At 44.4% G+C, this 43,532-nt stretch carries 39 protein-coding genes, 1 tRNA gene and 1 pseudogene; 17 read left to right on the top strand and 24 right to left on the bottom strand.

From position 1 onward, the window contains the following. Window positions 1-26: 26 nt before the first annotated feature. Window positions 27-1,187: pseudogene (locus ACX5KA_RS04505) on the bottom strand (Na+/H+ antiporter NhaC family protein); the annotation flags it as partial. Window positions 1,188-1,490: 303 nt separating this feature from the next. On the opposite strand from ACX5KA_RS04505, the gene ACX5KA_RS04500 reads away from it, so the two are divergent. Together ACX5KA_RS04500 and ACX5KA_RS04495 are read left to right on the top strand one after the other, a co-directional pair. After that, entirely contained in the window at window positions 1,491-1,757 is a 267-nt protein-coding gene (locus ACX5KA_RS04500) for a helix-turn-helix domain-containing protein (RefSeq protein WP_136783218.1), read from the top strand. Next, window positions 1,757-3,079 carry a type II toxin-antitoxin system HipA family toxin gene (locus tag ACX5KA_RS04495; RefSeq protein WP_458730520.1) on the top strand — a complete coding sequence of 441 codons (1,323 nt, stop codon included), beginning with the start codon at window positions 1,757-1,759 and terminating at the stop codon, window positions 3,077-3,079. Before ACX5KA_RS04500 ends, ACX5KA_RS04495 begins: the two co-directional genes overlap by 1 nt. 314 nt (window positions 3,080-3,393) lie before the next feature. On the opposite strand, the gene ACX5KA_RS04490 is transcribed toward ACX5KA_RS04495, so the two are convergent. Then, window positions 3,394-3,470 (bottom strand) — tRNA-Arg (locus ACX5KA_RS04490). Between the two features lie 280 nt (window positions 3,471-3,750). On the opposite strand from ACX5KA_RS04490, the gene ACX5KA_RS04485 reads away from it, so the two are divergent. Together ACX5KA_RS04485 and ACX5KA_RS04480 are read left to right on the top strand one after the other, a co-directional pair. Beyond that, entirely contained in the window at window positions 3,751-4,158 is a 408-nt protein-coding gene (locus ACX5KA_RS04485) for a c-type cytochrome (protein WP_458730519.1), read from the top strand. Between the two features lie 103 nt (window positions 4,159-4,261). Next, entirely contained in the window at window positions 4,262-6,862 is a 2,601-nt protein-coding gene (locus tag ACX5KA_RS04480; protein ID WP_458730518.1) for a bifunctional diguanylate cyclase/phosphodiesterase, read from the top strand. Window positions 6,863-6,893: 31 nt separating this feature from the next. On the opposite strand, the gene rep is transcribed toward ACX5KA_RS04480, so the two are convergent. Further along, window positions 6,894-8,909, bottom strand: a complete 2,016-nt coding sequence (rep, locus tag ACX5KA_RS04475; protein ID WP_039222465.1) for a DNA helicase Rep — start codon at window positions 8,907-8,909, stop codon at window positions 6,894-6,896. 111 nt (window positions 8,910-9,020) lie between these two features. Here rep and ubiK point away from each other — a divergent pair, with 111 nt between their 5' ends. Then, window positions 9,021-9,272 (top strand): ubiquinone biosynthesis accessory factor UbiK, encoded by a 252-nt coding sequence (gene ubiK / locus ACX5KA_RS04470; protein WP_458730517.1) that lies wholly within the window; start codon window positions 9,021-9,023, stop codon window positions 9,270-9,272. A gap of 100 nt (window positions 9,273-9,372) precedes the next feature. Here the strand turns inward: ubiK and ubiA are convergent, their stop codons facing one another. Together ubiA and ACX5KA_RS04460 are read right to left on the bottom strand one after the other, a co-directional pair. Beyond that, a complete protein-coding gene (gene ubiA / locus ACX5KA_RS04465; RefSeq protein WP_458730516.1) occupies window positions 9,373-10,230 on the bottom strand; it encodes a 4-hydroxybenzoate octaprenyltransferase in 858 nt (285 codons plus the stop codon). Further along, complete coding sequence (locus ACX5KA_RS04460; RefSeq protein WP_458730515.1) at window positions 10,227-10,796, bottom strand: chorismate--pyruvate lyase family protein; 570 nt, start codon at window positions 10,794-10,796, stop codon at window positions 10,227-10,229. Before ACX5KA_RS04460 ends, ubiA begins: the two co-directional genes overlap by 4 nt. 148 nt (window positions 10,797-10,944) lie before the next feature. Here ACX5KA_RS04460 and ACX5KA_RS04455 point away from each other — a divergent pair, with 148 nt between their 5' ends. After that, entirely contained in the window at window positions 10,945-11,358 is a 414-nt protein-coding gene (locus ACX5KA_RS04455) for a flagellar basal body-associated protein FliL (protein WP_039222476.1), read from the top strand. A gap of 203 nt (window positions 11,359-11,561) precedes the next feature. Here the strand turns inward: ACX5KA_RS04455 and glpG are convergent, their stop codons facing one another. From glpG to ACX5KA_RS04415, 8 genes are all read right to left on the bottom strand, one after another. Beyond that, the gene (gene glpG / locus ACX5KA_RS04450) at window positions 11,562-12,425 is read right to left on the bottom strand and encodes a rhomboid family intramembrane serine protease GlpG (protein ID WP_458730514.1); all 864 of its coding nucleotides are present in this window, start codon (window positions 12,423-12,425) and stop codon (window positions 11,562-11,564) included. Between the two features lie 157 nt (window positions 12,426-12,582). Further along, entirely contained in the window at window positions 12,583-12,894 is a 312-nt protein-coding gene (glpE, locus tag ACX5KA_RS04445) for a thiosulfate sulfurtransferase GlpE (RefSeq protein WP_039222481.1), read from the bottom strand. Further along, window positions 12,894-13,919 carry an L-threonine 3-dehydrogenase gene (gene tdh, locus ACX5KA_RS04440; protein WP_039222484.1) on the bottom strand — a complete coding sequence of 342 codons (1,026 nt, stop codon included), beginning with the start codon at window positions 13,917-13,919 and terminating at the stop codon, window positions 12,894-12,896. Before tdh ends, glpE begins: the two co-directional genes overlap by 1 nt. Beyond that, window positions 13,916-15,112 (bottom strand): glycine C-acetyltransferase, encoded by a 1,197-nt coding sequence (locus ACX5KA_RS04435; protein ID WP_136783231.1) that lies wholly within the window; start codon window positions 15,110-15,112, stop codon window positions 13,916-13,918. The genes tdh and ACX5KA_RS04435 overlap by 4 nt, the downstream gene beginning before the upstream one ends. A 164-nt stretch (window positions 15,113-15,276) precedes the next feature. Further along, window positions 15,277-17,721, bottom strand: a complete 2,445-nt coding sequence (locus ACX5KA_RS04430) for a putative bifunctional diguanylate cyclase/phosphodiesterase (RefSeq protein WP_458730513.1) — start codon at window positions 17,719-17,721, stop codon at window positions 15,277-15,279. Between the two features lie 9 nt (window positions 17,722-17,730). After that, window positions 17,731-18,906, bottom strand: coding sequence for a hypothetical protein (locus ACX5KA_RS04425; protein ID WP_458730512.1), 1,176 nt, complete (start codon window positions 18,904-18,906; stop codon window positions 17,731-17,733). Beyond that, window positions 18,903-19,376, bottom strand: coding sequence for a hypothetical protein (locus tag ACX5KA_RS04420; RefSeq protein ID WP_039222493.1), 474 nt, complete (start codon window positions 19,374-19,376; stop codon window positions 18,903-18,905). The genes ACX5KA_RS04425 and ACX5KA_RS04420 overlap by 4 nt, the downstream gene beginning before the upstream one ends. Before the next feature lie 87 nt (window positions 19,377-19,463). Then, a complete protein-coding gene (locus ACX5KA_RS04415; RefSeq protein ID WP_338024999.1) occupies window positions 19,464-20,489 on the bottom strand; it encodes a glycosyltransferase family 9 protein in 1,026 nt (341 codons plus the stop codon). A gap of 72 nt (window positions 20,490-20,561) precedes the next feature. Between ACX5KA_RS04415 and ACX5KA_RS04410 the strand changes: the two genes are divergently transcribed. Then, the gene (locus tag ACX5KA_RS04410) at window positions 20,562-21,287 is read left to right on the top strand and encodes a 3-deoxy-D-manno-octulosonic acid kinase (protein WP_458730511.1); all 726 of its coding nucleotides are present in this window, start codon (window positions 20,562-20,564) and stop codon (window positions 21,285-21,287) included. 107 nt (window positions 21,288-21,394) lie between these two features. Next, window positions 21,395-21,883, top strand: a complete 489-nt coding sequence (coaD, locus tag ACX5KA_RS04405) for a pantetheine-phosphate adenylyltransferase (protein ID WP_039222500.1) — start codon at window positions 21,395-21,397, stop codon at window positions 21,881-21,883. Window positions 21,884-22,000: 117 nt separating this feature from the next. Here coaD and mutM read toward each other — a convergent pair whose 3' ends face one another. The 9 genes from mutM to radC form a co-directional block, all read right to left on the bottom strand. Beyond that, window positions 22,001-22,810, bottom strand: coding sequence for a bifunctional DNA-formamidopyrimidine glycosylase/DNA-(apurinic or apyrimidinic site) lyase (gene mutM / locus ACX5KA_RS04400; RefSeq protein ID WP_039222502.1), 810 nt, complete (start codon window positions 22,808-22,810; stop codon window positions 22,001-22,003). Then, window positions 22,811-23,275 (bottom strand): hypothetical protein, encoded by a 465-nt coding sequence (locus ACX5KA_RS04395; RefSeq protein WP_039222503.1) that lies wholly within the window; start codon window positions 23,273-23,275, stop codon window positions 22,811-22,813. It lies immediately after the preceding gene. 339 nt (window positions 23,276-23,614) lie between these two features. Next, entirely contained in the window at window positions 23,615-23,770 is a 156-nt protein-coding gene (rpmG, locus tag ACX5KA_RS04390) for a 50S ribosomal protein L33 (protein ID WP_012516577.1), read from the bottom strand. An 11-nt stretch (window positions 23,771-23,781) separates the two neighbouring features. Then, complete coding sequence (rpmB, locus tag ACX5KA_RS04385) at window positions 23,782-24,018, bottom strand: 50S ribosomal protein L28 (RefSeq protein ID WP_012516576.1); 237 nt, start codon at window positions 24,016-24,018, stop codon at window positions 23,782-23,784. A 330-nt stretch (window positions 24,019-24,348) separates the two neighbouring features. Then, a complete protein-coding gene (locus ACX5KA_RS04380; protein ID WP_458730510.1) occupies window positions 24,349-26,481 on the bottom strand; it encodes a YjbH domain-containing protein in 2,133 nt (710 codons plus the stop codon). After that, the gene (locus ACX5KA_RS04375) at window positions 26,478-27,227 is read right to left on the bottom strand and encodes a capsule biosynthesis GfcC family protein (protein WP_458730509.1); all 750 of its coding nucleotides are present in this window, start codon (window positions 27,225-27,227) and stop codon (window positions 26,478-26,480) included. The genes ACX5KA_RS04380 and ACX5KA_RS04375 overlap by 4 nt, the downstream gene beginning before the upstream one ends. Next, complete coding sequence (locus tag ACX5KA_RS04370; RefSeq protein WP_458730508.1) at window positions 27,227-27,916, bottom strand: YjbF family lipoprotein; 690 nt, start codon at window positions 27,914-27,916, stop codon at window positions 27,227-27,229. The genes ACX5KA_RS04375 and ACX5KA_RS04370 overlap by 1 nt, the downstream gene beginning before the upstream one ends. Window positions 27,917-28,010: 94 nt before the next feature. Next, window positions 28,011-28,370 (bottom strand): hypothetical protein, encoded by a 360-nt coding sequence (locus ACX5KA_RS04365; RefSeq protein ID WP_458730507.1) that lies wholly within the window; start codon window positions 28,368-28,370, stop codon window positions 28,011-28,013. Between the two features lie 92 nt (window positions 28,371-28,462). Continuing rightward, window positions 28,463-29,140, bottom strand: a complete 678-nt coding sequence (gene radC / locus ACX5KA_RS04360; protein ID WP_039222513.1) for a RadC family protein — start codon at window positions 29,138-29,140, stop codon at window positions 28,463-28,465. Between the two features lie 202 nt (window positions 29,141-29,342). On the opposite strand from radC, the gene coaBC reads away from it, so the two are divergent. Both coaBC and slmA read left to right on the top strand, forming a co-directional pair. Continuing rightward, window positions 29,343-30,572 (top strand): bifunctional phosphopantothenoylcysteine decarboxylase/phosphopantothenate--cysteine ligase CoaBC, encoded by a 1,230-nt coding sequence (gene coaBC / locus ACX5KA_RS04355; RefSeq protein ID WP_039222516.1) that lies wholly within the window; start codon window positions 29,343-29,345, stop codon window positions 30,570-30,572. A gap of 115 nt (window positions 30,573-30,687) precedes the next feature. Further along, window positions 30,688-31,275 carry a nucleoid occlusion factor SlmA gene (gene slmA, locus ACX5KA_RS04350; RefSeq protein ID WP_014996795.1) on the top strand — a complete coding sequence of 196 codons (588 nt, stop codon included), beginning with the start codon at window positions 30,688-30,690 and terminating at the stop codon, window positions 31,273-31,275. A gap of 57 nt (window positions 31,276-31,332) precedes the next feature. Here slmA and ACX5KA_RS04345 read toward each other — a convergent pair whose 3' ends face one another. Both ACX5KA_RS04345 and ACX5KA_RS04340 read right to left on the bottom strand, forming a co-directional pair. Next, window positions 31,333-32,559 (bottom strand): capsular polysaccharide export protein, LipB/KpsS family, encoded by a 1,227-nt coding sequence (locus tag ACX5KA_RS04345; RefSeq protein WP_458730506.1) that lies wholly within the window; start codon window positions 32,557-32,559, stop codon window positions 31,333-31,335. Window positions 32,560-32,801: 242 nt separating this feature from the next. After that, a complete protein-coding gene (locus ACX5KA_RS04340; protein WP_458730505.1) occupies window positions 32,802-34,439 on the bottom strand; it encodes a M28 family metallopeptidase in 1,638 nt (545 codons plus the stop codon). 188 nt (window positions 34,440-34,627) lie between these two features. Here ACX5KA_RS04340 and ACX5KA_RS04335 point away from each other — a divergent pair, with 188 nt between their 5' ends. From ACX5KA_RS04335 to ACX5KA_RS04305, 7 genes are all read left to right on the top strand, one after another. Further along, entirely contained in the window at window positions 34,628-34,963 is a 336-nt protein-coding gene (locus ACX5KA_RS04335) for a DUF1820 family protein (protein ID WP_039222523.1), read from the top strand. Between the two features lie 39 nt (window positions 34,964-35,002). Continuing rightward, window positions 35,003-36,754 carry a DUF885 domain-containing protein gene (locus ACX5KA_RS04330; RefSeq protein ID WP_458730504.1) on the top strand — a complete coding sequence of 584 codons (1,752 nt, stop codon included), beginning with the start codon at window positions 35,003-35,005 and terminating at the stop codon, window positions 36,752-36,754. 2 nt (window positions 36,755-36,756) lie between these two features. Next, complete coding sequence (locus tag ACX5KA_RS04325; protein WP_039222531.1) at window positions 36,757-37,269, top strand: hypothetical protein; 513 nt, start codon at window positions 36,757-36,759, stop codon at window positions 37,267-37,269. Window positions 37,270-37,516: 247 nt separating this feature from the next. Next, window positions 37,517-38,266, top strand: coding sequence for a recombinase RecA (locus ACX5KA_RS04320; RefSeq protein WP_039222534.1), 750 nt, complete (start codon window positions 37,517-37,519; stop codon window positions 38,264-38,266). Continuing rightward, window positions 38,266-39,777 (top strand): Y-family DNA polymerase, encoded by a 1,512-nt coding sequence (locus ACX5KA_RS04315; RefSeq protein ID WP_458730503.1) that lies wholly within the window; start codon window positions 38,266-38,268, stop codon window positions 39,775-39,777. Before ACX5KA_RS04320 ends, ACX5KA_RS04315 begins: the two co-directional genes overlap by 1 nt. A 36-nt stretch (window positions 39,778-39,813) precedes the next feature. Further along, window positions 39,814-42,903 carry an error-prone DNA polymerase gene (locus ACX5KA_RS04310; protein WP_458730502.1) on the top strand — a complete coding sequence of 1,030 codons (3,090 nt, stop codon included), beginning with the start codon at window positions 39,814-39,816 and terminating at the stop codon, window positions 42,901-42,903. A 140-nt stretch (window positions 42,904-43,043) separates the two neighbouring features. Next, entirely contained in the window at window positions 43,044-43,520 is a 477-nt protein-coding gene (locus ACX5KA_RS04305; protein WP_458730501.1) for a hypothetical protein, read from the top strand. The last annotated feature ends 12 nt before the right edge of the window (window positions 43,521-43,532 follow it).

Here is a 43,532-nt window from a genome sequence, read left to right as displayed (position 1 = left end):
ATAGCAACAATTTAGCAGAACATAGCCTTTGGTTTAAACAATTGGCAGTTTAAAATAATAGATATATAAGCCTCGCCCATAGCTAGGTTACCTAAAAAACCCGATGCTATGGTAACTGCAATTAAGGTTGCCGTGCGTTTTACCCGTTCAACAATGCCCGCCAACAGCGCCGCTAAAAAACCTGCGCGGTGTAATATGCCGCCTAGTGCGATTGCCATTAGGGCAAGGAGTAGCGTCCAACTCATGCTGCTGATGCCGCCCCTACCTAAAAGCGCATCTAAGTTTTCGATACCCGTGTTTTGTGGGATGTTTTCCCACAGTGCATTGAGAACGCTAATGGTGTTGGTATCTTGGTAAAAAATAGCGATGATTACGGCAAGCAAAATGCTGCACGACATAGTCACTTCAGCCGTAACTTTTTTGATGCTTAGCACTGTAAGCGATACCAAGGGTAACAGTGTTATGTAGGGTGCAAGGTTATAGTGGCTGGCAAGCGCGGCTTTGATTTCAACTACATCTTCAACATTTAAATTCTGGTTTGCATAACTGAACCCTAATGCCAAGAAAATAACGAAGGTGAGAAGAAAGCTGGGCAGTGTAGTCAACAACATGGCGTACATATGCCGATAAAGATTGGTGCCCGCACTCATGGCCGCGAGATTGGTGGTATCAGAAACTGGCGACATTTTATCGCCAAAGGTGGCACCGCATACCACCATGGCCGCCACTATAGGCAGTGGTATGTTCATGGCAGCGCCAATACCCATTAGCACTACGCCCATAGTACCCACCGTTCCCCACGAGGTGCCCGTGGCTACCGACATTACCGCACAAAGTACTAATCCCACTGCTAGAAATATGCTTGGATTAAGCCAGCTTAACCCGTAATAAATGAGCGTTGAAATAGTGCCGCTTTGCATAAAGCTGGCGATAACCATACCTATAAGAATGAAGATGTAGATGGCCGGCATGGCCCGGGTTAATGCGCTGGTCATTAATTCGCGGATTTGCAGGTATCTGTACCCCAAACTAAACGCATTGATACCGGCCCATAATAAACACATAAATATAAGCGCGTGCAGGCTAATACCTAAGCCGAACAACCCACCCGCTATTAGCGCGACAATAACGCTAAAACAAACCAGTGACTGAGCAAAACTAGGGTTACGTAAAGTCTGAGGCGACATGAAGGGCTCGTTGATACGTTTTTAAAAAATGAAAGTAGTGAAAACCAGTATAGCGACTTTGCTATGCGTTGGAATGACTTTGATAAGCTTTAAAAAGGAGTGAAACTGATCATTTAACAGACTTCCTGCTTTGTTCTTTTGCAGGCGCGTAGAGGTGCTATAAACACACAGCAGTCAACCTTAACTTAAATCACGCGCTGCAGGATTAAATATCATATGTTTTATACCAATTTAAGCATAAACTTGTTTTATACCATATTTGATATAAGCTTTATTTATTCATTATTTTGCACAAGAACCGTTATGAAAGTTAACACGCCGAAAGATTTAAGCGCTGTAATAAGAGACTGTCGGAAACTTAAAGGTTGGACTCAAGCCGAGTTAGCAGAGCGTATTGGCGTGTATCAAAAGGATGTTTCAAATTGTGAAACCAAGCCTGAAAAAATCTCGGTAGAGATGCTTATCAAACTGTGTGCTGCACTTAACCTTGAGTTTAGTGTTGGCAAGTTACCTAGCGTTGACGTATCAGCACCAGCAACTGCAATTACGAAAAAGTCACTGAGATTTTAATGGGACGAAAATCACACACCCGCACACTTTATTGTTCAATGAACGGGTTTCCAGTAGGTGAGCTTTATTCAAAAAAAGGACGTTTGAGCTTTAAATACACCACAGAATGGCTTGAAGTTGAGGGTGGCCGTGCAATTTCTCTCAGTCTGCCGATGCAAAACGCAGAGATAACGGGCGATGCCGTACATGCTTATTTTGAAAACTTACTACCGGATACAGGCGCTATAAGAGAACACATAAAAGACCGTTTAGGTGCAGATAGTGCCAAACCTTTCGACTTGTTGGCTAAAATTGGCAAAGATTGTGTTGGAGCACTCACATTCACAACAGAGCCCACCACTCGAGAAGCTCCCTCGCTATCACTTACTCCTTTGTCTGACGCAGATGTAGCCCAAACCATTAGAAATACTCGCCTTAATAAAATGTTGGGTATGAACTCAGAAAATGATTTCAGAATTTCTCTTGCTGGTGCACAAGAAAAGACAGCGCTAACCCTTTGGGAAAATAAATGGTGTCAACCACAGGGTTCAACGCCAACTACACACATAATAAAGCCTCCTATTCTTCACCACGAGAATTTAGGAATAAACTTATCTTCGAGTGTAGACAATGAATGGTTCTGCCAAACATTCATGAAAAACCTCGGTTTGAATGTGGCAAATTGTGAGATTGCACAGTTTGAAGATCAGAAAGTACTTGTGGTTGAACGATTTGATCGCAGAATTGATGAAGGTACTATTTTCCGACTTCCTCAAGAAGATATATGTCAAGCACTAGGGAAAGTGAGTGGTTCAAAGTATGAGGAAAAGGGCGGCCCAGGCTCTCAGCAGATAATGAACCTGCTATCTGGTTCTAAAAACGCATACGAAGATAGACTCGAATTTCTGCGTGTCCAAATTGTATTTTGGCTACTTGCTGCAATTGATGGACATGGGAAAAACTTTAGCATCGCATTAGATCAGGATGGTTATCGACTAACACCCATTTATGATGTGTTAAGTGCTTACCCATACTTTGGACAAGGAAATATTCAAGCGAAGAAAATAAAGATGGCAATGAAAGTCCACAGCAAGAATACACATTACAAGTGGAACGAAATTTTGGCCAGACACTGGCCTGAGCACGCTAAAAAACAAGGGATACCTGAAGCACAAGCCCTCGCTATCATGGCATATTTGAGTAAAAAGGTAGAGCCAGCATTACACGCCTCTTTCAAGCAAGCAAATACGACTTTTGACATGCATGTTGGTGAAATTATTGCCGAGCGTACACTCACCTGCTTACGCAAAATAGCGAGTTTTCTAGAAAGCTCCTCTGTCTAAGAAGCCGTACATGCTTCAATAAGCAAAGACCCACGGACTCATCAAGTCTTTCCCAATGGGCAGAATAGAAAGACACATCATTTGACACATAAAACACCATATTTGACCATTAAACCCATAACTCGCCATTTTTAATTAGTTAACTAACGCTTTTTATTAAGTGGCCATACTTAAAGGGTTACGTCACTACTAGCTATATTTGATGTTTTATTAACAAAGTTGAATACACGAAAAAACTGCTTGGCAACATAGCAAAACAAGCGAAAGCCGCCTCTATGGATCAAGAAGAGTTAACGCTATCTTGGAAAAGGTAATGGCCCGCCCTAGAGGATTCGAACCTCTGACCTCGGCCTCCGGAGGGCCGCGCTCTATCCAGCTGAGCTAAGGACGGTTTGTAGATGCAGTGAGGTAACCACTGAACGTTTAATGTATTGAACTCTTGCTTCAAGAGCACTGCGGCTAAACGTATGCCGCAAACGGGGCGTAATAATACTGACGCCACGGGCTGGCTTCAACTCATTTATTAAAATCTCTTTAGATGGCTTGGCATAAGTGTTAAAAATCCTTACTTTTTATAGGTAATTGGCCTCAAATAGTTGTTCAGCCCCAATTAACCGTTATAATCTGGCCAGTTATATTTTAAACAAATTCATCATTGCCTGGAGACAGATGTGAAATTAAAGACTTGGTTAACTGTTGCTGCTACTGCGCTAACTGTTTTTGCAGCACAAGCACAAGAAATGAGTAACGATGAAATTGCCGAGCGCATTAAGCCGTTAGGTCAAGTACACGTTGCAGGTGCAGCGGCAGAAGGTAGTGCTGGCGCAGCGGGCGGCGCGAAGTCTGGTGAAGAAGTTTACAACTCTGCATGTGTAGCTTGCCACGCAGCAGGTGTTTTAGGTGCTCCTAAACTTCAAAATGCAGCAGATTGGCAGCCTCGTCTAGACGAACGCGGCCTTGACGGTGTATGGCAAAATGCTCTAAACGGTATCAATGCTATGCCCCCTCGTGGAACTTGTGGCAATTGCTCTGATGACGAAATTAAAGCAGCTATTGAGTACATGATTGAAGGTATCTAATACCTACACAATCACAACAACTTGATGGAAAAAGTAGCGTTTTACCCTCTAATCGGGTAATTTAACTCGTTGGGAAACGTTACTTTTTTTACTGGCGAGCGGAATGTCACAAGATTCGACGCAACATGAGTTGACGGAAGAAGAACTGCGCGAACTTATACCGCAGCTTCAACAACTCACTGACAAATATAAGCGCGCTGAACGTGTTCAGAAGGCGCTTTTTGATATTTCCGAACTTGCCAGTTCTGTAAGTCACCTTAACCGCCTTTACTCCGCTATTCACGAAATCATTGCCGATTTTATGAATGCCGACAACTTCTTTGTTGCCTTCTACGAACCTGAAAACCACGTTGTCGATTTCGCTTATTTTGTAGATGAATTCGACGAGCAAACGGTTCACCAATTGCCCGCCGAGTCGTTAATGGATGGCATGACGGGGTTCATTCTTAGAACCGGTAACCACCTTTTCTACAAGCGCGACGAAGAAGAAACCTTTGCCTCTGAACACGATATTAAATTGGTGGGTTCACAACCCTATGAACTGTTAGGCGTACCTTTAAAACGAGGAAGCCAAGTTATCGGGGCGATGGTGGTGCAAACCTACGATGAGGGCGTGCATTACACACAAGAAGATTTAGAAGTTTTGCTTTTTGTCTCTCAGCACATTGTTACCACCGTTGACAGAGTAAAGAACCGAGAACTTACCGAACGTACCATCCGCGAACGCACCCGCCAACTTCGAAAGATAAACGACGACCTTCAAGAAGAAATTTTAGAACGACAAAAAGTAGAGTCGCTACAGCAAGCGCTGTTTGAAATTTCTGAATTGGCGGCCACTCTAGAAGGCGATATGAATGCCTTTTATTCCAGCCTACACGATATTCTTGCTCGGCTGATCAGTGCCCCTAATTGCTACATAGCAATTCTCGACAAAGATAAAGAGATGCTGGAGTTTCCGTATTTCAGCGACACGAAGCAAAAAGAAATCAGCGCTAGACCACTTGGTTTAGGGCTTACCGAATACGTTTTACGTACAGGGCAAGCCGAACTAATTAACCCACCAAAAGTACTAGAGCTGGCTGAGTCGGGGGATCTAGATGTTACGGTTGCTCAGAACATGCTAAATAGCGCTAACTCTTGGCTTGGCTCCCCGCTTGTTGTTGAAGGGGAAATAGCCGGGGTTATTGCAGTGCAAACTTACGGTAAATTGGCAAAATATAACTCCCGCGACCAAGAGCTACTTCGCTTTGTTTCGCACCATATTGCTGTAGCCATTGAGCGCAAGCGCAACACCGAGTCGATGCAGCGCTATAACATTGAGCTTGAGGAGCGCGTGAAAGAGCGCACCGCAGAGCTTAACCGCACGAATAAGTTTCTCAAGCAGCAAATTGAAGAGCGTAAAGAGATTGAGCTTAAGCTAATTCACGACGCTCACCACGACTCATTAACCGACTTACCTAACCGCGCTATGTTCACCAGCAGATTAGAACTAGCCATTGCCAGTAAGCAACGTTACAGCGATAACTTATTCGCGGTTTTATTTATCGACTTAGACCGCTTTAAAGTTATTAACGACACGCTAGGTCACCACGCGGGCGACGAGTTTTTAATTGAGGTCGCCAAACGCATTGCGCTGTGTATTCGCGGTCACGACTTATTAGCCCGCTTAGGGGGAGATGAGTTTGTTGTACTATTGGATAACTTTGAAGATGAGGCGGATGTTGAAGAAGTAGCCTGCCGCATTATTGCATCTATTTCAGAGCCATTTTTACTGGATGGCCGCGAAATGTATTCTGGCGCCAGTGTGGGTATCGCACACTTAGAAACCTATTATCGCAGCGCCGACGAGGTACTACGCGATGCTGACGCTGCTATGTACCAAGCGAAAACCCTCGGGCGTGGCCGCTATGTCATGTTTGATAAGAGCATGCGCGATAGGCTGATAGAAGAGCTTGAGCTTGAAAATGAGTTTAGGCGCGCCCTGCGTGAAGAAGAGTTCGATTACTTTTTGCAGCCAGTGATTAACCTAAATGACAGCAGCACGCTGTACAAAGAAATGTATATTCGCTGGTCTCATCCGGCCTACGGCAAAATAGCCCGAGAGCAGTTTAGACAAGTGGCTGAGCACAGCGGCCTAACGCTAGACCTTGATTTGTTCCAGCTAAGCAAAGCCTGCGATTTGCTGAAGCACTATGAAAATACCGATGAGCCCATAAATAAGATAGCGGTTAACGTTTCGATTAATCATTTACTACAGGCTTCTATGGTTAATCAAATGATTGATGTAATTGCATCTTCTAACGTAGCACCTAGCCAGCTAGTATTTGAGTTCGATGAGAATGACTTGAACCGACGCTCGCAGTTCATCTTACCGGCAATTAAAAAGCTTAAACGCGCTGGCGTAACGCTAGTTCTTGATAACTTTGGCAGTGGTTTGGCTTCACTTAGCTACTTGTTTGCTTACCCGTTCGATTTCATAAAAATTGATCATCGATTTGTGAAGTCACTTCCGCGTTCCCAACGCAATTTAAAGCTTATTCAATCAGTCATGCTTATTTCTGAACACCTGAAGTTTCAGGTTATCGCAGAGGGTGTGGACTCTGAGGCGCAGCTGGAAGCCCTTAGTGAAATTGAATGTTCATACGGTCAGGGCAAAATTTTAAAGCACGCAAAAGTGCTAGATATGGCATCAGTAGCAAGCTAAAAGTAAGTACTAACTTGCACTTTCAACATTACTACTTCTTCCCTAAGATGCCTCTTAAATTAGCAATGCCTACCTGTGCTTTTTGCTGGCGCTCTTCTTTGGTAACTTTTGGCTTTTGGTTTTCCCACTGTACGTCATCGGGTGGCAGTTCAAATAAAAAGCGGCTGGGCTCTGGATTAATTATTTCACCAAACTGACGGCGCTCCTTGGCAAGACTAAATACTAACTCACGTTGAGCTCGGGTAATACCTACATAGGCTAGTCGGCGCTCTTCTTCTACGTTGTCTTCATCAATGCTGCTTTGGTGGGGTAGTAAACCCTCTTCCATGCCCACTAAGAACACAATGGGAAACTCCAAACCTTTTGAAGCATGCAGAGTCATTAGCTGGACCTGGTCCCCTTCCCCATCATCCTCGCCGCGCTCCATCATGTCGCGCAATATCAAGCGATTCACCACTTCAGTTAAGGTCATGGGTTGGTCTAGGTCGTTGCCTTCCAGCATATCGTTAACCCAGCCAAATAAGGTACTTACGTTGGCCATAGCCATTTCAGCGGCTTTGGGGCTAGCGCTGGTTTCATATAGCCATTCTTCATAACCCATGGTGCGGATCATGGTGCGTACTGCATCAGCGGTGTTGCCACGCTCGGCATTGTCCGATAACTCCACTACCCAGCGGGCAAAAGTCGATACCGAATGAAAGGCTTTGTCGGGCAGCACACTATTTAAATTTGGGTGGGTCGCCGCTTCGAACATAGACACGCCTAAACTATTGGCAAAGTTACCCAACTTTTCTAGCGTAGCGCGGCCTATACCGCGCCCTGGCGTGTTAATGATGCGAAGCAAAGCGTTATCGTCGTCCTGATTCACCAATAGCCGTAAATAGGCCATGATGTCTTTCACTTCGGCACGACCAAAAAACGACATGCCACCGCTTATTTTGTAAGGAATGCGGTTACTCATTAACAGCTTTTCAAAGATACGGCTTTGGTGATTTCCGCGATACAAAATGGCGTAGTCTTTAAACTGAGTGCGGTTCATAAACTTGTGCGCCAGCAGCTCTGCCACCACTCGCTCACCTTCATGTTCTTCGTTCTTTGCCTCTATCACTTTAAGCGGCTCGCCGTACTGCAGTTCAGAGAACAGGGTTTTATCGAACAAGTGAGGGTTGTTCTGAATTAGAATATTCGCGCAATGCAGAATACGCCCTGACGAGCGGTAGTTCTGCTGCAGCTTAATCACGTTCAGTCGCGGGAAATCTTCTTGTAGCAAATGTAGATTTTGCGGCTTTGCACCACGCCATGAGTAGATAGACTGGTCGTCGTCGCCAACTACAGTAAAACGTGCGCGCTCGCCAACCAATAGCTTTACCAACTCGTACTGGCTGGTATTGGTATCTTGGTATTCATCCACCAACAGGTAGCGAATTTTGCTCTGCCATTTGGCTCTTATTGTTTCGCTACTTTTTAAAAGCAGTGTAGGCAGCAGAATAAGGTCGTCAAAATCTAGTGCGTTATAGGCTTTTAGGTTGTCTTGATAGCGCTTGTAGGCTTCTGCAAACTCTCGCTCGCCCGTGCTGGTAGCTGATTTTAATAAAGCATCAGGCAAGATCAGGTCGTTTTTCCAATTCGATATGCAGCTTTGTAAAAGCTGAAGCTGGTCTTTATCTCCATCGAGAGTGTCGGATGTTAGGTCGTTTAGCAGGGCAAACGAGTCTTTATCGTCGAATAACGAGAAGCCCGGCTTTAAACCAAGATCTTTCACATGGGCTTTGATAATGGTTAAACCCATGGTGTGGAAGGTCGATACTTTTAACCCGCGTGCTTCTGGTTTACCCAAGGTTTGTGCTACACGCTCTTTCATTTCACGTGCTGCTTTGTTGGTAAAGGTTACCGCTGCAATATAGCGTGCTGGCATATCGCAGTTTCTAACTAAATGAGCAATTTTGTTGGTAATTACGCGCGTTTTACCACTACCCGCCCCCGCCAGCACCAAACATGGGCCAGACACATAGGTTACTGCAGATTCTTGAGCTTCATTTAGTTTCATTTAATTCCTAAAACAACGTACATTTGGGCGTAACACGGTTTTCATTGCATGTCGCGACGATACCGATAGAATAGCTTTCATATTTTGAGCTGCGCATTATAAGGGAATTCCATGTTGGATCCGAAGAAACTCGAAGATTTAGCGAAACAAATTGCTGATGCCGTACCACCAGGCGTTAAAAATATGGCTGAAGAAGCAGAAGGCCGAGTGAAAACAGTATTGCAGTCGCAGCTGTCGAAACTTGACTTAGTGACTCGCGAAGAGTTCGATATTCAAAGCCAGGTGCTTATTCGCACTCGCGAAAACCTAGACGCTATGGAAAGTCGCATTGCCGAGCTTGAAGCGAAACTAGCAGAAAAGTAGTGGCTCACAGCTTATAGAAAACTCAAAGCGCCTTCATGGCGCTTTTTTTGTAGCTGAATGTCATTAGTAATGGTTTGTATTGGGCTAGTTACTTTTACTGTTAAACCAAACAAAAATGCAGCGCCGTACCAAGCGTAATGGCTAAACCAATGTAGTGGTTTTCAATAAACGCGGTGAAACAGCCTTCTCGCTGGCGGCGTTTAATAAGCTGATATTGGCGCACGCATAGCAAAGCAGAGAACAGCACGGCCGTGTAGTAAGGCCATGTCGCATTGATTGTTAAACCTATGCACCACAAAATGGTTAGCGCCAAGGCCTGCAGCATCATCACAATTAATACGTCGTTTTTACCGAACAATATAGCGGTAGATTTAACGCCTATTTGCAAATCGTCGTCGCGGTCTACCATGGCGTACATGGTGTCGTACGCTACTGTCCATAGTAAGTTAGCAATAAATAACCACCAAGCGTACGTTGGTACAGTTTCTAGTACGGCCATAAAAGCCATGGGAATGGCCCACCCAAACGCAGCACCTAATACCACCTGCGGCAAGTGGGTATAACGCTTCATGAAGGGGTAACTTGCAGCAAGCAAAAGCGCCACAACAGATAATGCGACAGTTTGCCAGTTAAGAAACAGCACTAATATAAACGCAATGGCGATAAGTGCACCAAATAGCTGCAGCGCTTGTTTAGGTTTCACTTCGCCCGTTGCAAGCGGACGCTGTGTTGTGCGCTTTACGCGTCCGTCCACTTTTCTGTCAGCATAGTCGTTGATAACGCAGCCCGCGGAACGCATTACGACTACGCCAGCCACAAAGATAAGTGTAATACCTAAAGGCGGTAAACCTTTAGCCGCCATTAGCAGGGCCCACAATGTAGGCCATAGCAGTAAATAAATACCGACAGGTTTATCTAGGCGCATAAGTCGCGCGTATGCATTCCAATTGTGTTTCATAATTGCTGTTCGCTTTCCTTTTCGCTTGTCGCTGACTGACCGTAAGCCGGAGAATGAGGAAGAAAAACTTCTGCCACTATCATGCTGTAATTGTCTAACGTAAACAACGAACGTCTTCCCCACAATACTTGGTTACTGTTAAGACCAAACTGAGAAGCCTGGGCAGTACACAATTGGAATTCTGAACGGATGAACCGCGTGTCGTTAAATAAGCGCTTACCCAATGGCTCGCGACCTAAGTCAGACAGCTCTCTGTCTACAAACGCTTGAGGAATAATAGAGCGTGCAAATACCCAAGGTTGATGGTTACCGCACAGTAGAATTTCCCGAGCTTGATAACTGGTATTGCCGTTATTGTGTAATAGCGATAACTCGTTGTCGTGAGGTATCTGCGTGCGCTGCCCAATAAGCTCCAGCGAAAAATGGTCACTTAAGGACTGTACTCGCTCCGTTAATGACCCTGTGTCTAACAGCCAGTTTTTTAGCTGCGCATTAGGAATTGTGATGCCAGAAGGTGCTTGCCAGTCAACCGCCAAACCCACTGGAAAAGTGGCATTAAAACTCACACGAAAAGCCCGAATAATGAATCTGTTAGTATGATAACACGTCATGTAAGAATATTTTCACTTGGTTAAACTTTTGCAGTAGTGTGTTTGATCAGAGATTTGCTAAACTACCTGTTGAATCTATTACTTTGGTGTTTCAGGCTTCACTATGTTTAAGTCACTTGTTTTACGTGTATTTGCGGTTAGTTTGTTTGTTTTTGGTTGCAGCTCAGCATTGGCACAAGATAAAGCCAACTACGCTTATTTGGGCCTAGAGCCAGAGATTGTTACCAACTATATTAGCGATAGCGCACAGAAGCTGGGTTATGTTCGTGTATCGCTTGAATTAATGATTCACGATGTGAACCAGCTGGAAATTGCAGAGCACCATATGCCGCTGCTACGCTCTACCGCCATTGAAATTTTCGGGCAGCAGCCTGCAGAGAAAGTAAAGTCGCTCACCGGCCGTGAAGATATTCGTCGCGCTATTTTAAAAGCGCTTCAAGAGCACATGCAGCAAGAAACCGGTGGTGAAGTGATTAAGAACGTTATCTTTACTAAGTACTTATATCAGGGCGCTTAAGCAGAAAAAACGCTGCCCAGGCCAATGAACAAGCGAGCTTTTAATCAGCTCGCTTTTTGTTTCTATAGCAGTTTTACCATTTACGTCTTAGCGTGTAATACGCCAATTCTCTAGGTTAGGGCAGCTTGCAGCCCCATATTTATACGCTTTAATTCATGAACGCTTTAGCACCTTTGCAATCAAAGCCCTGCACTTATTAATTGCTAACGCTTACCAGAACCTAAGCTTAGCGTGGCAGCGAGTAGGCAGCCAGAGATAAGGCCGGCCGTATGCGCTGCATTTGCCATACTCACCCACAGAATGTCGGCATAGCCAAGTACAAGCCATACCAGCATGAAGCCAACGATAGAGTTTGGCAGCGATAAGCCCCAGCTTGGCCGCAGCCAGCCAAGCCACCAAACAAAGCCCATCACGGCATACACCACACCAGATAGACCGCCAAACAAGAGTAAATTACCTTGTACTGGGTCGCTAAATAGCGCTTGTGCAGCATTTGAAACCGTAGCTGATATGACAAAAACAATCAGCAGCATGCTTATGCCCAACGTACGCTCAATCTTGGCTCCCAACATGGCCCACCAGAGTAAGTTAAATACGATGTGAAGTACTGAAAAATGAATAAACGCAGGGCCAAGTAGCCGCCACCACTCGTGATTTTGTAACAAAACAGAAAACGGCTGCATAAGTAAGTGCTGTGCTATGGGGGCAAATAACCCAAATAAAGATAATAGGTACACCGCCACGCACAGCATAAACACCACAGAGGTAAACGGCGCTTTAACGGCATCGGACATTATTTTACTAAGCGAAAAGCCATTGCCTGATGGGGCCAGCTGTACGTTTTTACCACTCTCCCAAGCCGCTTGCTGATATTTAGGGTTTGTTGGATTTGCTAAAAAATCTTCTGCGATAACCTTTGCGCGATCGATATGCTCACTGTTATCCAGTACAACCACGAATTCTTTGTCGTGCTGTACGACCTTAGCGTTGATATCCTGACTGGTTAAATAGTTGGCGAGAAGGTGCGCTGGACTTTGCTGGTTAAACGCAATTAAAGGATGACCCATAAGCTAGTTATTACCCCGAAAGCAGTAGAGTGTGAATGCATGATACGCGTACAAGGGCATGATACCGTAGCGCGTTATATTCACTCTTTATACTGAATTAGTTAAGAGCCTGCAAAACATAAAACAAAGGTGCACATTGTGCACCTTTGTTAAATCGCTATTCGGTTACTACCGGGTTCGCCTGTCGCCACGCTTCAAAGCCCCCGTCCATACTATAAACGGTTTCAAAGCCTTGCTGAGCAATCACTTGGGCAGCCTGCTGGCTGCTCACGCCGTGATAACACACCACAACCACTGGGATATCTTTGGGTGTTTGGTCAATAAACGTACCAAAGTTGTCGTTGTTTAGCGGTGCCGCATTGGGCATATGGCCATTAGCAAACGATTGAGGATCGCGAATATCCACAATGGTGACGTTGCCTTCAAAGTTAGCCACGTCGTTTACGCTAATGTGTGAGAATGTTGTCATTACTGCCAATCCAAAATAACTTTACCTGAATGTCCTGACCCCATGGTATCAAACCCTTTCTGAAAGTCATCAACGGAAAAGGTATGGGTGATGATAGGTGAAAGGTCAAGGCCGCTTTGTAGTAAGCTTGCCATTTTGTACCAGGTCTCGAACATTTCTCGCCCATAGATACCTTTTATCACCAAACCCTTGAAGATAACCTGGTTCCAGTCGATAGCCACGTCTTGCGGAGGAATACCCAGCATGGCAATTTTGCCGCCGTGATTCATTTTGTTCAGCATGTCCCTAAAGGCTACGGGCACACCAGACATTTCAAGGCCCACATCGAAGCCCTCTGTCATACCTAACTCGTTCATGACATCTTTCAAATCTTCTTTGCTTACGTCAACAGCGCGGGTAGCACCCATTTTTTTAGCCAGTTCAAGACGATAGGGGTTGATGTCGGTAACAACAACATGTCGCGCACCTACGTGCTTAGCAACTGCTGCAGCCATAATCCCGATAGGTCCAGCACCTGTAATAAGCACATCTTCACCGACTAGGTCAAAACTTAGCGCTGTGTGAACGGCATTACCAAACGGGTCGAAGATAGACGCGAGGTCGTCGCTGATATTGTCCGGAATTTTAAATGCGTTGAATGCGGGAATTACCAAATACTCTGCGAAAGCACCAGGACGGTTTACGCCCACACCCTCTGTGTTACGGCATAAATGAACACGCCCAGCACGACAGTTACGGCAGTGACCACAGGTAATGTGGCCTTCTCCAGATACGCGATCGCCAACGTTGAAGCCTTTCACTTCTTGGCCCATACCCACTACTTCGCCCACGTATTCGTGACCGACTACCATAGGCACTGGGATCGTGTTTTGCGACCACTCGTCCCAGTTGTATATGTGCATGTCTGTACCGCAAATAGCGGTTTTGCGAATTTTAATCAGTAGGTCGTTATGCCCTACTTCAGGCTTTGGCGTGTCTTGAAGCCAAATACCTTTTTCCGCTTTTGCTTTTACAAGCGACTTCATGAGATCACTCCCATTTCACGGCCCACTTCAATGAAAGCATCGATGGCTTTATCAACGTGTTCAAGGCTATGACCTGCCGACATTTGCGTACGAATTCGGGCTTGCCCTTTTGGTACTACAGGGTAAGAGAAGCCGATAACATATATGCCTTTTTCTAGCAGCTTGTCGGCCATTTCGCTGGCTAGGCGGGCATCGCCAAGCATTACAGGGATAATAGCGTGATCTTTTCCGGCAAGGGTAAAGCCAGCGTCTTCCATGCGCTTGCGGAAGTGATTGGCATTTCGCCACAAGTTAGCGCGTAACTCATCGCCTTCTTTCATCATTTCAAACACTTTAAGTGACGCTGAAACAATAGGTGGCGCAACAGAGTTAGAGAATAAGTAAGGTCGTGAGCGCTGACGTAGCCATTCTACAACCTCTTTTTTGCCCGATGTGTAGCCGCCTGAGGCGCCGCCAAGGGCTTTCCCTAGGGTGCCAGTGATAATATCGACACGGCCCATCACACCACAGTATTCGTGGCTGCCTTTACCGTTTTCACCCAAGAAGCCTGTTGCATGGCAGTCGTCAACCATAACCATGGCATCGTATTTGTCGGCAAGGTCACATATTGAGGCGAGGTCGGCAATGACACCGTCCATTGAGAATACACCGTCAGTAGCGATAATTTTAAAGCGCGCACCGTCGGCATCGGCTTGCTTTAGCTGCTCTTCTAACGCGGCCATGTCGTTATTGGCGTAACGATAGCGCTTAGCTTTACAAAGGCGAACGCCGTCAATGATACTGGCGTGGTTTAGCGCGTCAGAGATAATGGCATCTTCTGGTCCAAGCAGAGTTTCAAATAAACCGCCATTAGCGTCGAAGCAAGACGGATAAAGAATGGTATCTTCTGTACCTAAGAAGTCGCTGATAGAAGCTTCTAGCTGCTTGTGAATGTCTTGTGTACCGCAAATGAATCGCACAGATGCTACACCAAAACCATGACTGTCCAAGCCTTCTTTCGCTGCTTCAATTAAGCTTTCGTTGTTTGCAAGACCAAGGTAGTTGTTGGCACAAAAGTTTATGACATGCTCACCACCAGCAACACCAATATCTGCTTGTTGTTGCGACGTGATAACACGCTCTTTTTTGTACAAACCATCTTCTTTTGTGGCTTCAATTTGCGATTGCAAATGAGAAATAAATGCCGCAGACATGCCATTCTCCGAGTGTAGGTGTATAAAAACCGCTAGTGTAATGAAAGCGCGTGAAAGGGTACACACCCTTGCGCTGTATTTAATGGGTTTGTCGACTAAGTTTGTAAATTATTCAACACACTCACTGGAAAAACCTTCCAAATGACGCGCAATATCTTTATGCGCTACGCAAAGTCTTTCCAGAAGCCGTTTTCAACTTTGTCTCTTAATGTGTCCCAGAGGTTTACCTCTGGTATAGGTCGGCTAATAAGATAGCCCTGGCCCTGATGGCAGTCGAAATGACAAAGCAATTCATACTGCTCATTGGTTTCAATGCCTTCAGCTACCACCTGCATACCCATATTACGCACCATAGATATGGTGGAATGCACAATATTTCTGTCGTCTGCGCTGCTGGCAATATTGGCAACAAAAGAACGATCGACCTTTATGTAATCGGCTGGCAATGATTTTAAATAGCTCAATGATGAATAGCCGGTTCCAAAGTCATCAATGGCTAACATACAACCCATATCACGTATGGTTTGCATTATTTCCGTTGCCCGTTTGATGTCTGAGACCAAAACGGTTTCCGTTAGCTCTAGGCAAACTTGGTCAGGCGCAATATCATTTTTGATGATTTGGTGTTGTAAAAACTCAGGTAAGCTGGGGTCGAGGACCTGTCCCGCCGATAAGTTAATTGCCACTTTAATATCTGGATAGCCACTATTTTTAAGCTCACGTACCAAATGGGTGGAGCGCGTGATAACCCAGTAATCTAGCTCGAGCATAAACGACGTATTTTCAAGCAGTGGAATAAAATCACCTGGTGAAATATGCCCTTTTTTAGGGTGATACCAGCGCAATAGTGCTTCAAAGCCCATAAGCTTGCCGCTGTGCATGTCAATTTGCGGTTGCAAGGCGAGGCTGAACTGGTTACCTCTAAGGGCTTCACGAGCTTCAGATTCTAACTCAACCTTTTGCATTACCTTGAGGTTCATGGTGGCATCATACACCCTGAACGCAGCGCCTTTCTTTGCCTTAGCTTCGTACATTGCAATATCGGCGTGACGTAACAGTTCCACCGGCGTGGCACGAGAATGATTGGTTATGGCAATACCAATACTGATTGAGACATAAAAGGTAACGCCATCAACAATGATAGGCTCTTGGAATTCGCCTATAATTTTTTGCGCAACAGTATCAACATGCTTTTTGCTTTCTATGTTAGACAGCAAAACAACAAATTCATCGCCACCAAAACGAGACGCAATATCAGATTCCCGAATAGGTTTTGAAATTCGCATCGCTGCGGCTTTGAGGAGCTTGTCGCCCACGTCGTGACCATGACTATCGTTAACCTTCTTAAAGTCATCTAAGTCCATGAACATCAGGGCAACCAGTCTTTCGTCTCGCAGAGAATTGGCCAATTGTTTCTCTATTTGAAACGTCAGCATATTGCGATTAGGGAGTCCAGTGAGCACGTCGAACATTGCCATTTTTTCAAGCTTAGCGGTATTGATTGCCATTTGACCATCAAAGCTTTCTAGCTGGCGCGCTAAATCGTTCGCCGCTTCCTCAACCACATCCAGTTCGTCAGTTAGCTTAAACACAGGCAGTTTTCGGCGCTTGGCCGCAACGGTATAAAACTCACTGAACTTATGCTCCGCCAGCATAGGCAGGCGCTCGCTTATGTCTAAAAGCCTTGTGCGGTATTGATTTAAGAAAAGATAAAGTAGCGCTGAGAAAAGCAAAAACAAACCTATGGCGCTGGAGATAACAACGTATCGGTATTGCTCGTTTTGTCGCATCATAGCCGACACGTCCTGCACTATGAGCAAATAGGGATGGTCGCCAGCAGCATGATCAAAAGGCAGTAGACTTACTAAAAGCTGTTGGCTGTCTAACCTTACATTCACTCCTTTAATAACCAAGTCATCAACGCGCCAGTTAGCCGGCAAGGCATCAATAAGTGAATTTAAGTACTGGCGATTGGCTGCGGTTACTTGGCTCGCCACCTTTAATGTAAACTTACCTGCTGAAGACTCAACCAACCGAACAATCGCCACCTTATGCATATCGGTTGCCCGACTGAACAAGTACAATAGTTCCCGCATAGAAGTAGAGACAATAATAACCGGCACTTTATCACTCGGGGCCATTATGGGTATTGAGATATAGTGAGTGCATACACTTTCGCACACCAGTAATGAGCGACTTTCAAATGTTGCACGGGTAGTATCTACAAGCCGATCAATAGTGCTGTTAACAGGATACGTTGGCTGCCCAACAACGCCTTTATGATCGAATAAATAGAGTGTTTCCACTTGAAAATTTAGCGTTAGATACTCACTTAGCTCATCTAAAGTGCTGTGGAGTTCTTCGAGGTTGTTCGAGTACGCGCCATTCCTTCGGCTTATGATATCAATAAGGGTGATCATGCGGCTATGGAGAATATCTTCAAACAACTGCACGCGATGTTGATTGCTGATTTGGCTTTCACGCTGCTGCAGCACAACCTGCGCCTCAGACTCTTGAATTAGCACGGTAGAGATTACAATGGTCACGGTTAAAACCATTGCCAGTAATATAGCGATGGTTTTAGTGGTAAAAGATACCTGAACCTTCATTTATTACCCTTAAAACCAATACATGAACTGTATTGACCACATTTTCCAATGTTTATCAGCGTGAGATGCCACATCACGGTTCAATAAACTCACCACGCGAGTCGCCCCCTCAACCCAGTGATACTCTCCCTGGATTCTCCATTTTGGTGCAATGTCCCAACGTAAACCCAACGTGTACGTATCTTGATACCCAAAATAAGCTGGGATAAGGCCTCCTGTCCTTGCCTCTAGGTCCTTGCCATCACTGTCGGAGGTATCATTAATGTACGTATCGTAGCCCAACAGGCCACTAACGTGGTTGTTAAAAAGGTACCTAAATTGAACAAAGCCGCCTTCTCCAGTGCGCTTCTCAGCGAAATCTGGCGCAAACAGTCCTTGGCTATCTTGCTTTTCACGAAGCAGTTCAGCAGATACTTCCCAATTCTCAGAAAAATACTGCGCTGAAAGCATAAATCGTTCTACATTAGCCCGGCCTGACAATCGATTATCATCTTGCGATGGCATATATCTGAAATCAGAATTAAGCCAACTCGCTCCTATTTTCCACGTCATGGATGAGGGCTGTAAAAACACGCTTACTTGGTGCACAAAGTCTTGTTTTATTTTCCCTTTAGCTTCATTGCCTAAAAGAAAGTCGCGCTGAGAGTCATTGATATTTGAGCGTCCGTAACTCCAGTTCAGCTCCCACGTATATTCTTTACCGTAGTGAGAAAAGCTGGTCAAAATGCCGTTACTGCCCAGTGCAACATCTCGAAAGCCGTCAAAATAGACCGATTGAGGCAACACTGAGGTATATCGCGTTTGAGGGACGTCTCTGGTAGAGGAATATAGCCAATGGGTATTTTTAAAACGCCCCGCGTGAATTTTTCCACGCCACCCGCCAGGTAAGTTGGGCAGTTTCCAATCAACAAATAAATAATCGAGTCGAGCACCCTGCTCGAAACGGTTACCACCGTCTAGGTAGTTAATTTGCCCAGCGATAGAAATGTTTTCTGAAAGTTGATAATAACCATTTAAGCCAATCTCGGTGAGTTCACCGGTGACGTTATTGTCGTCGGTGATAAAACTACTGTCTTTCGACTGGGTAATGCCTTGTGAGACATAGCCATGCCATGTGAAGTCTGTTTGCGCATCAACAGCAAATGAACTAACTATAGCGAGCGCAAAAGCAATGTGATTTTTCATTTTAGTTCTACCTCAACGCGTCTTAGCTTAACGATATCAGTTCGCTCAACGTAACCAATAGCACCTTCTGTATTTTCCAGTGCATCTACTAAGGCTTGATAAGAGGTCACTCTGATAGGTGTAATACCTTGGCCGGAATAGGTAATTTGATCCCAAAGCCGAGATAACTGATAGGGAAACATTTGAAGAATATCGCGACAAAACTGACGATGTAATTCGTCGGTGTCTTGCAGTACAAAAACCGTTATTTTAGTGCCGTTGTCCCAGTACTGACGCTGTCCTGTAAAGATTTGACGAAGCTCAGAGCGATTAAGCTCAGCAACCATTACGCTTTCATTCACCATGACGTTAAGTTCCGACGCATTTACTTTAGACACGCACATCACCAGCACTGCTAACGCTAGCAGCACTATTTTCGATGTGGTAAAAGCGTAAATGTCGGACAGCCATCGCAAAGCGGGCTTTTTCATTAAGTAACGACTCCCTGTTTCACAGAAGTACACTTCACAACACTAAGTGTAGATAATAGTTGGTTGTTTTACCTTACGATAAAAAAATTAAGCAAGAAACGGCGCAACTTTTTGCTTTACCATGTCTACGGTAATTTTTTCCATTAATTGGCTTCCTTTTGCTCGCGCACCCCATGGCAACGCGTCCCAAGGTTTCCCCTTTTGCTTCTCTACACATTCATCATACACAGAGACTACCCTATCAAGGTCGTTATAAGGCCCGGTTCTGCGTGGATTAGAATGTGCGTATAGCCCAACAACTGGTGTGCCCACGGTGGTTGCCATGTGGGCAGGCCCGGTATCTGGTGCAATAACTAAATGGGCATGCTTTAGCAACATGAGCAGCTGATGCAATGTTGTTTGCCCAGTAAAATCTTGAAGCGGTTGTTTTACGCTCGCTTTAATTGCATCAGCGGTTTTGCGGTCTAAATCTCCTGGACCTCCACACAGTATCACGGCGACACCGGCCTCTTGGATATAGTCAGCAATACTCGCGTATCGCTGTGGCAACCAATTCCTTTCAGCTTTACTTGCTGCAGGTGAAATAACCACATATTTTCCCAATGCTTTTGCTTGTTCTTCTCCCCACTGCGCATCTTCGGGCGCAACGGGAATATTCCACGATACTGGCTTAGTCTCTGGTACGCCTAATGCGTCGGCAAAATCCATGAAACCTTTAAGTACGTGGGCGTGTTTTGTGGCAGCCACGCGCTTATTAGCAAATAGCCAATGCAACTCTTTACTGCGTGACCAGTCAAAGCCTATGCGCTGTTTGGCTTTAATCACTCGTGAAGCTAAATTAGCCCGTAACGCCACCTGCATCATCAATAGAGCATCAAAAGTTTCACCTGCGACTTCTGCTTTCAAGGATTCAACGGCAGCTTTCCCTTTTGATTTATCGAAAATAATGAAGCGTACATTTGGCATTAGCTTCACCAGCTGATACTCAACTTTCCCTATTACCCACGTAATTTCAGCATCGCGCCACTGCGATTGAATTCGGGTAACCATAGCGACGGCATGACACACGTCTCCAATAGCTGATAAGCGCATTAAACAAATCTTTTTTGCCACAGAAGCTCTCTCGTTGCTGAAAAACCAAAATAAATCATTAGAATGTGAAATTTACCATAAGTTGTGGGCAACATGGCGACAATGCGACGAGACATAGGTGCGGGGCACCACTTTATTTTCGACAATACCTTGGTCAGTCAGCCCAACACTGAAATGTTCAGCCCTGAGTTTTGGCAACTACAAAACAAAATAACTGGCCAAGCTAAAGGACGCGGCACAACCATCTTTATAGAGCATGAAGGTCAACACTGGGTTTTACGCCATTTTGTGCGGGGAGGCCTGGTAGGCAAAGTACTCAGCGACCAGTATTTCTTTAACGGCGTTGAACGCTCTAGACCTTTCGAAGAATTTAGGTTGCTCGAATACATGCGCGCTGAGGGCCTTTTAGTGCCAGTACCTGTTGCTGCTCGCATTCACCGCAGAGGCTTAATCTACCGCGGTGATCTGATTACACTTAGCATCCCTAACAGCCGCGACCTTCATCATGTTTTGTGCCAGCAGCCATTATCACAAAGGGAATGGCATGAAGTGGGAAGAGCGCTAGCGCGTATGCACAATTGTCAGGTTTATCATCACGACGCTAATATTCGCAATATCATGATAGATAGCGATAAACAGATTTGGCTTATTGATTTTGATCGCTGTTCAAAACGTCAGGGCGATAGCTGGAAGCAGGGTAATCTTGATCGCCTGTTGCGCTCTTTGCATAAAGAGCAAGCCAAGAACCCAATATTTCACTGGAAAGAAGACGATTGGACCGCATGCCTAAATGGCTATAACGAATTGGTGAAGCGCTAGGACTGTGCTTAATAAACGCATTGGTTACATCACTTAGCATCGCAAATTAATGTGGTACAGTAGCCCCATAGAACTATAAACCCTTTACAACGATAAGATTCAATTTTATGCATACTAGAGCACTCTATCCAGGTACTTTCGACCCAATTACGAACGGTCATGCAGACCTTATTGAACGCGCATCTCAGCTTTTCTCTCATGTTATTGTGGCTATCGCTTCTAACCCAAGTAAAAAGCCGCTCTTTACATTAGAGGAACGGGTAGAAATGATAAAGAAAGTTACTGCCGATCTGCCTAATGTTGAAGTAGTAGGATTTACTGGTTTACTAGCGGACTTTGCGGATGAACAAAACGCGACTATTTTGATCCGTGGCTTGCGTGCTGTATCTGATTTCGAATACGAATTCCAGCTGGCCAATATGAATCGACGCCTTAACCCAAAGCTTGAAAGTGTATTTCTAACTCCAGCAGAAGAAAACTCGTTTATTTCTTCTACTCTAGTGAAAGAAGTAGCCTTGCATCGCGGGGCCGTTGGTGGTTTTTGCCACCCCGTGGTAGAGCAAGCGTTAAGAGACAGGCTAGGTAAAAAGAGCTAAGTAAACCGGCGTTGTCCAGTAAAGCCGGTTTACAGTGTTATGTTGCTTTAAGCTATCTTTCTAACTGTATACCTTGCTAGCTATGTCTCTTTTTTCGCTATGACTCTTTTTTAGCTACTAGCGTTGGCAGCGAGTACAAAAAAACGTATTGCGCTGCCCTATCACCTTGCTTTCAATGGCCTTACCGCACACTTCACAAGGCTCACCTTTTCTTCCGTACACGTTTAAATGCTGCGCAAAATAACCGGGCTTACCATCGGTTTGTGCAAAGTCTTTAAGCGTTGTACCGCCCTGCTCAATGGCTTTAGCGAGCACTTGCTTTATTGTTGCAGTAAGTGACTTATAGCGATCTGCACTGATTTTCCCTGCCGCTCTTCGCGGATCGATACCGGCAAGAAACAAGGCTTCGTTCGCATAGATGTTGCCTACGCCAACCACAATTGCGTTATCCATGATGAAGTTTTTCACCGGCCCTTTGCGATTACGCGATAAACTGAACAAGCGCTTATCGTCAAAGTCGTCTGTAAGTGGCTCTGGGCCCAAGTTGTCGAACATTGCCTGTTGCGTATTGGGCGCTTGGAATAACACTGCACCAAAGCGTCTAGGGTCGTTTAAGCGCAAACACTTACCGGTATTTAAAACAATGTCCACGTGGTCGTGTTTCACAACGGGTATAGTTGCTTCGATGACACGCAGCTTGCCTGACATACCTAAGTGTAAAATCAGCGTGCCTGTTGCTGTTTCAATCAGCAGATATTTCGCTCGGCGTTTTACCGCAATTACCTTCTGACCCTCAACACTTGAGACCTCCTCAGGTATGGGCCAGCGCATTCTTCGTTCCCGTACCACTACATTAGTAATGGTATTGCCGATTAAATGCGGTGATATGCCTAGCCGGCTTACTTCAACTTCTGGTAATTCAGGCATTTACAATGTCCAAGGTAATAATTTATCTAGATCGGTATTAGTTAACGTGTACCAGTTATTTTCAAATTTGATCACTACGGGTGATGTATTGGGATAAATAGCATAAACGTTGCCGTTATTCTTGCCCGCAAGCCAAACTACAACAATATAAGGTTGGGTATTCATGACCGACTCAGGTACTTCCGCTGCCGGATACAACATGGCCCGTTGCCAATGAGAAAACTGTTCATCTGGTGTAACTGTTAAACCTGTATAAGGACCTTTCTGACGCCACTGTTGACCAATACGCTCTAAGCTATTGTTATCATGCTCTATCTTCAGCACGTAAGCCTCTTCAGGTAACAGGCTGCGCGTCTGTATTGTATTTTTCTTCGGTAGCAAACTGTCTAAATTAAACAGTGCAATCATAATAAGCATTGCAATGATAACCACGTTGTTCATTGCTCGCTGAGAAATTCTTGCCACGCGTTATTCCCGTCAACTAGTAGGCTGTCTATAGCGCATTATAGTAATACCTCATTCTCTTATAAGCTAATTCAATGTTTTCGGTTTATGAGAGATGTTCTGCTTAACGCTTAGCGTTGTTGGGGCTTTATTTTATGTAGTTTCAGCTTGTTAAAACCTAGGATCGCACAGACTTCGGAGTTAGATCTGAAATAGGTACAGCATAGATTAGTATATTGAGTCAGCGGGATCCTGTTATGCCCGCCGCGATCTGTAGGGAGAATTACTAGAAGTTTTCACAGTTCCAAAAGCAAAAAACCCAGCAAAGGCTGGGTTTTCGTGGAGACAAAAGCAAGCTAATTACTTGATTTTGGCCTCTTTAAACATAACGTGCTTACGCACAACGGGATCATACTTTTTGATCTCCATTTTGCCAGGCATGTTACGCTTGTTTTTATCAGTAGTGTAGAAGAAACCTGTACCTGCTGAAGAAACTAGTTTAATTTTATCACGCATTGTCGGCTTCCTTAGATTTTCTCACCACGGGCACGGATGTCAGTTAGTACTGAATCAATACCTTTCTTATCGATGATACGCATGCCTTTAGCAGACAAACGTAGTTTTACAAAACGGCTTTCGCTCTCAACCCAAAAACGGTGTGTTTGAAGGTTTGGTAAAAAGCGACGACGAGTCGCATTTCGTGCGTGTGAACGGTTATTACCAACCGTTGGACGCTTACCTGTTACTTGGCATACTCTTGACATTGTATTTGTCTCCAGAACAACGATAACTGTCGCGTCAGTTAATCCCAAGCGCTCAAACAGTGGTTGGGTCAAATGACGTATTACTATAAATTAGAGGGCGCATTTTATACAGCAAAGGCAGGATCATTTCAATAAGAAAGTACAAAAAGGTTACTTTTACGTACGATTTTTGCGCAAAATACCACCAACACTCTTTTTTGTGGCCCGTATTGTACTTTTCTCTTCGCTGTTTAGCTACGAATAAATAGGGTATTCCCACTTAAATTTTAACCTAATCCTATCTGTTCAAATGCTAAAAAAAACGCCACGATAACGTGGCGCTTTTCTTATTTAGTCATAAAAAGGTGACCTAACTTCCGTTAAATCTATTAACCGTGAAGGCCGGCGTAGTAGTTGACCACCATCACGCGATATTGGCACCCAAGGAAACAGACCACGGCCTTTCGACGGTTCTAGCAAGAACAAATCGGTAGGGATGGAAATATAGAAACCTTTGGTAAAACTTCCTTCTCCGTATTCTTCCGATGAAACATCAGTAAAGGCAGCATATGCTCCCACTATAATGCCGCTATCAAAGCGCTTGGCGTAATCAATATTAACACCCTTGTCTTTTGCCAAGAATTGACCTGCACTAACCGTGATTTGGGTATCATCAAGGAATTCAGGCTGCCAATATACACTCGCATGACCGGTGATCGCATCGTAATCCTCTAAGCCGGTTTGACTATAAGGGTCACGCTGCTTAACGTAGTTAATATCGATACCATAGGCGACATTACTATCGACAGGACGATACAGAATTTCTCCGCCTACACCTGCGAACATTGTTTCAAGGTAACCTGCGTATGCTTGGGCATAAAGGTCTTCGGCGATATTGTCTTTGTAATGTAAAAACGCAGTATCTAACCATACATCATTTTCAGACACATATTCACGAACTCGAGTACGTACACGAGGTAGTGACACATCTTCACCGTCAACGAGATAATTAAACTTATCGAAGTTATCAAGCAGTGTTACCCGTGCGCTGCTCATTACCGAGAAGTTTTCGTTTAACGCATAGCCGCCATTTAGCATTAACCCTGTTTGATAAAGAAAGAAATCTTCTGGGTTACCAAACGACTGGGTGAAAAAGAAGTCAGCACTATAGAAGAAACCCGAAGTATTTTCAGGGTCATATGCTTCTTTTATCTCTTCAGAAGGCGATGTTCTCACGTACGTTTCCGTTATATCGGCATCGACCGATTCGTATCGTGCGGCTGAGATAAAGGCTTCAGCGTCTATTTGAGTATCGACCAGTGGTAGGCCACCGCGATTATCTACCATATGATAGGTTTTAACGCTATCTGGAAGCTCAGAAGCAGCAACACGACCTACCCGCTCGATAGCTTCATCTTGGTCGCGGTATTTGACCTGCGTCCCGTAAAAGGTAGCGCTATCTTCTTTAATTTCAGCATCGGATAAGAGGAACCCACCTGAGTTATAAAGGTCGTTATAAAGACGTGGTTTGTTCACATCTTTAATGTTGGATGGCGCATTTCTTCCCATTAAATTTCGCGGCGCATCGTCGAATTTGATTTGAGACGCAGTATTCATATTGAAGCGATACGTCACACCAAAGCCTATGGTGTTTCCACGTTGGTAGTTTAATGAAAAATCAAAGTCTTTATAGCGATATACCGCTCCCACATTCCAGCGAGAATCTTGCTCAAGCTGGCCCGCTCTGTCTCGGGAGTAATCGTTGCCTTCAAACTCAAGTTTTAGCGTTAACGGCTCCCATGGTGTTTGATACTCTACGCCACCAAAGAACGCGGTAGTACCTTTGAAAAACTGATCGTAATCGACCTTGCCACCGCGGCCTGAGAATCCGCCAGGGCGTTCACAGAAGCTATCTTTAACCTCACAAAATGGATTAGTAATATCATCTGCTGTCCCCAAATATCCCCAACCTAAGCCTAAATGGAAATCAAACGGTCCTACCGATTTACTGGCGTTTACGTACTCACTTTCAAAAAAGCCTGTACCCCCGAAATCTCTGAAACCAACGCTGATATCAGGTAGGTAGTAGCTTTCTTTCCAAAGCCTGAATTTAACGTCTAACCCTTTATCTTTTAATGTTTGATCGCCGCTGAAGGAGTCAACTTGGCTATATAAACGCGTACGCACATCGGTATAGCGGGCAGTCGCTTCCATCCAATCATAAAGTTGGATATTAACTGACCAGAAACGGTATTCACCATTGTCGGTATAATTGATGGCCATACCGCCTTCGTCGCGCATACGCGCGGTTGGTGTTTGGATAAGCCCGTTACCGCCTTGCACCATTTGTGAAGGCGTAACACGAAGCTGGGTATCAGCAAGGGCGCTAGAAGATAGTGCACTGCCAATTACCAGCGCGAGTGTTTTTTTCTTAGATATTTTTTTCGTAGATATTCTTTTCTTAGATAATATTGGCGCACTCATTGAGGTAAGACCCTATGTACTGCTAACGCGGCAACGCGCTTATTTAATTGCTTAAGTTTATTGCTGAAAAGCTCTGAAGAAATAGGTACATAAACCTGACTACCCGGCATAAGCTGAGCAAAATCTAAATTCCAGTAAGCAATCCCTTTTTCTTCTATGTTGCCCATTGGGTCAATGACATAAACGACGCTTCTGTCTGCGTCTACCGCTTTTCTAACCGAATGAGCAGCCGTATAAATCGAGGTGTCGCTTTGATGCTGATAGGCACCTGGCTTTACTACAGCGCCTGAGAAATGCACCACATTAGGACGTCCATTCAAACGGATCCAATATTTTCCTGGCTGGAACATAGGGTTGTCTTCGAAAAACAACCGAGCCCGATTGTAAGAAATAGGCATATCTATGCGCGTAGACACCGTCCACGAAGCTACTTGATCTAAGAGATTTTGAAGTGCTTTGTGGGTGTCCGAATTTTTATCAAAGCTAACCAAAAGCTCTCTTATCTGCGACAACGCTATCTCTTTTTCGCGTTCAGCTGTTGGATTGGTTAAATCAAATGCAGAAGCTGTTGGCCAATACCAGTCGCCACCGTCTGCAACAATAGACAATACACTCGACAATCTAATTGGCCGGTCAAATTGATAGGTCTGCTTGTTCACCGTCACACTTACAATACTGTCATTGGCGTGCAAACTTGTGGATGTAATAAGACCCAAGGCAATAAAAAGCGTAGAAATAAACTTCATTATTGCGTTACTCCTTGTTTTTTCATCTGACGCACGACGCGGCTTAAATAAACCATGTCGTATACGTCTCCCTCTGGGCTGAACTTTTGCTTAGAGGCCAGCAACTCTTTCGTGTGTTTATGCAAGAAGTAGGTATTTTCCCATGACAGTCCCACATCAATAAAGGGGGTATATTCTGAAAAATCTACGGTTTCAATTACTTTAATAAGGGGTACAGAAAAGCCAAGGTAGTTGTGGGTTTCTTCCCCCACAATACGCCATGAAGAGTCCACTGGAACCCCGTAGCCTATTGAAGCAACATCGACTTTACGCTTCCAGCTAAAAGGCAAAACATCATTGGTGGCTAACGGATTGTGCTGCAAATTGCTTGTGTAAAAGAGATCGTTATCTAAACCTTCCGTTTTCACAATAATACCGTGATGCATAGTGAAGATAACTTTGTCACCCGACACCCACTTGTATTTATCGCCGTCAATGTAGGCTAATGCAAGAGAAGCGGCGTCTCGTTCCCCCGCTTTAATTTGCATAAGATCCGCCTTACTCGCCGCGATTTCTTCAACGGTATAAGTTACCGTGCGGTCTTTAAGGGCAAGTTTAAGCGTATTGTAGTAGGCAATTGTTGTTGTGGAACATCCTGAAAGAGACAGGCAAAGAAAGCCAAAAACGGCTGATAGAATGTGTAGTTTCATTAAGGTACGCCGACAAAAACTAAAAACAATTGAATTTTGCGCTAAAAATAAAAAAAGCCGCTAAAAAAAGCGGCTTTTTCGAATACTCTTAAATTTACTGTACGGTCGGTGCGTAAGTAAATGTAACAGGCACAGTAATTGTTTTAGTTACAGTGCTTGTGCCAGAAGTAGTTACAGTAACAGTGTTAGTAGTACCAACACATACGCCGTCTACCAATGGATCGTCACCTTCACAAGTAGGTTGACCTGGATCAGTACCACCATTTCCTGGCGCGTCTGCAGAGTTGTTGTTTGCAACACCAGCGATAATACCAGCAGCAACAACACCAGTAGCGATTAGACCACCGCTTACTGCGCCCGCACCACCTGCACCAGCACCGCCTTCACCATCTTGTGCGTTAACACCTGCTGCCATAGTTGCAGCTGCAAATAATGCAATGATTGACTTCTTCATAACAGTCCTTTAATAAAATAACCCACTAAATCCTATGCTAAATCATTTTCAACCATTTGACTACATAATAATCGATAAATGACTTAGGTTTCTTATGTTAGCAAGCCTCGCTGCGCAAATGAAATGGTTTCTTTATCTCCAACCACAAAATGATCCAGCACGGGCACGTCGATCGATGCCATAGCATTTTTGATCTCTGTCGTTAAACGAATATCTGCATGACTCGGCTCTGCTACGCCTGAGGGGTGATTGTGGACCAAAATGATCGCCGCCGCATTATCGATCATAACTTGCTTGATCAATTCTCGCGGATACACTGCTGCGCTATTGATCGTTCCGTTGAACATGGTACGAAAAGCGATAAGTTGATGTTGGCTATCAAGCATCAAAAGCGCAAACTTTTCTCTTTCGCAGTCTCTTAGTTTAGCCTGAAGATAACGCTTAGTATCATCTACATTATTAAATACATCTTGGCGCTTAAGTTTTATTTCTAAGTTGCGTTTAAATATTTCGAACCCCGCTTGAAACTGTGCGTATTTGCACGGCCCGACGCCAGACACTTTTGCATAACTTTCCTTTGTAGCCGTTACCACGCCTCGCAAGCAACCAAGTTCTTTTAGCAATTCGTGCGCGACAGACACAGCGCTCTTACCCTTAACGCCCTTCCCCAGCAACACAGCAATAAGCTCTGCATCACTTAAGCTCTCTGCACCGTGCTGCAAAAGCTTTTCTCTTGGCCTTTCACTTATCGGCCATATCTTTATCGACATGCTCTTAGTCCATTAACGTCATAAAATAGTGGTTATAGTTGAATCAAAAAAAATTAACGACTGTATGAAAGGCGGGTTTCGTTGGATATTGAGCAGATAAGAGCCAAACAGCATGCTTACGGCAAGATCGACTTTTGTTCAGCTATCCGATTTTTCGTCGCCATGGTAGGCTACTATTAATATTGAGATTTAGTGTTCTTTTATGTCTATTGCTAATAAAAACATTTTGCTAGGCGTTACAGGCGGTATTGCCGCTTATAAAACCCCAGACTTAGTGCGTAAACTCACCGCATTAGGTGCAAACGTTCGCGTTGTCGTTACCGATTCTGCCGCAGAGTTTGTGAGTACTTTGTCACTTCAAGCGGTGTCAGGGCATCCAGTGCATCAACACCTTTTAGACCCCGCCGCTGAAGCTGCTATGGGGCATATTGAATTAGCAAAATGGGCTGACATCCTACTTATCGCGCCAGCCACAGCAAACACACTCGCTAAACTTGCTCACGGCATGGCAGACGATTTATTAACTACGCTTTACTTGGCCACAACCGCTACGCTTTTTGTAGCCCCAGCCATGAACCAGCAAATGTGGAAAGCAACAGCAACTCAGCGCAATATTGCTCTATTAGAAGAGCACGGCGTTACCTTTATAGGTCCGGCAAGCGGTGAGCAAGCGTGTGGTGATGTGGGTTCAGGTAGAATGGTTGAACCTGTTGATATTGCTAATGCCTTAAATGAAAGCAAAGCAAAGTCTTCCTCGCTAAATGAAGCGTTAAAGAATTTGGCAGGCAAAAAATTTACTATTACCGCGGGGCCAACACGAGAACCTTTAGACCCAGTACGCTATATTTCGAATCACAGTTCAGGAAAGATGGGGTTTGCCATTGCGCAAGCAGCGGCTCAAGCGGGCGCGCACGTAACGCTAGTTGCAGGTCCAGTAGCGCTTTCTACGCCTACGCACTGTAACCGTATTGATGTTACCACCGCAGATGAGATGCTCAACGCTTGTGAAAAACTTATTCCTTCTACAGAAATTTTTATTAGCACCGCAGCGGTTGCCGACTACAAGGCCTGCACGGTAGCTGACAATAAGATAAAGAAAACAGGTGATGAGTTAACACTTACTTTTGTTAAAAACCCTGATATTCTAGCAACTGTATCTAATAGGCAAGACCGTCCATTTTGCGTTGGCTTTGCAGCTGAGAGCCAAAATGTAGAAGATTATGCCCGTGCCAAGCTTGCCAAAAAGAAGCTTGATATGATTGCAGCGAACGACATAACAGCACAGGGTCTTGGGTTTAACAGCGATAAAAACGCACTGCATGTGATATGGCAAGACGGTGATAAACGACTGCCTGCCACCAGCAAAAATGAGTTAGCTGAGCAGTTGCTAGCACTCATTGCAGAACGTTTTGTTTTAAACAATAAAAACTAACAGATACTTATTAAGTGTCGATAATAAAAACGATAAATACAAACGCTTTGGCGTAAGCCAATTTAACATGGAGCCCGGGTTGCTATAACTCGGTAGCGGAGGAAACACTTTCGTCATGCCTGCTGTCAAAAAAACAAATCGCAGAGCTCAAATTCTGCAAGCACTTGCTGGAATGTTAGAAACCAGCCCAGGTCAACGTATCACTACTGCTAAGTTAGCGGAAAAAGTCGGGGTGTCTGAAGCGGCACTATATCGCCACTTTCCCAGTAAAGCGCGAATGTTTGAAGGGCTTATCGAATTTATTGAAGAGACGCTTTTTACGCGTATCAACAAAATTGTGAACGAAGAAAAAGACTCGCTCACGCGCTGTCAGCTTATTCTGCACCTTATTTTAGGCTTTGCGGAGAAGAACCCAGGCATTACACGAATATTAAATGGTGATGCACTTATGGGCGAGCAAGATCGATTGCGCGCGCGTATCGCTAAGCTTTTCGAGCGTTTAGAAACCCAGCTTAAGCAAGTGCTAAGAGAGCGCAAGCTCCGTGAAGGTAAAACCCTTTCTGCCGATGAGGCCATTATCGCGAATATGATGATCAGCTACACGGATGGCCGTATTAACGGGTTTATTCGCAGTGGCTTTACTCGCAAGCCAACAGAGCAGTTCAATGAGCAATGGGCTGCATTTAAACAAATGTTTGTTTAAGACAAGCGATTTCGATTAACAATAGAGGCGCTTTTGAGCGCCTTTTTTTATCTGATGTTAAGCAAATTGGCGTTTTGTTGGCACCACGTTTTCCGTCATCATCTCACGGTTCTCATAATGTGAAATATAGTGCGCCATAGCATCTTGCTTAAGTAATCTCTTGGTAAGTGCCTCAACGTGCCGACTATCAATATTTTTCCACGTAGTGGGAATGACATAATGGTTGTACATAAAATTTAAATAGCCACATCTTGCTTCAGTGTCTACCGCAAGCAATTCAATGTTTCTCATAACTTCTAGCATTTCGGTCTCATTTCGCACAAGCTTTGTTACGCCTTCAATGCCATAGCACGCCCTACCTAACACCACTACGGGCTTGTCGAGTAGCAGAGACTCGACTCCCACTGTAGAGTTTACTGTCATCACAGCTAATGACCGTTCAATTAACTCTTGGGTCTCACAATAGTTAGCGAATAATATCCGTTCGTGTTTATTGTGTAGGTTGTCATGTCTGATTGAATCTGATGGATGCTCTTTGATAACGATATGAAGCGTAGGGTCATCCACTTTGTCTATGACATTCAGTAAATGCTGATAATATTGCCCCATACTTCGTATCCAAGGCGAGTTTGAAATAATTTGGCTGTCAGTTTCTACTTGAAATGGCACAAATATATAGCGCTCTGGTAATGCGTTTGCCTTTACCCCACAGGCCTTTTCACACACTGGTTTACGCGGCACCAGTTTGCAAGGTAATGCTTTATTCTCATAAAACTGTTTATAAAAGTCTTTAGTAGTAGGCAGTGAGTTTTCGCAATTAACGCCTGACCAATCACACGTTGTGGAGTTTGGGAATAGCCCATTTTCAAAGTACACGACTTCTTTTTTTAGCGCTTTCGCGGCTGCGGCAATAGATGAACTAGGCTGTTTTTGTCCATTCCAGACGCCCACAACATCTGAATTTTCCTTTTCAATCAACGCTGTACTTTTGGCGATATCTAATTTCGTAAGCCATCGACTTACTTTTTCATAAAGCGGCCACGCAAAAGAATGATGAAGCTTTTTGTGTTTTTTAGCTTTTTTTAATAGATGTGGGTTAACTAGAGCGTCAATATCAATATGTTTTGTAAATTCCCAATGTCGGACCTTAATTAGCAAAAACCAAGGAACGTTAAAACTAGCAACAGAGATATTCAACGAGGTTTGCGCCGCAAATTGCTTGAAGTACCGTATGTGAGAACTGCCTCTCGCAATTAACGTATACTTTTTCTGTTGCTCTATCACTGTAAGTTACTCCTGCGTTCTATTGTGATGAACTCTTCGGTTCTGCGCTTTAATGGAAATCATGCAATCAGTAAAACATAAAATTCATAGCATATGTTAAAAATCTACCCCACTTTATTTCATTGTAGACATAATTTGTTTCTTATTAATTAAAGGTTGTGTAAAGACACCAAAGTTTATTAAAACATAGGCATAAAAAAAGCAGCATAGAAATGCTGCTTTTAGTGTCGAACGAGTATGGTCTACTTGCTAAACGTATTACCGAAAAAGTCGCCATCATTCCACTTAGGCTTATCTTTTTGGTTTGCTAGTGTCCAACCAATTTGCGCGTTAACTTTGGTGAACGTCTCCGCTGCATTCCAGTTAAATGGCTGGTTAATATCGTCGCTAGGCTTATGATAGTGCGTAGATAAGAACTGGCCAAATACCTTGCTGCCGTCTACGTTAGGATCTTTTGATTTAAGACCCGGCACCATAAACACTGAAGGCACGCCTTGTTTTACAAACGCATAGTGGTCTGAGCGAGTGAAAAGTGCCTGCTCTGGCCATGGGTCTGGGCTTAGCTCGATATCAGCGTTAGCCGCCGCTTTTTCCACTGATTCTTGCAAATCACTGTGGTTTGCACCAAAGGCAATAACGTCTGCAAACTCGTAGGTTAGAATTGGCATGTCTAGGTTTACGTTCGCCACCATTGACGTAACCGGTACGGTTGGGTTACGGGCAAAATAGTCAGCACCTAAAAGGCCTTTTTCTTCACCGGTTACCGACACAAACAGAATTGAACGCTTTGGCTTTTCTTTCATTTCGCTAAACAGACGTGCAGTTTCTAACATTACTGACGTGCCAGACGCGTTGTCCATAGCACCGTTGTTAATGTTGTCTTTCTTCACCGTTTTAGCAAAACCAATGTGATCAGAGTGAGCAGAGAAAACTACGTATTCGTTTTTAAGCTCAGGGTCTGAACCTTCTAATATACCCACAACATTTGGGCTTGTGATAGTGTCATGTACGCTAGTCTTACTGATATCGACTTCGCCGTTTAACGCAAAGCCTTGCGGTACTTTGTCAGCTTCAAGCTGAGCATAAACATCATCAAGGCTCTTTTCTGCGCCTTCAAACAGTTTACGTGCAGCCCCTTCACTCATGTAAGCGCTGCCTTTAAGCTGAGAAAAGCTATTTGCAGGCTGACCATTGTCGTCTAACCATGCCATACGCGGTGTATGAATGTAGTTCAAACGGCTTTGATAAGGGCGTACCTTTTCATTTTTAGGCGTTGTGATAGTGATCATGCCAATAGCGCCATTGTCTACCGCATACTTTTGCTTTTGATAGCCAGACGCAAAGTGAGCGCCCTCTTCTGATGGAAAGTCGCTTGGCTTACCAGCAAGCGCTACAACAACCTTACCTTTTACATCTAAGTCTTTGTAATCGTTGTGAGATAGCTCGTCTGCCACAATGCCGTAGCCCACAAAGACCATTTCGCCTTTTACATTAGCCTCGGTGCTAAGCAAGCTCGGGCTAGCTAGATATTCTTTCGGGTAGTCAAAATCGACAGTCTCGCCGTTTTGCGTGAAAGTAAACTTGGGTGACTCTTGAACCAGATTCGCTTTACGAAACGATACACTTTGCATATAGCCGTCTGTACCTGCTGGCTTCAAACCATATTTAGCAAATTCGGTTGCGATATAAAGCGCCGCAATTTCATGGCCGCGAGAGCCTGTATCACGACCTTCAAGTAAGTCGTCTGCTAAAAAAAACAGGTGCGATTTGATTCGCTGTGTATCAGGGTTAAAAGCATTGTCTGTCGATGCGTGGTTATGGGCAGTAGCAGCAAAGGTCATTGCCGTCATCGCACTACCTATAAGGAGTTTTTTTATCATTCTAATTTCACCATATAACTAAGTGTGCATCATGGTAACCCAGTTAATAGGGGGAATACCATTAAACTGCTTACGCTTACCATGCGTTTCCTACCGTTGCTCGCATTTTAGGAGCAAGGTAAAATTGTGGGCCAAACGCCGGAGCAATTTCCGGGAGTATCTATATTTTTTAGTGAAGAGCAGCACCCATGTCGAAAGACGATATTCTTTACCGCGTTCAGTTCATCAGCAATGGAGAACGTTACGAACTTTACGTTAGAGCCCTTACTCAGGGCGCTTTGTTTGGCTTTATCGAGATAGGTGACTTTGTGTGGGATACCCACACCAGCGTTGTTGTCGATCCTAGCCATGAAAGGTTAAAAGCCGAATTTTCAGAAGTAACAAAAACTTATGTTCCTATGCACAACATTTTGCGCATTGACGCCGTAAATAAAAAAGGTTCAGCCAAAATTACTAAATTAGAAAATAAATCTGATAAAGTAACTGCTTTCCCTAGTCCAATATATACACCAACGAAAGAGTAACCGCCGGCATCTATCCGGTAAAGGTTACCGGAGACCCTTATGTACCGCTATCTGTTAGCAACATTACTATTTATTTGCAGCATTAGTGCATCAGCAAAGAGCCTTGACGATGAAAGCTTGTATCAACTACTTGATGACATTTGGCAGTACGAGCTTTCGGTTTCCCCACTTTTAGCTTCTCGCGAAGGCGATAGCTCCCTCGCTCATGTGCTACCCGATATTTCGCCCGAAGCACTTAAAGCTCAAAATGAACAATGGCGTGCATTTCAAAAAGCCTTAAGTCAGTATAAAAAAGACAATATCTCTACTGATGCTTATATTGCCTTGCTGATGCAGCAATACCGTTTAGCCAACTATGTGGATGAATATACGTATCGCGCGCACTTGGTGCCGATCAATTCAGAATATGGCTTTCACGGGGCAATGGCTTCGCTTCCTAATTTATCCACCTTTAAGCGCGTAGAAGATTATCAGGCCTATATTAGCCGCCTAAATGCGCTTAAGCCTTATTTTGACCAACAAATTGCGTACATGAAACAAGCGCTAAAAGAAGGCTACACGCAACCTAAAGTTGTGCTGAACGGATTTGAGAACTCGGTAGCGTCGTATATTGTTGAAAATGCAGTGGACAGTGGTTTTTATTCTCCATTTACCCGCTTTCCTGAGTACTTTACTGCCGAGCAAAAGGCAGCGCTAACGGAACAAGGCAAAGCAGCAATAAACAGCAGCGTGTTGCCTGCATATCAAATGTTCTACGATTTCATGGTAGACGAATACATTCCCAATGCCCGTGAAGATATTGCCGCAAATAACTGGCCTGACGGCGTGGCGTATTACGCCAATAGAGCAAAGCATTACACCACCACAGATATGACACCTCAGGAAATCCATAATCTAGGTTTGTCTGAAGTAAAACGCATTCGCGCGCAAATGCAGCAAATTGTGGATGAGCTTGGCTTTGATGGCGACATTAACGACTTCATTGCGTTTTTACGCGAAGACCCGCAATTCTATGCCACCAGCGCTGAAGATTTACTAAAAGAAGCGTCGTTTATTGCAAAGAAAATGGACGCAAAACTACCTTCGCTCTTTGAGTATCTGCCAAGAACGCCCTACGGTGTAGCGCCTGTACCAGACGCTATCGCGCCCAAATATACAACAGGCCGTTACATCCATCCTAGCCGCGACGATCAGCCTGGATATTACTGGGTAAACACTTATGCCCTTGATAAGCGCCCTTTGTATGCATTGCCTGCACTGACCTTGCACGAAGCAGTGCCTGGTCACCACCTTCAAATATCGTTGGCAGCAGAGCTTGAAGACTTACCTATGGTGCGCCGTAACACCTATATTTCAGCCTTTGGTGAAGGCTGGGGTCTGTACTCTGAGTTTTTAGGTATTGAAGCAGGTATTTATGAAACGCCGTACGACAACTTCGGTCGTTTAAGCTACGAAATGTGGCGAGCATGTCGTTTGGTTGTGGATACCGGTATGCACACGATGGGCTGGAGCCGTCAACAAGCGGTTGATTATATGATGGAAAATACCGCGCTTTCAGAGCACAACGTAAATACTGAAATAGACCGCTATATCTCTTGGCCAGCGCAAGCCTTGTCTTACAAGATTGGGGAAATCAAAATTAAAGGCCTTCGCAAGAAAGCAGAGAAAGCATTAGGAGAGCGTTTTGACGTGCGCAAATTCCACCGTGCCGTGTTAGAAAACGGCTCAGTTCCACTGTTTATCTTGGAGCAAAACATCAACACCTTTATAGATGAACAAAAGGCACAATAATCATGATCGTTGCATTTGGTGTTATTGGATTACTTATCCTGTTTTTAATTTACTTTGTGCTGCGAGCGCAGAACCTACAGAAAGAACTGGCGCTGTTGCGCCACTCAAATAAGCAGACCAGTAATAAGGTTACATATGCTTACCGCAACCTTGTTCTTGTTACAGATGCGTTGGAAAAAAACCTTACTGCTCGTATTGAAAGTGCCTATAAAAGTCGCCTTATCGACCAAACTCAATACAATGCGCTACACCCACTTATGCGCAACTTTTCAGCTATTGTCATGACCTGTTGTGAAAAAGGCATGTCATTTGAGGAATCGCTGAATAAAGTGTTGCTTAATGAAGAAGTGACGCTTGAGGAAATTCGTGAAGTGGTGAAGGCTCTACCTGGCAACGTTCGCATGGTGTGGGCAAAAAATACCGCAGATGGATTTATTGCTTTTTGCCAAACCGTAACAGCAACAGTAAGCGGCACGACAGCAAAGGCTCAAAAAGAACCATCATCTGAAGAGTAACATTTTACTCTGTGTCTCTCGTTAGCGCTGATGCAACGCCAACTGTACAACAGGGTCGCCCGCTTTGCTATGTAGTAAGGTCAGCGACCCTAGCCATGTTCCTACACTTTTAAAAGTTTAATCTTTTTACCTTTCCAAACTTATCAGTAAGTTAGCGCTTAAAACAACAAGCCAAAAACCTTTTGTCTTGAAAAGGGTTATTGCTGCACTATAATACTGTATAAAAATACAGTTTATTTTGAGTGCCATGAATAAATCGTTATCCGTGCTTAATAACCACCCGCATATTTGGCGAGCCAGAGATCAGAGACAAAGTGAAACCAAGTTTTCGCTGGGTTTTCCGCGTCTGGATAAAGCACTTAACGGTGGCGTTGCATCTACAGGTCTTGTCCGTATCTCTTCGTTAACCGGCATGGGTGAACTTTCACTCTTTAAACAGGTTATATGCCAACACCGTACGCATAAGCTGGTGGTATTTATTAACCCTCCCGGGATACTACAGTCGCCGTGGTTAGAAAACTTGGGGCTTAAAGCGCAACAAGTTCTGGTAGTAAAACCAGGTTCTGAACAAGAGTCGCTGTGGGCAGCAGAGCAATGTTTAAAAAGTACGGCTTGCCACTGCGTAGTGCTGTGGAGTAATGCTGTAAATCAAAAAGAAGCACGACGCCTACAGGTAGCAGCAACGCATAATGATGCGCTGTGCTTACTGTATACTCCACCGCAACAGCAGGCATCTCAGTTAGGTTATCCGAAGGCCAACTTAAGTGATTCACAAGCCACTCCTTCGAATCAAAGCGACAGTGCATTACCCATTACGTTGGATATCGCGCTAAAGGGTAAACCCCACGCTTTGGCAGTGAACATACGCAAGCAGCGTCATGGGTGGCCAGAAGATAACATTGTTATTTCCCACCGGTGGACACCCGACAATCAGGCCATTAAATGGGCCATGGCACACAACACGCTTTCCGATCAGGCATTACACTCTGTGAGCTAATGATGCTGTGGGCTTATATTTACTGCTATCAACTAACTTTAGACAGCCATATTAACGCTGCTAAAACTAATCATGCCCACCGGCAAACGCTTAAAAGTGATCGTAGAAACACCCCTAGAAGCGAAGCTAATGGAATTTCTTCGTCATTACCGTCGAATACACCTGTTGCTGTGTACTGTAGTAAAACAAACAAAATTACCCAGTGTAATGATATTGCGAAAAAAGAAGGCATTGAAATTGGGCATGGGCTAGCTCAAGCGGCGGCGCTATGCCCTTACGTGCATATTCTGCCACTCAGTGAAGAAGCCGAAAAGCATATGCTGACGCAGTTAGCCCATCGGCTTTATCCACTGGCTTCTGACATCGTATTAGACAACCATATTCACTCAAATAGTATAAGCGGTCTGGCAGTAAGGCTAGATAACCTAACTCATTACTATGGCGGTCATACGCCACTGTGGAAAACTTTAACTCAAGCTCTGGCAGAAGCAGATATTCGCTATCATTTTGCTAGCGCATGGACAATTGAGGCCGCAAAAGTATTAGCGCTTCATAAACTTAATACCTACTTACATACGCCCGATGATATAAAAAAAGCCCTAAGTGCATGCCCGCTTTCTATCACGGCTCTATCACCCAAAGTCATTGACTCGTTGGCAAGAGTAGGCGTTTCCTGCGTACATCAACTACTGGCCATGCCGGTACAAGAGCTGGGGCGACGCTTCGACAATAACACCATTATGTATCTTACTGCGTTAAGGGGAGAAACCTTCCCGCGGGTTACATTATTTAGGCCTTTGGAGCATTTCGATAACTTTATCCTATTGCCTTTTGATATTGAAAACACGCAGCATCTAACCCCTTTTGTCACCCAGCAGTTTGAGCATTTGTCTCACTATTTACGGGCCAGAAACCTATATACATCAAGCATCAGCGTTCATATTCATTTCAGAGAAGCACCTGTAATGGATATTAATATTCACTCTGCATTGCCTCAGTCTTCGGTGAAGAGTTGGCTACCGTTATTTAGCCTTAAAACTGAGAATCTGGAGTTACCTGAGCCTGCCACAGCCATGACACTTACCTGTCAGCAATTCGAAGAAATGGAAACGCAGAATGGCGATTTCTTTAGCGACAGATTTAACGATATTGCACAAAAGCAATTAATTGGGCGCTTAAACGCGAAGCTAGGCGATAACAGTACGTTTCAACCGCGCGCTGCCGACAGCCACCAGTTTGAATATATGACGGTGACGGAGCCGAGCGTCGGTAGCTGCATCGATAATTACGCTTATAGCAGTGACATTACACCCACCTTCACCTTTGATGTACCTAAACCGCTTATTCAGGCTACCCAAATTTGCTTTGGCCCCGTGCGATTACACAGTGAGTGGTGGCATGACAGCCCAACAAAGCGTGATTATTTCATCGCCCAAACTGAGCAATGCGTAAGGCTTTTAGTGTTTAAAGATGAAGAGAGCCGCTGGTGGGTGCAGGGCCTTTTTTGCTAGCGGTATGCGGTTAAAGAAAAAGGTAAAGGCAATATCATGAAATACAGTGAGCTCTTTTGCCAAAGCAATTATAGCTTTCTTTGCGGTGCCTCTTCCCCCGCAGAGCTTGTTACCACGGCTTCTTTCCTTGGTTACGACGCGCTTGCCATTACCGATGAATGCTCAGTAGCGGGAGTCGTACGGGCTTTCGATGAAATTAAGCATCAGGGTCTGTCTATTAAGCTTATTGTTGGTAGTTACTTTGTATTTGATGACACCTTATCTTTTGTACTGCTGTGCCCGAACAAAGCGGCCTACAGCGAACTGTGCCGAATTATTACTAACGCCAGGCGTCGCTCTGAGAAAGGAGAATATCAACTTGCTGAATGGGACTTGCGTACCATTCGCCACTGCAAATTCATCTGGCTACCTAGCGGAAAAGAAGCTCACGACAAGCATTGGGCTGAGTGGCTGCAAAAGCATCCCAGCATCGATGCCTATATTGGCGCTCAGCGTTTATTAGACGGACGGGATCACCAGCGGTTTGCGCACTACAACCATTTACAGTCTGCCTTTCCCTTTCCGGTTATTGCTTGTACAGGTGTGTTAATGCATCACGCTGACAGGCTGCCGCTTCAACATGTATTGCATGCTACTAATGTGCACACCAGTGTAGACAAAATAGGTCGGGAAGTGTTAAGTAATGCAGAGCGTAGTCTGCGCACCATACAAAAAATAAAGAAACTTTACCCTGAGAAGTGGATAGCCAATACCAATACCCTAGCCCAGGTATTCACGTTTTCTTTAGAAGAGTTGCGCTATCACTACCCTTCGGAACTTGTGCCAGAAGGGTATACGCCTACATCTTATCTACGGGAACGCGTAGAAGCCGGTATTAAAGTGCGCTTTCCAGAAGGTATAACCTCTGAAATCCGCCAAATTATAGAAAAAGAACTGACACTTATTGCCGAGCAAGAATACGAATATTTCTTTTTAACCATTTACGATATTGTCCAGTTTGCCAAGCGACAGCGCATTTTGTACCAAGGTCGAGGTTCGGCAGCTAACTCTGTAGTGTGTTATTGCCTAGAAATAACGGCCGTAGATCCAAGGCAAATAAGCGTACTGTTCGAGCGTTTTATATCCAAAGAACGTAACGAGCCGCCCGATATTGATGTGGATTTCGAGCATCAGCGCCGTGAAGAGATCATTCAATACATTTATCAAAAGTACGGCAGAGAAAGAACCGCTATCGCGGCTACCGTTATTTGCTACCGCTTTAAATCAGCATTTAAAGATGTGGGTAAAGCGCTTGGCTTTAGCGAGTCACAACTTGATTTTGTGGTTAAACAAATCAATCGTCGAGACAGCGTTATTCCGTGGAAATCTCAGCTAGCGGGGCTTGGCTTAAACCCTGAGGAGCCTAGAGTACAGCAGTTAATTACCCTTACCGAAGCTTTACTAGGCACGCCCCGACATTTGTCGCAGCATGTAGGCGGTTTTGTTATTAGCGCAGGACCGCTTTACGACCTTGTCCCCGTTGAGAACGCCGCAATGGAAGACCGTACCATCATTCAATGGGATAAGGATGACATTGAAACCTTAGGTCTCTTAAAAGTGGATGTACTGGCCCTTGGGATGCTAAGCGCCATACGCCGCGCGTTTTCTCTTATCAATAAACAGTACCCTATTGAAACCAGTATTCCATTTATCACCAAATTTGGGGATGACAAACAGGTTTTCGATATGATTTGCCGCGCTGATACAGTCGGCGTTTTTCAAATAGAATCACGGGCTCAGATGTCTATGCTGCCAAGGCTCAAACCTCGTCGCTATTACGATTTGGTCGTACAAATAGCCATTGTACGGCCAGGTCCGATTCAGGGTGATATGGTCCACCCTTATTTGATACGCCGCCACGGCAACGAAACCATTAGCTACCCATCGAAAGATGTGGAAAAGGTGCTATCTCGCACTATGGGTGTACCTATCTTTCAAGAGCAAGTTATTCAGCTTGCCATGGTTGCCGCTGGCTTTAGTGGTGGAGAAGCCGACCAACTGCGGCGGGCTATGGCTAGCTGGAAAAAAGACGGCAGAATTTTTGAGTTCAGAGATAAGCTCATTAAGGGTATGACGGATAAGGGCTATGACAGTACTTTCGCCCATAACTTATTTGAACAAATTAAAGGCTTTGCAGGGTACGGCTTTCCCGAATCTCACTCAGCATCTTTTGCGGTATTAGCTTATGTATCGTGCTGGTTGAAGTTTTACTTTCCCGTTGAGTTCTATGTTGCGCTGTTAAATAGCTGGCCCATGGGGTTTTATTCTCCGTCCCAATTAGTTCAAGACGCTAAGCGTCATTATATACGGGTAGAGGCGCCCTGTGTGAACCAGTCTAGTACAGAGCACACGTTAGTTGTAAAGGGGCAAGAAAAGTATATACAGCTTGGTCTTAAGCTTATTAAAGGTTTAAGTGAAGCGTCGTCTGAGCTTATTGTGGAAAACCGTTCAGACGAAGGCTACACCAACGTTGAACAGTTACAGCAGTTATCGCTTAAAAGTCACGAACTAGAGGCACTGGCCAGCGCCGATGCCCTTCGCACTATTTCAGGCAATCGATATGAAACTCGCTGGCGAATTATGGATACTCAAACGCGTTTACCACTGTTTGATACTGACGAGTTTTATGCAGATAAAAATGCCACACCGCTGGGTGCTGCACCGACCGAAGCAGAAAACTTACTTGAAGATTATGCTTCAACAGGCTTGTCTGTAAATAATCATCCTATTGCACTGCTTAAGCAGCAACACGAGCTTAACGACATAAGCTGGTCTGATTCGCTAAGAGACAAAAAGAATAAATCTGTTGTTAAAGTACTTGGAGCTGTCACGGGGCGACAGGCCCCAGGCACAGCAGCAGGCGTCACCTTTCTGACCTTAGAAGATGATATAGGCAATATGAATGTTGTGGTATGGCAAGCTACAGCGCGAGCACAGCAACAAACTTTTTTGAAAGCTAAGCTTCTTCAAGTTAATGGCATTATTGAATGTTCCAAAGAGGGAGTTATTCACATTATTGCGGGTAAGCTTATCGACCGTACACCTTGGCTCGAAAAGCTGACATTAAGCTCTAGAGATTTTCACTGAATTTTTTACAGCGGCAAAGTAATAGATTATGGTGTGCTTAATAGTGATTGTTTGATTAATAACTTCCTTTTCGTGAAGCTACATTCGAATAACTCAGCTATACCTGTAGATAATTGTTGTCATTTTCGGAGTATAAAATGATGCGATGGATTGCGCTTTTTATTATTTGCGCATTTAGTTTTAATACCTACGCAGATAAATATATAGTTGGCGCACAAGGTTTAGCCTACTTTCCTCACTACGATTTTTCTTCGCCTGTAGATAAAGGAGTAGCCTGGTCGATATTAGAGGCTTTTTCTGAAGCTTCCGGGCACGAATTTATTTATTTGAGTTTGCCCATAAGACGACTTCAACTCGAGTTAGTTAAAGGTAATGTTGATTTTGTATACCCTGATAACAGAGGCTGGTATAACAGCATCACCACTTCGAGTGATAAGTATTTTTCACTTCCTTTAACCAATGCAGTAACAGGAACTATCGTTAAACGAGAGAATGTAGGTAAGGGCATTGAAAAAATAAAACATCTAGCCATGCCGCTAGGGTTTACACCAGTAAACTGGCAACAAAGAATAGACAATAAACATACAAAAATCACTTGGGTTACTAGGGTCTGTTGATCTTTGCTGTAC

The sequence above is a fragment of the Alteromonas alvinellae genome (assembly GCF_902705805.1).
The sequence above is the reverse complement of the archived record's forward strand: the minus strand, read 5'-3'. Positions and strand labels throughout refer to the sequence as shown.

Bases quoted from the DNA above. Each gene is read 5' to 3' on its own strand.
- ACX5KA_RS04410 (WP_458730511.1), top strand. From the start codon at position 20,562: ATGGCGACAATGCGACGAGACATAGGTGCGGGGCACCACTTTATTTTC.
- tdh (WP_039222484.1), bottom strand. From the start codon at position 13,919: ATGAAGTCGCTTGTAAAAGCAAAAGCGGAAAAAGGTATTTGGCTTCAA.
- rep (WP_039222465.1), bottom strand. From the start codon at position 8,909: ATGAAACTAAATGAAGCTCAAGAATCTGCAGTAACCTATGTGTCTGGC.
- ACX5KA_RS04455 (WP_039222476.1), top strand. From the start codon at position 10,945: ATGTTTAAGTCACTTGTTTTACGTGTATTTGCGGTTAGTTTGTTTGTT.
- ACX5KA_RS04495 (WP_458730520.1), top strand. From the start codon at position 1,757: ATGGGACGAAAATCACACACCCGCACACTTTATTGTTCAATGAACGGG.
- ACX5KA_RS04365 (WP_458730507.1), bottom strand. From the start codon at position 28,370: ATGAAGAAGTCAATCATTGCATTATTTGCAGCTGCAACTATGGCAGCA.
- ACX5KA_RS04325 (WP_039222531.1), top strand. From the start codon at position 36,757: ATGATCGTTGCATTTGGTGTTATTGGATTACTTATCCTGTTTTTAATT.
- ACX5KA_RS04420 (WP_039222493.1), bottom strand. From the start codon at position 19,376: ATGAAAAAGCCCGCTTTGCGATGGCTGTCCGACATTTACGCTTTTACC.
- ACX5KA_RS04500 (WP_136783218.1), top strand. From the start codon at position 1,491: ATGAAAGTTAACACGCCGAAAGATTTAAGCGCTGTAATAAGAGACTGT.
- slmA (WP_014996795.1), top strand. From the start codon at position 30,688: ATGCCTGCTGTCAAAAAAACAAATCGCAGAGCTCAAATTCTGCAAGCA.
- rpmG (WP_012516577.1), bottom strand. From the start codon at position 23,770: ATGCGTGATAAAATTAAACTAGTTTCTTCAGCAGGTACAGGTTTCTTC.
- ACX5KA_RS04330 (WP_458730504.1), top strand. From the start codon at position 35,003: ATGTACCGCTATCTGTTAGCAACATTACTATTTATTTGCAGCATTAGT.
- ACX5KA_RS04340 (WP_458730505.1), bottom strand. From the start codon at position 34,439: ATGATAAAAAAACTCCTTATAGGTAGTGCGATGACGGCAATGACCTTT.
- ACX5KA_RS04315 (WP_458730503.1), top strand. From the start codon at position 38,266: ATGATGCTGTGGGCTTATATTTACTGCTATCAACTAACTTTAGACAGC.
- ACX5KA_RS04335 (WP_039222523.1), top strand. From the start codon at position 34,628: ATGTCGAAAGACGATATTCTTTACCGCGTTCAGTTCATCAGCAATGGA.
- ACX5KA_RS04425 (WP_458730512.1), bottom strand. From the start codon at position 18,906: ATGAAAAATCACATTGCTTTTGCGCTCGCTATAGTTAGTTCATTTGCT.
- coaD (WP_039222500.1), top strand. From the start codon at position 21,395: ATGCATACTAGAGCACTCTATCCAGGTACTTTCGACCCAATTACGAAC.
- coaBC (WP_039222516.1), top strand. From the start codon at position 29,343: ATGTCTATTGCTAATAAAAACATTTTGCTAGGCGTTACAGGCGGTATT.
- ACX5KA_RS04480 (WP_458730518.1), top strand. From the start codon at position 4,262: ATGTCACAAGATTCGACGCAACATGAGTTGACGGAAGAAGAACTGCGC.
- radC (WP_039222513.1), bottom strand. From the start codon at position 29,140: ATGTCGATAAAGATATGGCCGATAAGTGAAAGGCCAAGAGAAAAGCTT.
- glpE (WP_039222481.1), bottom strand. From the start codon at position 12,894: ATGACAACATTCTCACACATTAGCGTAAACGACGTGGCTAACTTTGAA.
- glpG (WP_458730514.1), bottom strand. From the start codon at position 12,425: ATGGGTCATCCTTTAATTGCGTTTAACCAGCAAAGTCCAGCGCACCTT.
- ubiA (WP_458730516.1), bottom strand. From the start codon at position 10,230: ATGAAACACAATTGGAATGCATACGCGCGACTTATGCGCCTAGATAAA.
- ACX5KA_RS04320 (WP_039222534.1), top strand. From the start codon at position 37,517: ATGAATAAATCGTTATCCGTGCTTAATAACCACCCGCATATTTGGCGA.
- ACX5KA_RS04435 (WP_136783231.1), bottom strand. From the start codon at position 15,112: ATGTCTGCGGCATTTATTTCTCATTTGCAATCGCAAATTGAAGCCACA.
- ACX5KA_RS04310 (WP_458730502.1), top strand. From the start codon at position 39,814: ATGAAATACAGTGAGCTCTTTTGCCAAAGCAATTATAGCTTTCTTTGC.
- rpmB (WP_012516576.1), bottom strand. From the start codon at position 24,018: ATGTCAAGAGTATGCCAAGTAACAGGTAAGCGTCCAACGGTTGGTAAT.
- ACX5KA_RS04430 (WP_458730513.1), bottom strand. From the start codon at position 17,721: ATGAAGGTTCAGGTATCTTTTACCACTAAAACCATCGCTATATTACTG.
- ACX5KA_RS04305 (WP_458730501.1), top strand. From the start codon at position 43,044: ATGCGATGGATTGCGCTTTTTATTATTTGCGCATTTAGTTTTAATACC.
- ACX5KA_RS04380 (WP_458730510.1), bottom strand. From the start codon at position 26,481: ATGAGTGCGCCAATATTATCTAAGAAAAGAATATCTACGAAAAAAATA.
- ubiK (WP_458730517.1), top strand. From the start codon at position 9,021: ATGTTGGATCCGAAGAAACTCGAAGATTTAGCGAAACAAATTGCTGAT.
- ACX5KA_RS04375 (WP_458730509.1), bottom strand. From the start codon at position 27,227: ATGAAGTTTATTTCTACGCTTTTTATTGCCTTGGGTCTTATTACATCC.
- ACX5KA_RS04370 (WP_458730508.1), bottom strand. From the start codon at position 27,916: ATGAAACTACACATTCTATCAGCCGTTTTTGGCTTTCTTTGCCTGTCT.
- mutM (WP_039222502.1), bottom strand. From the start codon at position 22,810: ATGCCTGAATTACCAGAAGTTGAAGTAAGCCGGCTAGGCATATCACCG.